Raw genomic sequence first — 57,671 nt, forward strand, 5'->3', positions numbered from 1 at the left:
CCAGGCCCACCAGCAGGAAGAACAGCGCCATCAGCCCGTCATTGATCCAGTGCAGCAGGCTGAGGCCGCCGACATAGCGATGGAGCGTATGGAAATAGGCTTCGCCGAGCGGCGAATTGGCCACGATCAAGGCGAGTGCCGCCACGGCCATCAGGATGATGCCGCCGGCAGCCTCGGTGGCAAGGAAGCTCCTGAGAAAGGATGGGCGGCGGGAAAGGAAAATCATAAGGACTCGATTCGAATTACGCTTAATTAGCGACGTTCGCCAAATTTACCGTTCAATTGTCAACAAGTCGGCGACCGAGAACATTGATTCAGCCGATACGGTTCAAGAGCCGAAATGATGCGTTAGGTAAAACTCCAACTGGTGGATGGAACCCAGGGGGTGAAGGATATCGAAAGGTACCGAAGGATCGCTCGCCCCAAACGATCTGCTTGACCCGGTCTGGGATGCCAGGTCCGTTGGAAGCCCATGCGTGCATGAGGACAGATTTGCCAGCGTCGCAAATCGAAATCCTCTGAGTTTGAGTGTGCGAATAATGGTAGGTATCGCTGCAACGGTACTTGCATGAATATCGTGCATCAGGATGACCGCCCCGGGCGGAGCGCCCGACACAATGAGGCTGGTGATATAACGTTCATCGTCAAGCCAGTCGAATGAGTCGAAGTTCCAAAAAGCCTGTCGTCGCCAGAGACCCGCCCTGCGCAAGACCCTTTCAACTCGGGCATCGACCAGCCCCCATGGCGGGCGGATGACATCTGGACGTTGGCCGGTCTCTGTCATAACGGCCTCGTCCGTCAGCTCGATTTCGGCAACGATCTCGTCGTCCGTGAGGCTCGTAAGTGCCCGGTGATCAAAGGTATGATTGCCGATCTCATGCTCCCCTTGGAAAGCTCGTCTTACCAGACCAGGCGAATAGGTGAGCCGTTTGCCGACAACGAAAAATGTGGCATGCACATGCTCGCCGGCAAGAATATCCAATAGCCGTGGTGTCAACGTGGTTTCTGGGCCGTCATCAAAAGTGAGAGCCACGCAGGCTTGTGATGCAAGGTGCGCTTGCTCGCTGCGACCGGCATGCGCCGAGGTGACGAACAGAGGCAACAGCATTGCCAATACGCAGGGTAAACGTCTCATCCAGCGATCTCAGACAGTCTGACGATTTCGACAACGAGCTGTCTTGGAGCTCTTCGCGGATCAATACGCAATTTGTAACTGGTTTGGAATATCGATCTTCGATATAAATATCGTGCAGTGACAACGGCTATCTTCACGCGCAGGGCCGAGTAGGGGAGACAGGGCCAGGCATTATATCGTGGAGGTGGCGAGCGGTGTCGACTGCCGAGTGGGAGGACGGGACGGAGCGGCAATCTGGCCGCTCCGTTCTGCCTGCGACTAGTTCTTGACCTCGACGACAAGCCCCCATTGTTTCCATGCCAGCAGATGCGGCCAAAAGCGGCTATGTCGCAAGGGTGGTGCTGTTTGCCGTGCCCCGCTCTGGTGGACGAGAGCATTCCGTTCTTAATCCATAGGGTCTCATGGGCGGGCCTCTGGCCCTTTGTTACGCTTTCATATGCGTCAGTCAGACTGGCCAAAGGCGACATCAATTAACGAAATTTAACTCGGCCATTATATCGACCTTCGATACAGTTTTGACGTGTGCATTTTTCTGTCGCTATGTGGAGGGGGCGTGTGGCGGTCGATAATATTCAATAGGAAGGCACAGGATTGGGCACTGGTCGGACTGGCAACCGCCTTGTTCTTGTCGCCTTGGTTTTTTGGGTTTGCTGCTAAACCGTCGGCCTGGATCGCCTGGTTCAGTTCTCTGTTCATTGCCTATCTGGGATTTGCAGCGACATTCTCCCGCGGCGAAGATTGGGAGGAGTGGCTTTGCGCCGCTTTGGGAGCAGGACTCTTGTTCGGGCCGGAAGCCGTGGGGCAGCCCTTTGGCATCGCCGCCACAACTACGTTCTGGGGGATCGGAGCGATGACAATGGCTATCTCGCTTTGGGCGGTCTGGCTGAATCGCCGGCCTGCCGATGAATGACACGCATCCGACCGGCCAATACCAAAAACAATCGTCGAAATCATGATCTGCGGCAGTGAACGGTACGAATAAAGGGGAGGGGACCATGGATCGAAGCGATCAGGAGGCGATCGAGGCTGACGTCGAGAATACCGCCGACAGATCTCTGCAGACCGCGCGAAGGATAGCTCAAATCACAAGAAGCTATGTCTCATCCAATCAGGTAGAGGCTAGTTCACTATCGACGCTCATATGCGATCTCGCGGCTGCTTTCGACAAAATCGCGATGAATGGCGCGGTGATCGAGAAGCCTTCGAAGCCAATCCCAGCGGTTCCGATCAAAAGATCGGTAACAAATGACTACATCGTTTGTCTGGAGGATGGTCTAAAATTTAAGACTCTAAAGAGGCATCTACAATCTCACTACAATATGACTATTGAAGAATATAAGAAGAAATGGAATCTGCCGGCAAATTATCCTACTGTTGCTTTCAACTACGCGAGGAGACGCACCGAACTTGCCAAGGCAAACGGCTTAGGTGGTCGTATCGCTCGGAGCAGAGCCGTCAAGGCGAAAGCATAGCGCAATGGGATCTCGGATAATGAGCTCGGAGAAGCGATCCGAACTCACAAGCAGGCGAGGCGCCCTCCAATTGGCAGGCGCTTCGCTTGTCGCCATCACCGGCATAAGTGCTGTGGATGGTCGTCTGGACGCAAGTGAATTCAGCGTCGATATGGTCAAGGCAAAGGCCAAAGCACTCAGCCTTGAAAAACATGTACCGGCATCGTTCGATCTACCATCCTGGCTTGATCACCTGAACTACGACGAATACCGAAGCATCCGATATGTCACGGATCAGTCGCTCCTCGCGGATGGCCCGTCGCGCTTTCGGCTTCAAATGTTTCACCGCGGCAGCATATTCAAACGTCGAGTCGATGTGAATGTCGTGAAAGGGGGGATCGTCCAGCCGCTCGCCTATTCCTCGACATATTTCAAGTCGACGCAAGTCGACAAGCTTGCTTCCTTGCCCAGCTCATTGGGATTTGCTGGTATCCGCATTCTTTGGCCGCTCAACAGCGACACGAAGTTCGATGAGGTCATATCCTTCCTCGGAGCAAGCTACTTCCGATTTCTGAGCAGAGGCCAGCAATATGGGCTGTCGGCCAGAGGGCTTTCGATCGGATCGGGCTCGCCTGGTGAAGAGTTTCCCTATTTCAGAGAGTTTTGGGTCCGAGAGCCGGCCTTTGATGCCGATGTCATAGCGATCTACGCCCTGCTCGACAGCCCCTCGGTGACGGGATGTTTTGAATTCGAGCTGGCTCCTGGAACTTCAACGCAACTGCATGTGCGAGCGACGCTGTATCCCCGCCGAAATCTGTCAGGCATGGGCGTCGCGCCACTGACGTCAATGTTCTTCTTTGGCGAAAACACGTTTCAGAAACCGCATGATTTCCGGTCGGAGGTCCATGACTCCGATGGTTTGGCGATCCATTCCGGATCTGGAGAATGGATCTGGCGCCCTCTTCGAAATCCTCCTTCATCGTCGATGTCTTCTTATATCGATAGTGGGACACACGGCTTTGGATTGCTCCAACGCGATCGTGTTTTTCGCAGTTATGAGGACCTGGAGGCCCGCTACCACGAGCGGCCAAGCTACTGGGTGGATTTTGGACACGCTCCCGGCAGCGGCAGGGTGGTGTTGACCGAGCTTCACGCCCGCAAGGAGAGCGAAGACAATATCGTGGCGTGCTGGGTTCCCGACGAGCAACCGGTCGCGGGCGGAGAGAGCCAGTTCAGCTATTCACTTGTCTCTGCCGCTGGGCCACTACACGGCGGGGGGCGGTCGGTCAGCACGTTCGAATCCAAGGCCGGCGTCGCGACGTCGAAGGGACGGGAGCAGACGATTCGCTTCATCCTTGATTTTCGAGGCGGCGCCTTAGGCTCAAAAAATCTGGATGTTGCCAATGTTAAACTGGTTGCATGGGCATCGGACGGTCAGGTCATTCGAAGCAGCGTGCAAAAAAATCCGGAGATTGCCGGCATTCGGGCCACCTTCGACGTTGAGCTGCCCGTCGTTGGCGGTACTGAGTTGCGGGCATTTCTAAGATCCGGAAAAGACGTGCTTACAGAAACCTGGTCATATCGACACGATGGTATCGATTGATGGCCTTTGGGATGCAGTGACTTTCTGGCCAGCTCGCTCTCCAATCGCAATACGTCATTGCCCGTTGTGCGTGACAGATATTTCCGTCGATCGAGGGCCAAAAGAAGAGCGCATCCCTCCGGCGCGCAACGCATTGAGTTTGCCACATCGCCTCGACCTATTGCGGCGACTGCATCAGATCCTGAAGGGTCCCAACGAAATTCGCTCCGGCACGCCGCAGTTCCTCGACGTGGATGGAGGCGAGCGAGCGAAGATGTTCTTCTCCGACATTCGTCAGTGAAATGAACACCCGTCGCTTGTCGTGGGAATCAGGGACGCGCGTAAGCAGGCCAAGCTTGGCCATTCGATTGACAAGCGAAACGGCCGTGTGATGGCGAATGAACATCAACTCGGCAAGATCGCCCACTGATAGAGGCTCGTGGCGTGAAAAGCCCTTGATTGCAACCAAGGCCTGGTACTGATGAGGTGTAACCCCAGCCTTTGCTGCGGCGTCCTCCGAAAAGGCGAGATATTTTCTGATTTCGTAACGAAACCGGGCCAGAGCATCGTAGTTCACCTCGCTCTCTTTCCCCGTCGAACGCTTGGTGGCGGGACGCGAAGGGCGTTTGTCCTCGGTCATGACTTACTCCCAGACACAACTGGCATCGCTGCTTGAGGAGCCCCTCTCGGCGGCGTATATCGAACTTCGATGCATTATCGGCGGCTATAGGACTCTGGTCGCTCTTGCTTTGGAGAAGGTCAAGTCGTGCCAGCCAAATTACAAGGGGAGCACCCACCATATCGTTCTGACGAACCTTTGCGAGGGGGCAAAGGCGGCCTTCGGGTGAAAGCAAGGGGCCTGCCACTGCTTTTGCGTCGGCGAACGGCAACCACGGTCGGAGCCGTCGTGCTCGGGCTCGTCGCACTTGCGTTTGCCTGGCTTGCAGACGAGGCTTCGCGCTTGTTCCTGTTACTCGTTGATCGGGCCCCCTATTCACCGTTGATCATCACACCACTCGGGCTGGCGGCACTCGTGGCGCTCACACAACGCCTCGCGCCAGCCGCGCGTGGCTCTGGTATCCCTCAGGTCATCGCCGGGGCGGCGGATCCGCGGCGAGCGATTGGCGCGGGCCTCATTTCCATGAAAACCGCTATTTTGAAATGTGCAGGAACTGTTGCTGCCCTGCTGGTCGGCGCTTCCGTAGGGCGCGAGGGACCGACCGTTCAGGTCAGCGCCGCGATCATGGCTTATGTTCACCGCACACTCAGGATCGACCTTTCATCGGCTGTGGTAATCGCGGGGGGAGCTGCCGGCGTGTCGGCCGCCTTCAATACACCGCTTGCCGGTGTGGCCTTTGCCATCGAGGAACTGGCCGCGTCCTATCAGCAACGACTGGCACTCCTTGCCATGGCAGCCGTCATGATCTCCGGGCTGGTCAGCCAGGGCATCGCCGGTGACTATGTTTACTTCGGCGCCGTGCATCAGATGATCGCGTTCCGTCTGGCTTTGGTCGTCTCGTTGGCGGCCGGCGTCATTGGTGGGCTATGCGGAGGCCTCTTCTCGCAGGCGGTGATCGCCTTTGGCAGTACCTCTTGGCGACCGGTTGCCTTCATGCGCTCCCGGCCGATCGCGTTGGCTGCTGGGTGCGGTGTTGCAATCGCTATGCTTGGCATCGTGACAGGTGGCGAGACCTGGGGGGCGGGCTATGATTCTGCCAAAATGTTGGTCGAGTCCCAGTCCCAACCCTTGTGGTTTGGTCCTGCTAAATTTCTGTCGACTTTGATAACCATGCTCAGTGGTGTTCCTGGAGGCATCTTTGCCCCCTCCTTGGCTACCGGAGCGGGCGTCGGGAATCTGTTGTCGCTGTTTTTCCCCGGCGAACCGCTCGGAGCGGTCGTTATTTTGGGCATGACAGGCTACTTCGTCGGCGTCGTGAGAGCACCGCTCACTGCGGTGCTGATCATTGCGGAAATGACGGACAATCGCGCGATGATCCTGCCACTGCTGGCGACCGCGATTATCGCGGATGGCGTGTCGGCCTTCGTCTGCCCGCAGCGGCTCTATCACGCCTTGTCCAAGGCCTTTACCCTTCGTCCGGCGCCTCAAAAACCGGAATCAACAGGGCAGGGATAGATATTCGATCGACAAGTCGTCAGAGTACCCAGCGAAAAGCTCGTTTGAGTTCGCTGAGGCCATCGCGGTCGTAGCAGCGCCCATGTGAGAGTATAATTCGCTCGGGGTTCCACTCGATCATTCGTCGAACCGCCGAACGCACCTGGTCCCGATGTCCCAGGAAGCTCAACTGCATGTCGTAGGGCGCCTTCCCGTCTGGATCGGATGCGCCTGCGAGCCGAATGACCCAGCGCAACCATCGAGCGTGGATTCGACATGGCTCGAAATTCTCAATGAGGTCAGTGAGTATCAAGGTCCGGCTGGAGCGATGGAAGAAATCGACCTCTGTCAATAAGGTCCCGCACACAAGACATTGCGCGATTGAGTCTGCCCATGCTCGAGGCGCTGTCTCACCGAGCTCTTCGTCGATTCTTGTCGGGCGACGTGTTTTGGCGACGAGGCCTGGAGGGCCATAGCTGCGGGCGGCCGGGAAGCCCTTTTGCCAATCCGGCAGATACCAATAATGCAATGTGTTGGGAGCAATGAGGCAGGATACGTGGCCCAGTTGCGCCACTGCGGCCGCAAGACAATCGTGCCAGGCGATGGGAGAATGAACCCAGATATCACCAGATGGCAGGCGTATCACCGTCATGCGTGTGGGAAAAGGTATCGTCAGTCCAAGACTGCGCATCTGTATTTCCGGACCGTCGGCGATCCATACGTTTTCAGCAAGTTGCTTCAGGCTGTTGAGAGGCAAATACGGTGAATGGGCTTGCATGGGCATGCTCCACCTTCAACGGTGATGATTGCCAATCGAAAGGGAGCTGTTGCCCGCGATCTTGCTTTCGGTCCCGATCGACTCGGGACCGAAAGCGCCTAGCGGCAATTGCGCGATGCCAGATCCCAGGCTTTGGTGAAACCAGTGAGCGAGAAAGTATCGACGTTGCGATTTCCACGGCCAGTCAACGTCACGATGGTCAGTTGTTGACCTGCTTTCATCAACTCGACAATCCTGCCCTGATCCCCATCGTTTTGTGGCCAGCCATTCTCGCCTTTCCCATAGACCATGAAACTGCGTCCTCCGATCTGGAGGCTATGCGAGCTTCCCGTCCGGAGGGGAAATCCCAGGGAGACAGCAATTTCCGGCATTGCAGCCCTTCCCGCATGATGGGTGACGAACATGCTGCCGGGATCTCGGCGCAGGCCATCGGGGCTTCTTACCTTCGGAACGGCTTGCACGTAGCAATCCCGAGTGTTCGAACCCTCCACCGCGTAGACCTTCCAGTCCCCGAATGTGCCCATGAGTTGAGGCGATGCCGCCATTGCGGGCGACAAACTTCCTCCAACTAGGAGAGCGATGGCTGCAAAGAGCCGAGGCCACATCAAATAACGGCGCCATCGGATCTTGGCAGGCATAAAGGCCGTGATCTTCGTTGGGCAACGGGGCACACGTTTGGCGGCCGGCATTCCGTGGATTCCTTGCAAGAAAGGGGGCATTGACCACTTGAGAGCATCGGCGCGGGTGCGCGGCTCGGCGCAGGGCCTGCGTTGCCTAAGGAGGTCGTCTGCCCATGTAAGAAGCGTGCCAATCTATATCGAAGTTCGATATAGATTGGCAATCGGGGCGAAGCCAGAGTTGCTGCCAAGGTAAATGATCGGTTGAACGAGGGTGGTAAGTTCTAAGCTGTGAAAGCCGCGCGTAAAATGCGCTCGCTACCACCCTCTTTCAGCAAGCTGGACCTCGAGGAGGTTATGTCGAGGTCAGAATCCTTGCTGTAGCGCGCCGGATATGAAGTCAGCTGTCATTGCTTGGTGGCAACCGGCGAATGTCTGAATGACCACTCGGCCCAGAGTGACACCGCAATCGTCATAAGGCCTATGATGCGGTGAGCCCAGGCGATGAGAAAATCAGTCCCAAAGCCGAGGAGATGCGGGGCGAAGACGAGCCAGAGCCCAAGTGCGGTCGTGACCCATTCTTCCCATTGGGAAATCTGGAACAACGACGCTTCGAAAAGAGACGCCGCGGCGAGATAGGCAAGCAGGATGGCCCCCAGCCAGGCACTCCAGCTTGCTGCGTGATCGCCGGTGCCGGCGACCCACGGCGTGATAAAAAGAGCGAGCGCAAGGATGCCGAGAAGCCAATCCTGCGCGCTTTTATTCTGCCAGATCGTACGGGGCATTTTGTCCTCCAACACTGACGCCAAACGAGTTCGAAAAAAACAAGCCAAATATATCGAATATCGATATATTTGGCTTGTTAAAATGCCGTAATGCGAGACGGCACCTGCTTTGATCGAGGCGTCGTCCGTCGTGCTGAGCTTCCCGGTCAGGCCCGGACTTCTTGTCGCTGAAAGACGATGTAGGCGATGGTGTAGACCAGCACCATCGCCGCAATCAGTCCGGACAGCTGCGGCCAGATCAAAAGAATGCTTTGCCCGAATGGAAGCGGCGAGCCGATTACCGCGCCCTCGAGTTGACTCATGAACACGAGCCCGAGGGAACGGGTTGCCGGATTGAGGAGGGCGCTGATTGTCTCGCCATAGAGCGTATTCGGCGAGAGACGCGCAATCATGTGCGAGACCTCCATCTGATGGACCGCCGTCATCGGATCATAGGGATTGACCGGAGCGATGAAACTGGCCGCCAGTGGTGCGATCATGCCCCAGAACAAGGTGAACACCAGCCACAAGGTCAGTGTCGCGAGCGCTGATGTGGCGGGAGAGCGGAAGATCGTCGAGAACAACAGCGCCACAGCCAGCCACACGCCTGCATAGGCCAGTGAAGCCAGGAGAAACGCGATGCCGCGCAGGATTTCCTCGCCCGACGGAGGCAGACCCAAAGTGAGAATGCCCATGCCTGTTATCAGCAGCCATAGAACGAGGAGGCAAATGCCGATGACCGTCAGCCCGCCGAGGAATTTTCCCGCCAAGAGCGCGTCACGATAGATGGGTTGAGACAGGATGCGGCTCATTGTCCGACGGCTATACTCGCCATTCACCGCGTCAAATCCCAAGGCGATGCCGACCAATGGCAACAGGAACCCGAGGAAGGCGACGAAGGAAGGCAACGGCTCGCGGGCGGTCGTCAGCAGGCGCAGGAAGAGAAACGGATCTTCCCCGACATTGGCCTTGATCTGACCGATCGCGCCGTAGATCGCGCCGGCCGCAGTGAGAATCACGAGTAGAGTCACCAGATGCATCCTGGCGCTCGTCATATGATCGGCAGCCTCTTTGAGGGCCACCGTCGACGTCCCGGTAAAAGGCGAGCCTTCACGCTGCATGGGTCACCTGTTCAAAATAGCGGACATAGACCTCGTCGAGGCTGGATCGTTCGGAGGAAAGACGGCTTAGCGTACCTCCCGCCTGTATGATCGTTTTGGCGATATCATTGCGTAGGTCTCGGTCCGCCTCGACGCGCAACACGCCGGATGCCGACGAGGATATCCGGGTGACGCCGGCGATACGACCCAGCAGGGCTTCTGCCTGGCATCCTTGCGCTTCGACTTCCGTCACACGGAAGCCCCCAAGCACCTGCCGTGCAAGGTCGGAAACACGCCCTACCAATCCCGCCTTGCCGCGATGAAACAGGGCGACGCGGGAGCAGACCGCCTCGACCATGTTGAGCAGATGCGAAGAAAGGATCACCGTCATTCCTTCTCGCGACAGCCGGCCGATCAATTCGAGCAGTTCCTGGGTCGACTGCGGATCGAGACCGGCAGTCGGCTCGTCCAGGATCGCTACCTCGCATGCCTTGACCAGCAGCTCGGCTATTCCCAGGCGTTGCCGCATGCCGCGGGAAAAGGTTGCGACGCACCGGTCGGCCACATCGCTCAGGCGTACTCTCGACAGGGCCGCATCGATACGAGGCTGCAGTTCGGATGTCGCAATCCCGCCCAGTCTTGCGGTGTAGGTGAGGTTTTCTCTTGCGGTGAGGTGGTCGTAAAACCCCACCGCATCGGGCAGATATCCCACTTTCCGCTTGACCTTGAGCGGTTCGCGCAAGGGATCGAAGCCCAGTACGCGCACGTGCCCGGCACTGGGTTCGGTCAAGCCCAGGAACAAGAGGATGCTCGTCGTCTTTCCCGCGCCGTTGGGACCGAGCAGGCCGAAAACCTCGCCCGCTTCGATGGTGAGATCAAGCGCATCGACCGCAGTCGCCTGGCCATAGCGCTTGGTGAGGCCTTTGGCCTCGATCACCGGGGTCATCAGCGCCGACCGTAGCGCGTCACGGCAAAGCCGAGCACGAGGACAGCGGCCGCAATGACGCCGAGGCCCGCTGCTCCCCAGACTGTCGAGGTCACTACCGTGACTCGGAATTCAGCGTTGTCGTAGACGCCGTCCCCCGATGCGCTGACGTTCACCATGTAGTCGCCCGCTATTGCCTGTCCCGAGGGCGTCAAATGAAGGGAGACTTCCTGGCTGGCGTTCGGCGCGAGCGCATCGAGGGCCTTGGGTTCGAATTCGGCTTTCCAGCCCGTTGGCGCTCGCGCGGTCAGCGTCACATTCTTGGCAGGTGCACTGCCCGAATTGGCCAGGGTGAAATTCACATCCGTTTCCTTGCCGGCCACTGCTCGTCCGGACAAGCGCCCGTCGGGGCCGGAGACATTGATCTGTGGCTGCCCGGTGATGTCGAGGCCAAGTTGTGTCTCTCCTTTCGCCTTTGCACTGGTCGCAGCGACCCCCACGGCATATTGACCGGCAGGTATGGTCTTGGGCGGGGCGATGGAAACCTTGAGTGTCTTGCTCTCTCCTGCTTTTAGCGGCAGGCTGGTCAATTCCTGGCTGCCATATTGCTCCTTGAAGGTTGCGACGAAGCCCGGGGGGGTCGTAGCAATCAGGTTGAACGTCCCGGCATCAGGGCTGTCATTCTTGACCGCTACATTGAAGTCGAAGCTAGACTTCGACGTGCCGCGAAGCGCGGGAAGATCGGGCTGCAGGGTCACCTTGGCTGGAGACTGGCTTGCTAGCGTCATGGCGATCGGCAGACTGAGGGCCTGCCCATCATTGGTCTTTCCTTGTACGATGAAGTCGTAGGTTCCCGGTTTCGCATCCTTGGGGGGCGTGAGCTTCAGGGTGAGGCGCTGGTTTTGGTCGGGGGTCACCATCGCCGACGAAATGGGCCTGCCGCCGCCGGAGAGCTCCCATTGCCAATCCTTTGGCAGGCCGGTCAGGGAAAAAGACACGGTGGCGAGAGGGCGATTGACGTTGGATAAGGTGATGTCGAGCCTGGCGTCGTCGCCGATACGCTCGGTTAGGGCAGGAAAATCCGTAGCCAGCCAAAGACCGGACGGCTTTCCTGTTTGGTCCTGGGCCAAGGCTGGCATTCCAGCCGACAACAGCGCTCCCGACAAGACGAGCGAGGAAGCCAGAAGGCGGATTCGCATGGTGGGTTTCTCCCTATGTTTTACTCCATGCCTCCCAGCTTCAATCATGTATAGATTCAAAATTGGCGAGATTTTGGCGCGTATTTCTAAAATTAATTAAATAATTTTAAAGTTAATTCTCGATAATTTCTTAAATTATTTAATTGATTAATTTCAAATTTCGCTCATTTCGTTCAGTACAGATCGCCGGTCCCCAGGGAAACACTGCGGCCGCCTTGTTGAAACGAGGCATTGATGGGGCCATTGTCTGGTGGCGCCGTGCCGATCTTGAAGGCCTCCAGCAATGAGCCTTGTTCATTGCCGGCTCGCTGCCCCGTGCGTGGATTGACAGTGATCAGTTTTATTCCGGCCGGAGGTTGGAACGGCTCGGCAGGTGTCCCTGCGAGAGCGGCCTGCATGAACTCTCCGAAGATGGGGGCGGCCAATCGCCCACCTGTCGCCATGCGGCCCAGGGGGCGCGGTACGTCATAGCCAAGATAGACGCCGGCGACCAAATGCGGGGAGTATCCGACGAACCACACGTCTTTGGAATCGTTGGTGGTCCCCGTTTTGCCGGCGATCGGCCGGGCGAGGGATTTCAAGACCCTTGCCGTCCCCCGCTCCACGACGCCCTGCAGCATGGACGTGATCTGATAGGCCGTCGTGGAGGGCAGCACTTGCTCTGTGATGTCGACCAATCGGGGCTCATCCTGCCCGGTCCAGGAGGGGGAATTGCAGCCCGGGCATTGGCGCTGGTCGTGCCTGAAAATGATGCTCCCATTGCGATCCTGGATTTCATCCACCAACGAAGGCGTTACACGCTTCCCACCATTGGCGAGCATGGCATAGGCCGTCACCATGCGCGTGAGCGTTGTCGCGCCCGAACCCAGCGACATGGCGATATAGGGTGGCAGGTCGTCGTAAATTCCAAATCGGCGGGCGTAGCTGGCAATCAGGGGCATGCCGATCTCCTGCGCAACCCGGACTGTCATCACATTTCGGGACCATTCCAGGCCAAAGCGCAGTGGACGTGGACCGTAATATTTTCCGCCATCGTTGGCTGGGCTCCACAAAGGCTGTCCGCCACCTGGATCGATGCTGATCGGGTCGTCCGAAACGATGGTGGAGGGCGTGTAGCCGTCATCGAGCGCTGCCGCATAGATGAAGGGCTTAAAGGAGGAACCCGGCTGACGCCACGCCTGTGTGGCACGGTTGAAGTTGCTGTATTGGAACGAAAAGCCGCCATCCATCGCAAGGATGCGGCCGGTCACGGGGTCCATCACGACGATCGCTCCCGATATCTCCGGTATCTGCCGAAGTTCGAAGGAGCCGCTGTCTTTGGCGGGGGCGACGTACACGACGTCCCCAGCTTTGAGGACATCGTCCACGCTCGCCACGGAATGGCCGCCGAACGAATGCACCCAGCGCACACCGTTCGAGTTGATCGTACCGGTGCTGAGACGACTGGCGTCCCGCGGCTTGCCTTCGGGAGTGTGACGCAGGCCTATCAGTGCCGTGTCGTGATCGACCTTGAGCACGACCGCCAGTTGCCAGGGCGCGATATCGTCGGGCTGGCCCAATCCTGTAAGTGCCTTGTGCCAATCGTGGCTTGGATCGAGATGAGCCACCGGACCACGATAGCCCTGCCGCTGGTCCCAGCGCACCAGGCCATCAAGCAGCGCTTTGTGAGACAGAGCCTGCAGGCGACGGTCCAGGGAGGAACGGATCACCAGGCCGCCCTCATTGAGCTCGTTGGCGCCATAGCGATCGTTCACCTGTTTACGGATATCCTCGGCGAAATATGAAACACCGTTGGAATGGTCCAAAGGGACATGGCGGCTCGATGCCACCAATGAAGCCTGAGTAGCTTGAGCGGCTTGGTCGAAAGTGATGAAACCTTCATGTGCCATGCGGCCGATCACCCAATTGCGGCGGGCAATGGCAGCTTCACGATTTCGGACCGGATCATAATTGCTCGGAGCCTTGGGCAGGCTCGCGAGATAGGCCATCTGCGCGACGGACAGGTTCTTCAGCGATCGGCCGAAATAGTTCAGGGCCGCCGCAGCCACACCGTAATTTCCTGAACCAAGATAGATCTGGTTCAAATAAAGTTCCAGAATTCTGTCTTTGGAATAGGTTTGGCTGATACGAAGTGCCAGGATTGCTTCTTCCAGCTTGCGTCGATACGAAACTTCGTTGTTCAAGAAAAAGTTCTTCACAACCTGTTGCGTGATCGTCGATGCGCCCATTGGTCGCCGATTGGAACCATGTTGCTTCAGATTGTTCACGATCGCGCGGACAACGCCAAGCGGGTCGATGCCGGGATTGGAATAGAAGCCTTTATCCTCGGCGGCCAGGAAAGCATCGATGAGTGTCTGGGGGATCAACTGGATCGGCACGAAGATTCGTCGCTGCCTGGCATATTCTGCAAGGATTGAGCCGTCAGCGGCGTAAACCCGCGTCATGATCGGCGGTTCATAGCTTTCCAACTGCCGATAGTCGGGAAGATCCTTGTTGATGCTGGCAATCACGCCGCCCATCAGGGCTGCCGAAGCCAAAAGCGCAAGCGAAAGGCTGGAAAAAACGAAGCCCAGAAACCGGATCCAGATCATCTTGTGGGCCCCGTCCGGCGCATGGAAGCGACGTCTTCCGGCGACATAAGCGACGGGAATTTCGTATCGAATTTCGACATAACTGCCGAATTAATTTTCAGTAATACGGTTGGTGGGGCGGCTTGCCCTGGCTCAGGTGGGCGAGTTCCCTATCATACTGGTCGCTAATCGATGACCCAGGTGGGCGCTGAGACAGAGGTCGGTTCTCCTTCGCGGCGATGGGCACGCCCCTTTAGTCCGAACGTTCTTCGGGAGCCATTTGCGTCTTCGCGATCCCCACCGTCAGGGTTAGAACGCTCACGCTACCGGCGCTTGCTATGCAGCAATACTTCGACCACCGATATCGCCCCTCGCCGACTTCGCATTATGGCGATGTCATCGGTGAATGTTGTTTGATTGAGATGCAGATGCCCTGCAGAGCTGAGTGAAAGCAGTTGCGCTGCTTATGATCTCGCGGCGACTTGAGCCTTGTCTACGTATGCGGGGACGCCCGCGATCAATTCCCTTTCACTCGTAAGACCGAGGACAACCCATAAGCACGCCCCGATCAGAACGATCGCAACAATGAAGACAGCGATTGCGGAACAGTCACTCCGATCCATGACACTCAGCCACCATTCTTTAGGGTCCTCATGAGCATGTCTGGAACCCCGCCGTTTCATCTCCGTTCGAACGCAAGCTTAGGAAGACCTTGAAAGAAGTGCCACGTAATGAGGGACAAAGCATGGCAGGCAGGGCCAGGAGGGCTTGACCGCCGTCTCGGGTGGAGCTTACTATATCGAGAGTCGATATAAATGTGGAACAACATGACGCCCCGGCGGCCTCCTTCCTTAATAGAAAACAGATTCATGCCTCTTTTGTATAAGAGTAGATTTCGTTAGAGTATCATAAGGGTTATTTGTATTTATATACTATAGAGAGTGTGTGATGATCTCTATAAATAAGGGCGTTCGCCTGACTGTATTGCTCTCTTGCGCGTTTGTTGGCAGCATGCTTGTCACAGTGTCTTATGCGCCGGCGCTGTATCGGGCGTTTTGCGGGGCTACTGGCTTCGGTGGGACGACAAGAAGGGCGTCCGGTCCGGTCGCCAGTCACGGCGCTCTCGCCCCTCATGCCCCACTAAAAGTGACGTTTGACACCAATCTGGCACCTGGCCTCGACTGGAGTTTCAAACCCGAGCAGCGGTCGGTCACTGTTGATGTCGATTCACCAACCACGGTCTATTTCGATGCCACGAATAATTCCGAAAAAACCGTCGTTGCCCGCGCAGTCTACAATGTCACTCCGTCGGCAATTGCGCCGTATTTCTACAAGATTCAATGCTTCTGTTTCACTCAAGAGCGGCTCGCGCCAAAACAATCTGCCAGAATGCCGGTTGTGTTCTACATTGATGACAACATGCTCAGCGATGCAAGCGCCAGAGGGGTACAGGAACTCACTCTTTCCTACACTTTCTATGGTCAAAAGGACCTGCCGTCAGACAAGGTTGCAGCGGTTAGGGATCTCAAAGCAGGGTCTGATCGAGAGATTAGGCAAGGGATCAATCCTAAAACCCAATATGAGAACGTAACTAGGCAGCGGCAGTGGCCGTAGTATATTTTATTGAAAATAGAATCGTATAGCAATTTATTCTAAAGATAAAATAGTCATTGGGAATTAAATAAAACAATTTTTGAACTTATTTGGAAATATCTGTGCTGGCCATTTCTGGCTTTTGTGCGAAAACGAGGGCGGAGATCATTCCCGCTGATCCGCAACTCATCGACCGCCTCCTCTCAACGCCGCTTGCTCCACTTGGAACAAATCAACCATCAGCCGTATAGTTGACACAGCACCCCTTTTGGCTGCCGGCGAGGAAACGAGATGGCCCTCACCAGCTACATCTCCGACCAAATATGGCTTTGCACCTATCCTATTCGTCTGGCGGGGACGAAGTTCGAAGCACGCATGACGACGATCCGGCTCGCCTCTGGCCTGGTCATGCTGCATTCACCCTGCCATATCACTGCATCCATAGCCGAGGAAATTTCGGCAATCGGCTCGGTGGGCCACATTGTCGTCCCTGGCAATTTTCACCATTTGCACGCATCGTCGGCGCAGATCGCATTTCCTGGTGCAAGCACGTGGATCTGTCCGGGTATTGAAAGAAAACGGCCCGATCTGAAGTACGATGGCATTCTCGGTGACGTCGCGCCTGCGGACTGGGCGGGAGAAATTGACCAGGTGCTGGTGCAAGGGACGCGCCTCATGCGTGAAGTTGCAATGTATCACCGCGCCAGCCAAACACTGATCCTTGTTGACCTCATCGAGAACTTCACGGATGCGACACCCAACACAGGGGGAGCGTTGAAGTTGTGGTTTAAATATGTGTTGCGGATGTGGGGGAAGCCTGGACCAGCACCTGAGTACAGGATGGGGTGGAACGATCGGAATTCACTGGCAATGTCGCTCCGGCGCATACTGGCCTGGGACTTCCGGAAGATTGTGTTGTCACATGGCGACCTGATCGATCAAGACGCACATGGAGTTGCGGCTGCAGCCTGGTCGAAAATCCTCGGCTTCGATGATTTGTCTGCTCGGGAGGCCTAAACTCTTACTCTCCTCCATAGCGGACGTGGGTGAGGGTATAATCAACCTTGGGCAGCGCTTGATAGCACCAAAGGAATATTCGAGTGAAGGCTGCACGATATTGGCTCACGCCATCCTGCCCGTCCAAGGCTTGCGCCGGATCGAGATAAACGACCGCAGCACTAGCACTACTTTGGCAGATTTTTAGAGCTGAACCGTCGGCGGCAATACGAACATCGTGTTGATGTTGGCGGTTCGAGAGCGGCGATGACTATGTTGTGAAGCCGTTCAACCAGCGGGAAGTCGTCGCACGGGTCATGGCTGTGCTGCGCCGAACTTTTGACGAGCGGCAGGATGCTACCTGCCGCTTCCGCGCGATAGAGGTGGATTTCGGCAGCTATGCGGCCTTCGTCAACAGGGGCGGCCAGCGTACACCTTTGCCCCTGACGCTGAGCGAGTGCAGGATTCTCGCTCACATGATCGGTCACCCGACCCAGGCGCTTGGACGCGCTGATATCCTTGACGCTTGTATGCCCGAAAGCGACGCGGCATGAGGCTGGGAATTGTCTGCCAGACCGGGGGCAGCCCAATTAGCTTATCCGAACGTCCGGAAAACCGGCAGCAGGCGAAATCGTAGAGGATCGCAGCATTGCCAGCACAAGACTTGGTCAAATGCAGTGACATCGTTAAGGTCTGGTGCTTGCTCGCCGCGGACCCATGTCTTGATCGACGAGCTCGGGCTTGGAAACTTCAATCGCCCCATTCCAGCCGCCACCGAGCGCCTTATTGAGGGTGATATAGGCTGTGCCCAACGCGATACGGCTTTGAACTAACGCATCCTCTGCTGTGTAGAGTGAACGCTCGGCATCAAGAACTGTGAGGAAGTTGGCAGAGCCCCCTTGATAGAGCGAGCGAGCGAGAGTCGTCGCCTGCCTGTAGGCCACCACGGACGCTGTCAGCTTGCGATAGCGGATCTGCTCTTGAGCAATCGCTACCAAGGCATTCTCGACTTCCTCGAGCGCTTTGAGCACGGCCGCCTTGTAGCCGATGAAATTCTGGTCTCTGCGCGCTTGCTCGACCTCGACAGCAGCGCGCAACTGGCCACCGTTAAAGATCGGCACATTGAGCGTAGGCCCGAATGACCAGCCGATTGAAGAATTCTTCGCAATATCCCCGATCTTAGAACCAGTGGTGGCAATGTTACCCGCCAGGCTTATGGTTGGATAGCGGGCAGCTTCAGCCTGACCGATACGCGCGGTTGCCTGGGCAAGGACGCGTTCGGCCTGGCGCACATCAGGCCGCGCCGAAAGAATGTCCGCTGGAATGCCAACCGGCATTGGCAGCTTTGGCCTGGGGATCGGTCCGCCACGCTTCATACGGGTAGCCAGATCGCCTGGCGCCCGTCCGGTCAGGACGCCGAGGCGATGAACAACCTCCGCATATGATACCTCAAGGCTTGGGATGGCGGCCTCTGTCGTGCTGGCTTGGCCGGTAGAGGTGGCGACGTCGACTCCTGAGATGCCGCCGGCGTCGAAGCGGCTCTTTGTGAGCTGGGCTGTTTCCCGCTGTGCGGCGGCCGTCCTTTGTGCCAGCGCGATCCGGGCCTGGTAGCCTCTCGCCTGGACATAGTTGGAAGCAACATCACCGACGAGCGTGAGCAGCGCCAGACGAAGCTGCTCATCAGCAGCCTGCACGCCATACTCGGCAGCTTCGGCGCCGCGCTGGTTCTTGCCGAAGAGGTCAATCTCCCAGGAAACGTCAAATCCCGCCTGAAATTGCGACGTGATCTGCGGGCCTGAGGCTGCACCACTCGAACCGCCGGCGACGCTTCGCTGGCGTGTGGCGGAATCGGTATTCCGGACGGTTGGGAACAATGTCCCAACCGATTGGTGATAGGTCGCGCGAGCCTCCCTGACGCGGGCTTTCGCGGTCGCAACGTCGAGATTGCTCTGAACCGCTTCTTCGATCAACGCATTCAGCATTGGATCGGCGAGACGGGTCCACCAACGAGACAGTTGCGGCTTGGCCGCAGACTGCTCGCGATTGGTGGACGTATATTGTGCCGGAACCGCAAGAGATGGTTTCACGTAGTCTGGGCCGACGGCGCAGGCGCTCAAGACCAGCGCAAGTGGCATGATAACCATCGCGCGCTTGCAGATGGACGGTTTGCCGTTCCAGTTTTTCAAGGCAGTTGTCGCCTGTCCCGCGCTTTTCATCGTGGGGCTTCTTTCCAAATTGATTTGGCAAAATCAGACGCTGGGAGGCGTGGCCGTCTCCGGAGCGGGTTTGAGGTGTTTCCGGTCGCCGCGACTGAACAGTCCCGTGACGACGACAAAAAAGACCGGGACAAAAAACACCGCCAGCACGGTTGCAGAGACCATGCCACCGAACACGCCGGTGCCAATCGCATGCTGGGTTTCCGAGCTCGCCCCGCGGGCGATCATCAAAGGAAAGACGCCGAGAGCAAAGGCCAGCGATGTCATCAAGATCGGCCGCAGCCGCAGCCGCGCCGCCTCGACGACGGCACTGTGGATGCTCTGTTCCTCATTTCGCAGTTTTTTCGCGAATTCGACGATGAGGATGGCGTTCTTCGCCGACAGGCCGATGATGGTGATCAGGCCAACCTTGAAGAAGACATCGTTCTCCAGTCCGCGCAACAGGACAGCCGCAACCGCGCCGAGTATGCCGAGTGGCACCACTAACATAACTGAGAACGGGATCGACCAGCTCTCATAGAGTGCGGCCAAAACCAGGAAGACGACAAGCACCGACAAGCCGAGCAGTATGGGGGCCTGCGCCGCGGACTGCTTCTCTTGCAGCGATTGGCCCGTCCATTCGACCATGAAACCGGCTGGGAGTTGCGAGGCAAGCCGCTCCATCTCGGCCATAGCGTCGCCGCTGGAGACGCCGGGCGCCGCGCTTCCGGTGATACGCGCCGCAGCGTAGCCGTTGTACCGCACCAGTTGCAGGGGGCTTGCTTCCCATACCGGGCTGACCACCTCCGCGAGTGAGACCATGCCGCCTGCATTGTTGCGGACATAGAGTTTGAGGACGTCGTCGATCTGCATGCGGTTCGGCGCATCGGCCTGGACGATCACCTGCTGCAGCCGTCCGGCATTGGGGAAATCATTGACGTAGGTCGATCCCACTGCCGCTGTCAGTGTGTCGCTGATCATGGCGAAGGGGACCCCGAGTGCTTCCGCCTTCTGGCGATCGATCTTCAGCGCGACGCTGGGGCCGCCCGGCAATCCTTCGGGATAGACGCCAATGACAAGCTTGCTCTGCGCGGCAAGTTGCAGGAGCTGTGCCTGCGCCGCCTGAAGAGCCATGCTGCCGCGATTGGCACGGTCTTCCAGGCGCAGCGAGAAGCCCGAGGTGGTGCCGAGGGCATCAATTGCCGGCGGCTTGAGGCTCATAACCGTACCTTCGGGCACAGCCGCCATTGCCGCCGTGGCTGCGGCGATTTCCTCGTTGATGGTCGAAGTTCGCTGCTTCCAGTCCTTCAGCGTTGTGAAAGCCAGAGCAGTATTGGAACCTGAACCAGAAAACCCGAAGCCCAGGATCGATATGTTGCTTTCGACGTCCGGTCGCGATGCTATATGTTTGTCGTAGACGGCGACGATGCTGCGCGTTCGCTCGGCGGTAGCATCAGCTGGTAGAGAGAACGAGGTCATGAAGTTGCCCTGATCCTCCTCGGGAACGAAAGCCGATGGCAGCCGCTGATAGCCATAGGTGAGCGCGCCCACGGTGACGGCATAGAGTACCATCATGCGGCCGCTGCGCCGGATCAAAGCCGCGACACAGCCTGCGTACCTGTTCGTTATGCTGTCGAAGCGGCGGTTGAACCAACCGAAGAAGCCCTTCCTCTCGTGATGGCCGAGGTCGATTGGCTTCAGCAGCGTCGCGCAAAGCGCCGGCGTCAGTGTCAGTGCAAGGAAGGCCGAGAACAGGATGGATACCGCCATTGACAGCGTGAACTGACGATAGATCGCGCCAACCGAACCGCTTGCCAGGCCCATTGGAATGAACACGGCGGCCAGCACCAGCGTAATGCCGATAACGGCGCCTGTGATCTCCTTCATCGCCTTCCGAGTGGCTTCCTTGGGTGGCAGCTTCTCGGTTGCCATGATGCGCTCGACATTCTCGACCACCACGATGGCGTCATCGACGATGATGCCGATCGCCAGCACCATGCCGAACATAGTCAGCACATTGATCGAGAAGCCGGCGGCCTGCATCACGGCAAAGGTGCCGAGCAAGGCGATCGGCGCAACGATCGCCGGGATCAGAGTGTATCGGACCTTCTGCAGGAAGAGCAGCATCACCAGGAAGACCAGTACCATCGCCTCGATCAGGGTTTGGACGACCTTCTCGATCGAGATCTTCACAAATGGCGCGGTATCATAGGAGAGGGCGTATTCCATGCCGGCGGGCATGGCATGCGCTAGCTCGGCCAAGCGAGCGCGCACGCCCGCAGCCGTGCTGACCGCATTTGCGCCCGGCGTGAGCTGGATCGCGGCGGCCGTCGCCACCTTGCCATTGGTGAGAATGCCGAAGCCAAGGCTCTGGGCGCCAAGTTCGATGCGTGCGACGTCGCCGAGCAAAAGCTTGGAACCATCCGGTTCGGATCGCAACACGATCGCGGCGAATTCCTCTGGCGTGGCCAGCTGCCCGCGCACAGTGAGCGGGATGCTTGTCTTCTGACCCGGCACGGTCGGTTCGGCGCCTACGCGCCCCGGTGCGATCTGCGCATTCTGCGCCTGGATGGCCTGCGTGATCTGCGCCAACGACAGGGAATAGGAGACAAGCTTGGCGGGGTCGACCCAAACACGCATCGCCTTTTCCGAGCCGAATGTCTGTACTCGACCGACCCCCTCCACCCGCTTTAGTTCCTCCGCAATGTTGCGGGTCATGTAATCGCTGAGCGTCAGCTCATCATATCGCCCATCTCGCGAGCTGAGCGTTACGATCATCAGGAAGTCCGGCGCTGCGGCTTCAACGTTGACTCCTGTGCGCCTGACGGCTTCGGGAAGGCGGGCCTCAGCCGCCTTGAGACGGTTTTGAATGTCGACCTGCGCCATCTCCGGGTCGGTGCCCGGTTTGAAGGTCGCCGTGATACTGGCGCTTCCCGAAGTGTCGGCCGTCGACTCGAAATAGAGAAGGTTCTTGACACTCGACAGCTCGCGCTCAATCAGGCTGATCACGCTGTCATTGATCGTCTGCGGTGTCGCGCCAGTATAGGTCGCGCTGATGCTCACGCTTGGCGGTGCGATCGTCGGGAAACGAGATACCGGAAGCTGCGGAATCGCGATCAACCCCGCGAGCACGATGAAGATAGCGATGACCCAGGCGAAGACCGGGCGGTTGATGAAGAACTGAGACATGACTGTTTCTCCTCAGTTCTGCGCCGCGGCGGCGCCGAAGGGCGTCACATTCAGCGGCATACCTTCTTCAACCCGTTCCTGGCCTTGCACCACCACTGTCTCGCCTGGCCTCAAGCCGGACGTAATGATGGTGCGGCCCTCGACGGTCTCGCCAAGTTCGACGTCCCGGCGTGCGCCGTGCTTCTGGTCATTGACGATAACAAGCTGCGGGCGCCCTGTTGGATCTCGAACCACGGCTTCCTGAGCCACGAGCAGGGCGTCACGGCGCACACCGCGCGGCAGGCGGGCGCGAACATACATGCCGGGCAGCAGGATGCGATCCGGATTCGGGACCTCGACCCTCACGGTGACGTTGCCCGTACCAGGCTCGACGCTAATGTCCGAGAACAGCGCACGCCCCGTCATCGGATAGGGCTTGCCGCTCGCCGCGAAAATCGCAACCGGGATCCTGGAGGCGTCATCCAGCTGGCCCGATTTTGCACCCTCGCGTATCACGTCGATCTGCGAGGAAGGTTGTTTTACGTCGACATAGACTCTGTCGATTTGCTGAACGAGCGCCAGCACGTTCGTACCAGACGCTGATACCAGGGCCCCTTCGCTGACAAGCGCCTGACCGATGCGGCCGGCAATCGGTGCCCGTACCGTAGCGAATGCCAGGTCGAGACGGCGGCGTTGCAGCGTTGCCCGCGCCTCGGCGACATTCGCCTTGGTCTGAGCGAGTTCCGCGACCGCATCCTCATAGGCCTCACGGCTGATGGCCGTGGTCGCGACGAGTTGCTTAGCCCGATCGAACTTTGTTTGCGAGCGTGTGAGCCCGGCCTCCGCCCTTTGCAGCGCAGCCGCCGCGCTATCCACATCTGCTTTGAACGGCTCGGCATTTATCTGGAATAGCTCCTGGCCCGCTTCAACCTCGGAGCCTTGCTCGAATAGCCGTTTTTGGATGATACCTCCGACCTGAGGACGGATTTCGGCAGTCCTGAACGCCGCGACCCGGGCCGGAAGTTCGTCGGCGATCGTCACGGTCTCGGGCTTTACCGTCGCGACCGCGACCAGCGCCGGAGCAAGCCCGCCCCGGGCTGTGTCCGCACCATTCGGCTCGCTACACGCAGCAATCAGCAACATCGCCGTGGCGGACATAAGAAAGGAGGCGATAGGTGATTTGCGAGGCATTCGTTATGTCCAGCCAATACTGCCGCGCCAGAGCGCGTTCGTTTAACTGTCTTCCCTTGCGCGGCTAGCGCGAGGAAGTCGTGAAGCCTGTGTGAAGGAGCGATGGAGGAACTCTGACGCCTTCTGAAGTCCCTAGGAAGCGTCCCGCCGACGGAAGCCGAGGAGTAGTACTGGGTCATGCTGGATGCGCCAGGCATGGCTTCATCATTTAAGCAGGAGGGCTTCCAGCCAACCCGGGCCCGTTCGGGCCGCTGACAGGTAGCCTTTGAAGAGCCAGTTGTTTGATAAAGATCGGGAGAACCTGTTCTGGGCTGGGGGCGCCGGTGGCTCTGCGTTCACCGACAATCGAACCCGAGCGGGCGTTGTCACGTTCATTCGGTCGCGGCGGTGGTCAATGTAGATGGGCTGACATGAACCAGTCGCAGCCGGCATGCGGCCGAATTCGCTTCGCCGTGACCACCCCGAGTTAACGTGACAACGCCCGCGAGGGTATGGCGCAGATCGTGTATGCGTAGATCTGGGTAGCCGACTTTCTCCCGAATTTCATCCCAGAGTATCCTCGGTGAAGCCACACGCAGGAGATAGCCGGGCCGGTCACGAGCCGGACGCGCTCGGGTCATTGAGCACGGCTGAAGACGCGTCGGACAGACCGAGCTCTTCCGTCTCGTTGGCATCCGGCGGGATGATGATCAACTAGCCTTTAACATCCCGCCTCGAGGTGGGATCGAGACTGCGAACCCGCTGTCGACATTGAGGTTTCTTTGGATGAAAATCAAAGATTGATAATCGTTCGCGTTGTCACATACGTAACAATAGCAGTTGCCAACGTCGCTATCACAATGTCAAAGCCCGTTTCCCAAGGGTTTTTTCCAAAATAGGCCGGCCAACAATAGACTAAGCTAGCCCAAAATGCTGTCAACACCAAGGATATCAAAAAAATATTGAGAATAAAATTCAATAAACTCATTCCTGAACCCCTGCTACGCGACGAAAATACCAAGCCAGATCGCGGTGGCGAGGATCTTTTTTGGTGTGCGATAAATGAAACTCTTTCCAACGCCACTGCAAGAATCTTGACAAAGGTGCTCTCTTCAACGCATCGAATGACTGGCCCGAGTAATTTCTTGAGAGACTGCCTCTTGAGTCCTGGCAGTATTGATCTGGGCGTTTTCGGTTGAACACTTCACAAGGAAAATGTTGCCAGGATTGGCAATTCACCAGTAATTGTCTTCGTATTTATAATACGGATTGTAGTATCTATTCGAATGATAATTGTGAAAATATTCATCTTGGTCGTAGTAATTCCACCAATTTCTCTCGTAATATTCGTCGGGAATTTGGTCTGGGTGCTTGCGAAGATATCGACTGAGCTTGCACCCGCCATGTCGTGTGGTTTTATACCCGGGAGGGCAATCATAATATTGAATTAGAATATTTGAAGATCTATGATCCGTCGATTCTATCGCTGTGATTTGATTTGCATACGCAGCAGAAGTGCTTCCTAGCAGCGTAACTGCGACAAGACTAATGAGAGTTTTACGAAACATAGCGCGCTTCCAACTTGAATATTATCCTTTGTATTAGACATAATATCGTGGATAACGCGTGGATTTGGTGTGTGTAAGATATGGATGGGGCTAATTTCCTCCCACAAGGCGCGATCGATCATTTGTCGAGGAACGAGGCGCCAGAGGAGGGTGGTGGCTGCGAACATATCGCGGGAAGAGAGGGCGCCTCTGACTGTCGCCGATGATGTGGAGTTCGGAGGTAAGTCCGCGTGTTGTGCCTTCGTCACGACGTGGAATGTCTTCCCTTAAGACTTGCCAGTGTACGGCAAGCTTTTAGATGAGTCGCATCGATCATATGCAATCGAGCTTGGGCCGTCGCAGGCCGACGCATCTTTCCACGGCGCGTCAATCTTAATCAGATGGACAATGCAGCTTGCCACATGCGAGTCAACGGTCCCTGCAATGTGGGGCCCGCTTTCCCTACTCCAGCTAGCTTGGTAGAAAGGTATTCCAGCCAGCATCCACTCATGCTGTCAGATGCATTCGATGAGCGAAGGGCCTACCTACCGGTAACGATTTCCTGTGGGTTATGGTAATAGGCGTCTAGAAAGACAGAGTGTATGGCGATGCCTGTGCGAAATCGAAAATGTATTATTTCGTGAAAATTCTACGACGTAGGATGGGGTCTGGTTAATTAAAATGGCTAAAAGTCTTAATAGTCAAATGGTTCGCGCCATGAGTTCTCTTACTTTGGCCGCGTTTGCTATGATGTATTTCGGAACTTTTGTATATTATTATGTATTTTACGACTGGTTTTATCCTGAAGACCCAAATGGTGATAAGTGGAATCTTGGAGATTTTGTCGTTCTTGGGCTCATCGCAGCTGCTGGCCTTTCCGTTGCGGTTCTAGCCGGGTGGCGTCTTGCACAGAGCATTATTCGACCGTTGAAGTCCATTGCCGGCGCCGTTCATCTGATCGCAGGCGGTGATTTCTCCGCTCGTGCGGAAACGGTCGAGACAATCTTCGGTGAAGCCACCAGTCTTATAGCTGATTTCAATACAATGGCCGCACGGTTGGAAAATGCGGAGGCTGAACTGAAGTATTCGAATTCGGCTATAGCTCACGAATTACGGACACCGCTCACGATTTTGCGGGGACGACTACAGGGACTTTCCGACGGGGTATTCGAACCAAATCCCGAGATTTATGGTCGCTTGATCTTGCATGTCGATGGTCTAGCTCGAATTGTAGAAGACCTCCGGACTCTCGGATTATCAGGCGCAGGTAAACTTGAGCTCAAACTCGAAAAGATAGATCTTGCAGAGGAAGCAGAGGCAGTCACATCTTCAATTGAGCAAGATCTTTTGGGCGTTGGTATAACTGTCGAACGCGATTTAAGGCGCGCGCCAATTATCGCCGACGGGGAGCGAATTCGGCAGGCACTCGTTGCCGTTCTAGATAATGCTCGTCGTTACGCGCCAGGCAGCGTTGTGGTTGTCAAGACGCGTATAACAACCGAACGAGCATTCATTCGTTGTTCCGACAATGGTCCTGGGCTTCCCCATGGAACGGAGAGCAGAGCCTTTGATCGGTTTTGGCGCAGTGATGACTCTCGTGCGCGGGCCAGCGGTGGGTCGGGCCTTGGTTTGGCTGTCGTAAGGGCAATTGCTCGAGCACATGGTGGCGATGCCACTATCGGCGATAACAATGGCGTAGGAACATCCGTCGAGATCTGGTTTCCAGCGTCAGCGCTCTTTTGATCCCACCTTTCAGATTTTGGCGTGAAGCGGGAAGTTCGAAGCCCCTGAGGGCTTGGACATATGACGATTTCAAAGCTCACGCTTAAACCGGCAATGGAGAACCCTTGCGGCGCTTCGAGGTTTTCACGGACTCCGGCGACGGCGAGAGTGCTCGGAGGAGGAGAAGGCCCGGATCGTCGCCGAGAGCTATGAACCCGGCGCGAGGGTGAGCGGTGTGGCGCGCCATCGCGCGCTTTCTCCGCAAGCGATCGTTCACCTGGCGGCGTGCCGTCCGCGGGCCGGCGATAGACGCGCCCGCGCAAACCACCTCGGTCTCGAGGGATTATCGAACTGGAAAGCGACGGTGTGCCATTGGGAGTGGGTCGTGCCGCCGACGCCAAAACCATGGCTGCCATCATCCGCGCTTTGAAGGCAGCTCTATGCGTCTTTGGTTTTATGACCTGCCACTAACCGGTAGCCCACGCCTCTAACAATGGACAGCATTCCAAGTGCGCCGGTGACATCGACCTTGCGGCGCAGATTACTGATGTGGCTGTCGACCGTGCGTTCAAGAGCATCACTGCCAGGCAGGCAAGCATCAACCAACTCCCCACGCGTAAAAACCCTCATGGGAGCTTTTGCCATATGCGCCAGTAGCCGGAATTCAGTTAATGTCAGCTGAATGACTTGCCGCTTGCCTTTGTGGACTAAGCTGACTTGATAGCTTTCCAGATCGATTTCCAACTCATTAACACGGAGGATGCCTTTCTCGTGCCCCAAACTGGATCGCCTAAGGACAGCTTTTGCTCGTGCCACTACCTCTACGGCGTTGAACGGCTTGACGACGTAGTCGTCCGCACCGAGCCTCAATCCTTGAATCCGGTCAATATCTTGAGCAAGCGCGGTAAGCATGATGACGGGTGTGTTTCCACGTCGCCTCAGTTCGGCGAGCACCTCCCATCCGTCGAGCCTTGGTAGATTCACATCCAATAGGACAAGGTCCGGTTTGAGGGCGAAGTGCAATTGCAGCGCCGCACGGCCATCCTCCGCGCGCACGGTTCGAAATCCCTCACGCGCTAAAAAAGCATCGAGGATCTCGCCGATTTCAGTCTCATCTTCAACAATTAGAACCAGTGCATTCATCGAGCATCGTCCAGAATTTGTTCTCGGGATTTTTTCCATTGACCGGTTATTCCTACTACAGCAATGATATCATAGATCCCGATTTCTAATTTATATTAAATATAAATAACTCTTAAATCAGTGCAACGTCAACTTAACTTGATCAGATAATGATATAATTTCGTATTTATCAGAAATTTGATCGTGAAAGTTGAGAAAGCGAGTTTTTTAGCGAGTTGTTCTGACGGCCCACAGACTGATGAGCGCTCCCACGGACAGAACGTATGCTAGCTGATCATTTCCGGCGGCGTAGGATATCAGGCTGGCGAGAAAGAGAATGCAAGAAAGAACGTCAGCGGCTGTTTTAAATCGAAATGCCATAATGACCGCCCGGTAGGAGAAATTGACTTAGCTTATTTGGATTTAGGCTTTTGGAGTGATGAAATGGCCATTTGCATTGAGTAGTTTTGATTACTAGGTTTTAATTAATTTAGATTTGGCAGTATCATAGTAAAAACTATATATTAAAATTATTTCGTTTTAATTCGACGTATAATCTTCTATTCGTGACGCATCTTAGATTCCGATTTCTCGTACGGTATGCGGATTGAGGGAGTGTTGTGGTTATGTGGAGATTTGATGAAGGTGGCGAGTTCCTGATTTATTTATGGGGCGCGGCGGATGTCGAACCGCTGATTGTCTAGCCGACTCCGTCATTGTTTCAACCCTCGACGGACCAGCCACAGACTCCAAAAAAGCTAAGAGTCTGACTTCCTCGACCGGAATCCGCGTTTCTAACCACGATGATCGTGTCTGGCTCCACTCGCCATACAAAGAGCTTGGCAGCTTGGTTGTGTTCTTTGATGAAGCGGTTGATGCTGGTCCGCAGATCGGTCACAGGGCGGAAGGCGCCGCGAAGAGTCCTCGACAGCATTGAGCCAGGAGGACGACCTCGCAATGAAGTGGAACGCCCAGCGCGGATCGTGTTCGAGCGATCGGCGGAGCCTGGGTGCTTGTGAACTACATACGTGTCGAGGATATAGCTGGGCTCCCAACTTCGTCGGCCGGCTGTCCCGCGCGGGGTCGAGCGTCTGGATCGGGCTCTTCTCCTCGCCGAGAGGCCACGCGATCCCCTGACACTGCATGGCAATCAGGGCGATGCGTCTCATCGTGCGGCAGCCCATTTACACCGTCGGCCATGGAGCGCTCCTGCCCACTCTCGCCGCTAAAAGAAGTACGATCCGGCCCGCTAGGAATGCTTCTTCGGCGTGTTGCCGCTGGCGATGTTTGCGTCCAGGCGTACCGGAATCCCACTACAGGACTCTTTCCGGTCAGACCACCAGGTGCTCTCGCAGCCCCTCCAGCGAGCCTCCACCAAATCTGGGAAATGCTGGTCAAGTATAGAGCTCTCGGCAAGCTCCAAAATAGGAAAATGAATAATGCGCCAGCGATTGAATTTCGAGACCCGCAGAGCTTGGTGGCAAGGTCACCTTCTGCGCACGCTACGCCGGCTTTGGTCCTCCTTTGCTGCATTCCTTGGCGTTTGGTTGGCTATTGCACTCCTGTTCGGACCTTTGATCTTGCTCGTGATGTACAGCCCTCGGGCACAGGCACCTCTTCCAAAAGATCTCCTAATCGAATGCCTGCGTAGCGCCTCAGATACTGGTCTGCGACACTGTTTTCGCTAAAGCCAAGACAGTTCAGTTCTATAGGATAAATAGCGTTTTGTTCCCACTTACGATACCTACCGTCTTGACGGTGAGGCCGGGAATGATTTCTGTGCGAAGAGCGCATAGTATTAAGGGAGAGAACAAGAGGATTGAGTCCACAGGGGCATTGGAGTTGATCTCCGCCGACCACATCACAGCGGTTTGATGCGAGATCAATTTAGAGGCGCGGACAACCAGCTGCGCTCCGCATCTATTGCGTTTGGTGAGCAATCGTGGCGGTGCCGGCCCGGAGCGTCCGCGCCATCGATTTGTCGTCATGAGTGCTGGTCGAATAAGTTGGCCACGGCACCTTCGCTATCATGCCGGTGTTCGACATGATCGACCGCCATGTACTTGCGGCCGAGTGCTCGCGTGGCGACGACACCACCAACCGCATCCTGGCCAAGGGCAAGTATACGACCCGGGGAATGTTGGTTTATGTGCGGAATGACCGTGCCTTCGCCAAGCTGACACTGCCAGCGGCGGCCTGTTACGCCTCGAGCGACCGACGAGGTGAACATCCCCAGAAACATCTCGCTGCCTTCGCCGGCATGCTGCAGGCTGCGGTCCTCTTGCGGGCGAGCGTTGGATCGACGGCCGTCTGGCTTTCGTACATGGCGCAGGCGACGGCGAGCAGGCGGTCTGCGACAGAGCGGAGGGCACGGGAGTGACCATGGCCGCGGTGACAGAGAGCGGTGTACTTCACGCGGCTGCGCGGATCATGCTGCACGGCGACGCGCGACCAGTGGTAGGGCGCATTGGCCAGCCGCTGATGAGCCGCTAGCCGCCGCTGGACGATTTTCATCTTGCCCGAGCCTTGGTGACCGGGGCGACGCCGCACAGGCAGCGCAGCGCGTGGTAGTCTCGCCGGCGCAGGGCATCCATCACGGCAACCTACCGGGGCACGCGTCCCCCCAGGTGCTCGAAGCACAGGGGGCGATTGGTCGTTCCCGGCGGGCTGGCCCGATCCGATCAGCCTAACCGCGTTCGGCTCGGATCACGATGATAGGTACAGGGGGAGGGTATCATTGGAACGCGTTCGCAGCGCTCCCCATGGGCCTGACTATCCTGGCCCCGCCTAACAGACATTGCATCATACCTGTCTTTTGACCACCTTACCTGCGACGGCCTAGCACGCGCCCGCCTAGGCGGTGGTGACCGGAGCTCGGCACCTCTCCCTCATCAGCAGCGCCGAGGCGACACGCACATTCTTGTAGACCTGTGCCAAGATCATCAGCATCGGGGGCTGCAAGCCAGGACGTGGCCGAGCAATGAGCCACTCGACGGGGAGGGGCCTTGCACGCCGCCGCTTTTGACAATCTGGACCGTGACTATGCCATCTCTCCACTGATACTCCACACTAGGACAATAAGAAGCCACATCGCGACAAAAACGTATAGGCCTCTGTTCATATTCCTTGGATGTGGCTCCGTCGGAGATTTCTCAGTGAGCAATAATGGACATGAAAATCTCTCGCGAGAGTTCGTATCTTTGCAAATAAATCTAAATAAGTTTGAAAAGATATATACTTTGTTGCTTGACTTTATACAATTCTTCGGAATAAACTCGAAGAGAGGGCTTGCGTGACAAGCATTATTAAGTTTCCGATATGGAATGTTTGTCAATGAATCGATCACGCATAATTGCAACTATACTTTGTTTTATTGTTGTTTGTAGTGTATCATCGGCAAAGGCGCACCAAACTCGCGCCTGGCCGGGGCAGTTATGGGATGGCTTAGGAGAAGTCATACGTGGCGCGGCAGGAGCGACCGTCATCCAAGTCTCCCCTGATGATGCAGAATGCGGCTCGAACGCGAACAACTCCTTCGATTGTCGTGACTTGGCGAAGCTAGTATGTCAGCGCAACGGATATTCATCTGGACGTCCATTCGATCAAATGAGTTACGAGGACTGTGGTAAAAATCCTCTGGAATACTTGTCTGAGACCGCTGAGTGTACCGTAAAAAGAAAATTACAACGTGCTATATGCTGGTAAATTACGTTATTGATGCAATAAGTAAAAGTATTAATTAAATTGTATATTTATATTAATATTAATATAATGCAGTAAATGATATATATTTGTATATTGATATTTTTTACTTAAATTTATGTAATAATTTCTATGTTCTTATGTAAAATTGAATAATAAACTGATGACGCCTGCGCTCTTAATTAGGATTAAGCTTGCCAAGTTTGAGGGGGGTGGTAAATGAAAGGTGGAGGGTGTGTTTTGTGATTTTTTTCAAATATCACAGTATTTACAAATTTATTTATAGAGATATTAACAAAAATCTGAATTTTATATGCATTTTGGTTCTAATTATAACAGTAAATATTAATTTTTTTGTAAAAGAAAGCTTTGCTTCCGATGCGGTATCGCAAGACCTGGGTCTTGATAATGAGATGTGGGTGCCGCTTATTGATAATGGTCGACCTTTCATAGTTGTGAATGTTCAGATTAATAGTAAGTCCGTGCAAGCCTTGTTTGATACAGGCGCCGCTAAAACACTAGTTGATATTGAATTGGCTAGAAAATTCGGATTTACAATAGAAAGTCGCGGTTACATTGGCGCTGTGGGGGGGCAAGCCAATTATTATGAGACCGATCTAAAATCTCTTTCTATCGGCGGCCTCCGGCAGAGCGGGGGAAAGGTCGGAGTGGTAGACATGAGCCCTCTTCGTGGCGTAGTGGGTGATGCTTTCTCGATGATAATCGGAGCGGATATTCTTTCTCAATTTGCCGTTGAGGTTGACTGGGACCACGCTCGCCTGCGATTAATGCGTAGTGGAAACAAAAGCCTTAAAGGAATGCCGATTCCACTAAGGATTCAAGCTGGTTACAATCACTTTATTACAGAATTTTCTATCGGAGATCGGATCTTCAGAGATGTATTTCTTGATACAGGAGCTTACAATAGTGCTGTACGCGCGCTATTTATTCCCGAATTGATGGGCCCCGAGCCCCGCGTTACCGATGTCAAAGGCGCAGGCATCGGCGGCGACACGATTGTCGATTTCGGCCGAATAAACCGGGTCAAGATGGGAAAGATGTATATCGGCAGTCTTTCAGTCGAGTTTTTGCCATTTGTATGTCCTTGTTTAGAGAAGTATCAAGCGCGGATTGGCGTGAATCTATTACATCACTTTAATTTTCTTATGGATGCGCGCGCTGGATATATTATAGTTGGCCCCCGGTCGTCCGAAAAATCAGTTGAGAAGAAATCTACGAGCGGAATCCAAGGCATTTTAAAGCCGGATGGGTTGCACATTGTGCATGTCATGCGCGGCTCGCCCGCTGCCAAGGTCGGTCTCAAACCTGGCGATCGAATTTGCGCTGTCGACGGGGCACTGATGAATGCGAATAGGAACGCAGATGGGAAACGCAGCGGATGGAGTACAGATGCACCTGGAAAACAGGTGACCCTTCAACTGTGTGATGGCCGGGCGAAGCATCTCACCCTCGCCGAATTCTATTAGAACTGCTTGGCAGAATTCTAGACGCGAGCCGTCGGCCCCTAGCAACTGTGTCTAGGTAGCTGGGTTTAAGCGCCATGGAGTCGCTGTTTTAAGGATGGCATTTGCGATTGTGACCAGCTTGCGTGCAATTGCGATGATGACGAGCTTATGGGCCTTCCCCGTTCCTTTAGACGTTTGGCGAGTGGCCTCAGCCCCGCGTTGTGGCACGCGGCAGCGAGCGCAGCCTGGAACAGAACATGTCGCAGCGCCCGCCGTCCTCCGACAATCATCCTCCGGCCCCGCATTGTTCCACTGTCGTGTGGCACCGGTGCCAGGCCGGTCATGGCTGCGGCCTGGCCTGCGGTCATACGACCGAGTTCCGGCATTTCGGCGATCAACATGGCTGCCGAGATTGGGCCAACTCCCGGAATGGATCGCAGCAGTCTTGCTTTCGCAGCCAGGCATTCTTCTTGAGCAATGGCATTTTCGATCCGGCGCTCGAGAGCCCCGATCTGGTCATACAGCATGGTCTTGAGGGCGATGTCGATGTCCATGTCCCCGACATCTGCCACCACACCCTGCTTCTCGCGTGCGGAGATCTGCGCCACAAGTCGCTTGCGCATGTCGACGATCTGAGCCCGTCGGGTCGTCAAAGCTCTGAGAACGCGCAAGTTTCCACTCGGCAATGCCCGTCCAGCTTCCGGTCGGAGCAGCATGAACCCAGCGATGAGTTCCGCGTCGATCCGATCTGTCTTCGCGCGTGTGTCACGGGAAAGGGCAAAGGCCTTGATCTGGGCCGGAGGCAACTGCACGGCTCTGATCCCCGCCGCGGTAAGGGTGACCCAGAGTGCCCATTCCTGTCCGCCGGAGCTTCGAAGCCAACCTGGACCACGCCCGGCACGCGCTGGATCAGTGCGAGCGACTGTGCGTGACCTTCTGAAGTGTTGGGCAGGCGGAAACGGTGCCCAGTGGGACAGCAGAACCCATCAAGCCAGTCGCGGGACACATCTATCCCCATTACCGTCGTCGCTGCTATCATGTCACTCTCTCTTCCTTATGCTCCGCGGTCCCGCAAACGGGCCCCCGTCAACTGTTCGAGACGGTGAAGAGAGGTGGGATCAGCCTGCTAGCGCGCGTGGTCATGCCATAAGATGTTAAGCGCTGTATCCTACCCCGTCGCCGCTCCTGGCCGGGAGCGGCGACGGGACTAACCTAGCAGGCGCGAGACACATAAGGTTTTCAGTCCCGGAGTGTGATGGCGTATGTTTGTGATCGTCAGAGAGGGATGCGTTATGGGACAGGTTTTACACGGGAGCGCCAAGACCACGCACGCCGGTCGAGCAGAATTACAGCGATCGCAAGTTTCGTCCGCGGAACTGGCGAGGCGCTACGGGCTTAACGAGAAGACCGTAAGGAAGTGGCGATCGCGCGATACGGTCGAGGACGAAGCTATGGGTCCCAAGGAGCGACGCAGTTCCGTCCTGTCGGCAATCGAGGAGGCGGCGATCGTGATCGACAGCCGCCAGGCCAGCACCTTGCGGCTGAACCAGTCGACGACGGCGGTGAGATAGACGAAGCCCCCCGCCATCGGGATGTAGGTGATGTCCATCGCCCAGACCTGATTGGGCCGCGTCACCGGCAGCTTACGCAGCAGATAGGGGAAGATCTTGTGCCCAGGCGCCGGCTTCGAGGTGTTCGGTCTGCGATAGAGCGCCTCGATCCCCATGCGCTTCATCAGCGTGGCGACGTGAAGACGCCCGGTGACGTGACCTTCCGCCAGCAAGAGGCCTTGCAGCATGCGGCTGCCGGCGAAGGGGTATTCCAGATGCAGCTCGTCGATCCGGCGCATCAAGGTCAGGTCGGCGGCCGGTACCGCACGGGGCAGATAATAGACGCTGCTCCGACTGATCCCGAGCACCCAGGCCTGCCGGTTCAGTGGCAGATCGCGATCGATCATCGCTTTGCGCTCAGAAGGCCGGCCTTGCCGAGCGCGCCGGACAAGAAATCACTCTCCAGCGTCAGCTCTCCGATCTTCGCATGCAGCGTCTTCACGTCGACCGCGGGCACGGCAGCCTCGGTCTTCGCCTCGGAACCGAAGACGCCGGCAGCCCCTTCAAGAAGCTGGCTGCGCCATTGCGTGATCTGGTCGGGTGGACATCGAACTGCTGCGCCAGTTCGGCCAGCGTCTTCTAGCCCTTTACGGCTGCCAGTGCCACCTTCGCCTTGAATGCCGGCGTGTGGTTCCGCCGCGGTCGTCTCGTCATGGTCTCTCCTGTCGCGGCCATCATGCCGCCTTCAGGCAGAAACTCCACTTATCCGACCTGTCCAGTTTTCGCGAGCCAGCTCTGTTTCTCACTTCGGCGGACAGCAGGAACAGTCACAATCCCACCATGATCGGAACTTCACCGGAAGCCAGCGTTGCGATACCGGTCGGCGGAGCTCCCTAAAACCAAGGGAAAAAAATCTGCCAGGGTGGGGTGTTAGAACATACGTCGAAGCACATCCGTTGCGCCGCCCTTATCTTGCAAACCATGTTTTAAGGCTCCCGCAATATGAAGTCCGATGCAACCTAACAGGGCGTATGCACAGTATTTGTGAAGCGCCCGGTAAACAGCAAACGCATCGTCGTTCTTAGGTAAGAATTCAGGAAGGTGCGAAATGAAGAAGAAAGGCACTCCGTCGCTCTGAGTGAAGCTACTCGACATGCAATAGCCGAAAAGAGGAACGAGCAAGGTGAACGCAATAATAAGCCGGTGTATGCAATGCGAAAGCCATTTTTCCCAAGGTGCTAGATCGAAAGGTGTAGGTGGGAGGGTGGAGCTGTTTCGCCAGCGCAGCGCGAGATGCAGCACCGCCAGCAGCCAAACTAAAACACCAAACTGCTTATGAGTTGGGTATAGAAACGACAAGGTTACGACATCGTCTTCCGGAAGATCTGTCATATACCAGCCTGAACCAAGCAGAACGAATATCAGCAACGCACGAATCCAATGCAGAATGCGTAGAGATAATGGGTACTTCGCCACAAAACCACTTTGTTGCAATTTTACAGTCATGCTTGCTCCTCGTTAAGACAACGGGGTGCCATGCTATTAACGCGTCGGAGGCAAGACCCGATTGCTATATGTTTAGGAATTTTATATTCGGCGCGTGTGAATGGACGGCATGGCGATTGAAGCTGAGCGTGAATGTCGCTCTTTCAAAGACACGGCTTCGTCTCGCCATTAAAAGACCGGGCCGCCGATGCGGAACTGCGACGAATAATGTCGTCAGCTCCATGCTCCGATAGGGTATTCTCTAACTGGAACGATCATTTGCATGCTTGAGGGCTTCTTGGAATAAAGCTAACTGGAGGCAGAGGAAGAAATTTGTCTCTTCAATCAATTTGTCGCTAACCTCTACCGCTTGCCCTCCAGATATAAGTAAGTTCAGATATCCATTGTCGTCTGCATCTCGGATGAGCCGACGAACGTGTGTTCTCGAAACCGAGAAACGCTCTGCTATGACACCAAAATTGAAATGTATATTCTTTTTATGTGAACTTTTGCTAGTGTTACTTGAAACGAGGAGTTGCAACAGTATTTCATAGCCTGTCTGGCGGTTCACAAAGAGCTTAATGCCTGGTAATAGATTGCTGAGAGGTCCTCGTTCTTCAAAGTAATTACTGAGGTGTTCTGCAATATATCCTATGTATAGGTCGGATGTTCGAATTTTGGAGATATCAGATAAAGATGCGTGTCCCAATCTAAGGAGTTCTACCGAATATAGCTCGATGATTTGACGGCAAATCGTCAGAACGAGTGGATTGGCGATTATACGTCTTGTTCGGCCATCCTTCCTGTCCTTAACTTGGCTTAGGTAACCGTTTTTTCTAAGGCGTCTTAACAACGCTCCTATCTGGTTCCTGCCACCCACTCCCAGAGTACCGCAGAGTGCGACAATATCGGGGCCTTTGGCACCTATAGGGCTATTTTCTGAATTATTCGCAAGCTGGCGACTTAAGATGAAAGCACTTAGAATATGTCGGGTCTCATCTGTTATGACTTGAATCGTGGAGCGGTAAGGCCTCACAATTTCGAGGTAATTTCGAACTAGGATATTTCTGCTTTCGAAGAAACGTGCGTGAGACCCTATGAGACGAGCTTTTGTAACAATTTCTGAGGCAGGACTGGTAGCAGTGAATGTCGGTACGCTGCAATTTAGGGCCTTACTCGTTGACCTTCTGCCATTTGTGAACTCTGCCGACAGTCTTAACACCATGTCTCGTTCCGCTGTTTCGTGATCCTCAGGGGGAGCTTTCGATGGGGGTATTTGTATAATATTGATCTAGTATTGATGAAATATCTTTCATCAATACTTTGTTTCTTGTGAGAATTACTATTGAGTGGCAAAATGATAAGATGTCGTAATCCGTGTGTTTTCCGGTGTCTCGCGCTATTTCTCTTAAGATGTCCAGCTGAGATGCGAGTGTTTTTGCTTGATCATTCCATAGCTTCGCAGTTTCGAGGGTAAACGCGATGCGGCTGCGGTAATCCAGCCTTTCATTTTTGTCCATTACTTTGGATTCTCTGAGATTTTGCTTCGGTATCATTGGAGGCAGGTGAGGGCTTGTATAGTTTCGATGATGGTCTTATACTTATAAATATTGAGCTCCTGTCGAGGCAGCAGGAATGGATCTCGTTCAACTCAACCAGTCGATCCGTAACGCGAACTATGATCGATGTAGGATCATGCCGGATCGTCGATCCACGGAATTAAGCGAACATTACGGCTGTCTCGCTACGCGGCCTTTATTTCTCGTGGAAACGAACGTAGACGCGTTGCCCGATCACAAAAATATCGGGTGCTTGGATCTGTATGACGCTGTCGGCAACCCTGACATCAACGCGTTCCGTTGCGCCGTCGCTGGAGCGGCGGCTGTCGAGAAAGGCACTAACTCGCAGCACACGGCCGGGCGTAGTTGTGCGGTCATCGTTCTCAGCGACGATGTCGACGACCATGCCCGGCTTGACGCGACGCACAAAGTTTTCTTGGATCTCGGCGTGCACCACCACGGGCGTCTCCGGGATGATAACGAACATCTCCGTCATGGCCGTCGCCGAGACAACATCGCCTGCCTTGATGAGGCGACGAGCGATGCGACCAGAGGTGGTTGCGCGAACTTGCCGCTGGTCCAGTTCGTAGCGCGCATTGGCCACTTTCGCCGCGGCGAGAGCGACTGCGGCTTCTGCTCCACGTAGTTCTCCTATCAGTGCTGCCATTGCGGCTTCCGTCTCATCCAGCGCCTGCGGCGACACGGCTTGCTCCCGTGCGGCTCGACGCATTCGCTGCAGCTGACGCAGCTGAACGTCGCGACGCGTCCTCAACGATGACTGGCGAGCATCAGCCTCCTTAAGTACCGCTTCAGCCGCCTGGAGTGCCAACTCCGCGCCACGCGGATCAAGTTCTGCCAGAAGCTGGCCGCTCTTGACGGGGTCTCCCTCACCGACGAATACCCTGGTGACGATCCCGTCCCTAACGGCCAGCACACGTGCGAGCCCACCTTCAACCTCGACGCGCCCGCGAGCTGCCGCCACGATCGGGGATAGCGGGGATTTCTGGGCGTCGACGTCGGCCTGACCGTCATTGCTGGTGACGAGCACACCAGCGATCACGGTGAAGGACAACGCCAGGATTGACGACATCGCCGCGGCGGCGCGTGAAAACTTCATGTGTGGCATCTCTCTGCACAGGGGCTGGAACGGGTTCGACTGTCCTTGCGCAAACAGCCGTCCTCCATCTCCAGGACACGATCGGCCCGCGCAATCAGGCGCGGGTCATGGGATACGCATACGACGATGGCACCACTGGAATGAGCGATGTCGCGCAGCAGGGAGGTGACTGCGGCGCCATTCTCGCTGTCGAGAGCACTCGTCGGTTCGTCTGCGAACAGCAATTGCGGCTGCTTCACCAACGCGCGAGCGATGGCGACACGCTGCTTCTCGCCGCCGGATAGTTCCGCCGGGCGCAAATGCCGTCGGTGCCCTAGCCCGACGAGATCGAGCGCGGCCCGAGAGCGCCATACCGCCTCCGCTTGCGGAACTTTCTGGTAGTCGAGCACGATCTGGACCTGTTCGAGCGCGTTGAGTGCTGGAAACAAGTTGAAACCTTGAAAAACGAAGCCGCAATGGGCCAATCGGAACGCGGCGCGCGCCTCGTCGCCCAAGGCGCCGAGTTCGATGCCGAGTGCCCGTACATTGCCGTGATCCGGCAGTGACAAGCCGCTCATAACCGACAGAAGCGTGCTTTTCCCGCAGCCAGATGGACCGCTGATCAACGAAAGCTCGCCTGGGTTTAGGTCGACGGAAACTTGTCGTAGCGCTTCCGTTCGGATGTTTTGAACTATATAGGATTTGGCGAGCGATCTTACGCTTAGTGATGGGGGCATTTTCACCTCAGCAACGAGGCGGGATCGACGTGCCGCAGCCGACGCAGTGCAAGCAAGCCGGCAAGGAAGGCGACGGAGAGCACGAGAGCGCCGGAAAGAAACATGATGCCGGGCCCGAGTTGAAACGGAATGGCATTCAGGCGAGCCAGAACAGCCGCGAGCATGCTACCTGTCAATCCTAGGCCCAGCCCAATAGTGCCAACCCACCCGGCTTGCTCCACCACAATCCGGCGAAGCTTGGGGAAGGGCACACCAATCGCCCGTAGCGTCGCATATTGTGTCGTCGACGCGGCGACAGCCGCCATTAGAGTCTGACTGGTAATCAGTGTGCCGACAACCACAGCCACGACTGTTGCAAAAATGAAACCGACCCCGGCCCCGGATTCGAGTAGCCAATAACGTACGGACCGGTTGGCGAGTTCGCTTGATGTCCAGGCTTCGAAACGCCTACTCGCCTTTAGGGACGAGAGACGTGCGCGCACCATGTCGGCGGTAGCGGCGGAGCTTAGCGCAGCCAGGAAATAGGTAACGTTGTCAGGAGAGGCCAGCGAGCGATCGAGTTGGCGAACCGTCGCTAGCGACGCGATCACATTCATGCCGCCCATCGCCCTCATGCCGTGCGCTGTTCCGACGACACGTACGCTATTGCCGTTGATCTCCGCCGTGCCGCCGACCTGGGTGTTGAGTTTTTCTAGATCTCGCTCGTCGACCACAACCGTCGCGGGCTCATCAAGGAGCTTGCGCTCAACCGGCAGCACAGACTTTGCTAAACCGAGCCCATCCGGGCGGGTGTCGATGCCAAGCAGTGTCACGCTCTGGCCACCTCCGCGCTGCCCTCGCCAATCGCCACTGCCGAGCAACAGGGATTCCACACGCGTAATCCTGGGTTGAACGAGCAGGTCGGCGGATACACCAGCGTCGATGCTTCGACCGAGATCGGCGCTCTGGGTTCCCGGAAAGCCTATCCACAGATCGGCCTCAGACTGGGTCACCGGCAAGGCGTTCGTGCCTACGATGCCAAGCAACAACGCTCCCTGAACGATGATAAGGATACCGGAGAATCCCACCGAGATGATCGCTGGCAGGAAACGACGCCATTCATGGATGAGCGTTTTGCGGGCAAGCGCGACGGCCATCAACGGCGCCCCCGCGCTTCTCCTTGAAGCGTCGCCGCGCCAAGAGCCTTATAAAGCGCGACAAGTGCGAGTGCTTCGTTCTCACGAGCCAGCACGAGGCGCTGCTGTCCGTCAAGCCAGCCGCTATCGGCCTCGGAGAACTGACGGGCGTCAGCCAAACCTTCGCGCTTTAAGACACGCATTTGATGATCGCGACGGCGCAGGGCCTGGATTGCGCTGGCTTGGCGAGCTTCGCTCGCTCGTGCGGCGCGCCAGGCAGCGAATGCGGTAGATGCTTGCTGGTATGCCACGAGCACTGTCTGCCGATAGGCCGCCAGTGCTTCGTCCAGCAGCGCTCGCCGAGCATGGAAAAGCGCCTTGCGACGTCCGTAGTCAAAAAGCGGAATCTGGAGCGAAGGCCCGCCGGCCAGACGCATTAAGGAACCGTTTGTCGGCCCACCAATTCCGATCGTGCCACCGAGCCGCAATCTTGGATAAAGCTCAGCTTGGGCGATACCGACCTCCGCCGATGCGCGCAATACGCGTTGTTCGGCAGCCCGAACGTCAGGCCGCGCGCGTAGGAGGTCCGCAGGGTGCCCGACTGCCGGAACATCCTTGGCATTGGGCTGCGGGCCGTTCCGAAGCAAGGTTGGATCGGGTGCGGAAGTGCCAAGCAGCGTAGCAATTTGCTGCTGGTGCTCGACCACCCGCGACTGGAGCCGTGCAAGCTCGGAGCGGGTCTCTTCCAAGGCGGCAACACCATCCGCTTCTTCTCCCGGTAAGGCCAGCCCGGTTTGAGTGCGAACCCGCGAAAGCCGGACCCGGCGCTGCAGTGAAATAACCCGTGTTGTGGTCAGTTCTGTTTGATGCTGCGCTGAACGCAAGCCGATATAGGCTGCGGCCACGTCGGCGGTAACGACAATGCGCACAGCCTCCAAGTTCTCCTGTGCTATGCTCGCGTCGGCATTAGCGGCGCGAGCCGAATGTTCGGCAAGGCCGAACAGGCCGACATCCCAGCTCATGTCCAGACCGGCCATGACGGGGCGATGCAACGTGTCGTCGATCGTCTTGCGCGAATTTGCCGCTACGGCCTGACCGCTACCGTCGACCGTGGGGAGGAACAGGGCCGACGCGGTACTTGCCTGGGCATATGCCGCACGCAACCGAGCTTGTGCCTCGGCGATCGAGAGGTTCTGTCGTCGGGCCTCCGCCACGAGGCGTTCTAGAACGGGATCATGAAATTGCCGCCACCAGGCCTCCGCGTTGCGGGGAACGTCTCGCGCAGCGCCCGGCCCGTAGCTAGACGGCAATACTGGCGCCTGAGCGACCGTAGGTGCGGTCGTGGAGCAGCCGGATAGGACAACCGCCAAGACCGTCATCATCAATGCCGCTCTCACAATTGTACACCCCTGTTGACGCCAGTTGCACGCGATCGCTCGCGCAACGCAGCGGTGGCGCCCTGGGCGGCAGGGCGACAACGACACCATCCGCAAGCCCGTTGGACAAAGATCCACGCCATGGGGCTCGAATTGCAGCACTGTGCTGCGGGTGCCGCTTGGCGTGCGATTACTCTGTACATGACGCGTATGGCTCCACTGGTGCCTTGTCTCAGGGCATGGGCGGTTGTCGCCATGGGTAGTTGCGCCAACATTACAACGCCCCCCATCATTCCCTGCCTGGCCTCTCTAAGATCGCGAGGCAGTCAAAATGGCCCTTAGTTGTGCCAAATCGGGAATTTTTCCGCCTTTCCTCAAGGCGAACTGAGCTCCGCTTTGACGCACGGGTGCGGCTAGGCGGGTTCCGCGTGTTTCCCGGCCTGCGATCCACGCGGTTCAATAGCAACGATCCGTCCGCGCGACAGATGGATGATCCGGTCGGCCACATTGAAGTAGCGATCGTCATGTGAGATGGCGATGACGGTCTTGCCGGCGCTGCGCAGTTCGGGAAGCAGTGTGGTGTAGAACAAGGCACGATATTCCGGATCCTGATCGGCGGCCCATTCATCGAGCATCAGGATCGGACGATCTTCCAGAACGGCATGAATGAAGGCGAGACGCTTACGCTGGCCGGTCGAAAGGTCGGTCGTGGAAAAGGCCCCCCGCTCGAAGTCCACCACATTGGCCAGACCGAAGCGGTGCAACCAGGCATTGACGCGTTCCTCACTTCCTGGAGAAGCTACCAGCTCATCGAAAAGGTGGTAGTCGGCGAACACGCCTGAGAAGAGGTTGCGATAGGCCCTGATGTCAGCTGGAGCCACCGCCTGGCCATCGAGAAGCAACGCTCCCGCGTGGGGGCGGTAGAGACCGAGCAATACTTTGACCAAGGTGGTCTTGCCACTGCCATTGCCTCCGACGATGAAAGTGATCTCTCCGCGCTTGATCTCGAGGTCCGGGATGTCCAGATCGAAATCGCTATGCTGGTCAGGGGAGGCGAATGCGTAGCGTACATTACGCAGGCCAAGTGATTGTCGGAAGCAAGGGGCATTTGGCGACCGTTCTTTCTCGTCCGCTTCGTCGAGGGTAACCGCCAGGGTGCTGACGCGGCCGAAAGCTATCTTGGCTTGGCTGAAGACCGGCAAGGCACTGGCCAATTCTTCGAGTGGCCCTTTTGCGAAGAGTATGACGATGACGAAACCGGTTATCGCCTCGCCGTCGATGCCGAGATAGGGGCGTAGTGCTAGCGCAGCCGCGACAAACACAAAGACCAAGGCGATACTGGCCGTGTCGACCACCCAAAAGATCGCAAAGGCACGGCTGTTGAGGCGCGCAATATGACTGGTGAGGTCGGTGCCGCCGTATTCGATGCGTCGGCGCCGTGCGTCATTAAGCCGGAGTTCCTTTGCCCCCTCGATGATCGAGCGATATTGCTTCTGAAGCTTATCCTCCAGTCCGCGTGCCCGGTCGAAGTGGACGACCCAGTGCCCCATTGCGGCGTGGTTAAGGGCCCAGCCGATAGCGCCTAATGCCATGGCGAGGCCGAGCATCGGAGGGGACAAGATGAGGAGATAAGCCAGGCAGCCGATGACGATTGCCAGCGCGGTAGTATATCCGGCAAAATGATTGCCTAGCTCCGCAATCTTGTCGATATCGCCGTTCAGCACGGCAAGTAAGCGATCGCTCTTTTGCTGCTCGACCAAGGAGAGCGGAGCGCGCAGGATTCGACTGCAGATCTGTTGACGAAGCCTAGCGACGATCTTTTGCCCGAGCATACTGTTGCCGACGCCGGCCACGAGTTGGCCACCGAGGCTCAACGCGCACAGACCCGCGAAGCCAAGCAGCATCTGAGTGGATACCGCCGATACCAGCGCGCCGTTAATGACCGACAGCGCCCAGGCCATCGCCATGCCACCCGCACTGCCCGCGACAGTTGTCAGTAGGATGACCTTCCAGAACGGCTGGAGAAGACGGAGGATCTCACGAACAAGCTGAGGGCTGCGGATGAGGCTGGCAGATGATGGGGTTTGGTCGAAGCTGCTAGTCATGACAAATGAACACGGGTTCGCAGCGCCTGAACGCCACTAAATAGGATGCGCGAGAATCCAAACGATAAAAACGGCTTAAACTTGTAAGCAGGGCTGGTGGCGAGCGGAGACATTATACCGGCTCGATCACCCGTTGATGCCGTGAGGGCGACATAACACGACGCACAACTATTTATCTCTATGGCAGATATCATGGCCAACCTTGTCTTTAATATAAGCGGCCATTTTTCAACCGAACAATTACCGGTGCATTACATACTTTAGGTGAGCAACGGCTAGTTCGGGAAAATCAAGCTGACGGTGGTGCCGCCTCCCGGTGTCTCATCCAGCGATAATCGAGCGGCGTGAAGCGCGGCGATTTGGGCAACGATCGATAGTCCCAAGCCCGTGCCCGTGCCGTCCTGCTTGCCCCTTGCGAAGGGTTCGAAAATCGAACGGCCGTCATGAGCCGAACTCACCCCCTCTCCAAAGTCGATCACCGAGAGCCGTCCGGGCGACGCAGCTTCAACGACAACCCGTCCGCCGGCTCCACCGTGTTGCACCGCGTTGCGGATGAGGTTTGACAAACCGATGCCAATGGCCTGGGCCGAACCTGAGATGAATATCGAGCCCTCATTGGAGCAAAATTCAATCTCGACACCGGCCGTCAACGCTGCAGGAACCTCGCGCGCAGCAACCTCGCGTGCAAGACCAACGAGATCGATACGGTTCATTTGCGCAGATTGCGAAGTGAGGCGTGCCAACTGCAGAAGCATCGTGACAGTGCCGGACAGGGCCTGCAATTCGTTGATCAATTCGGTTTTGAGAGCAGGCTCTTCGACCTGCTCGAGCCGCGTCCGCAATCGGGCAAGCGGTGTCCGCAATTCGTGGGCTGCGTTCGACAGGAAACGGCGCTGCTCGCCAATGGCGGCGTCGATGCGGTCCAAAGCCCGATTGAACGCACTTGCAAGCGGGCGCAGTTCGGTTGGCTGGCTCTCGACGGGAAGCCTGGCTCCTGGTTTTGCGCCGATTTGCTCCGCGGCAGCAGCAGCCTGCTTGACCGGCTTTACCATGATCACCGGCACTACAAGGATGGTCGTCACGATAATGATCGCCAAAGCGCCGAGCAGCAGTGCGGGGCTGAAATCGGGCTCCCGGAGCAGTGAGAGAACGACTTGGGCGCTGGTATAGTTGGCGCCGCCGAGTTCGATCAGAACTTGCTGCTGATCGTTCGTTTTCGTCGAGTGTTCGAGCCGTAGGTCGTCCTCTTGGGTAAGATATGTCGAGCGGGCTTGTGGTGCTTCCCAGATATCCCTGCCAGCCAACACCCTCGCCGGCACCTTGCCGTAAGAGACGTAACCTTTCTGGGTGCTGACGAGATACCACAGCTGCGGAAATTCTCGCTGGTATGTTGAGAGCCTTTTGGTCGGAGTGACCTGGGGGCGCCCCTCATTGTCTTTGCTGACCGAGTTGCTGATCTCGCTCGCTATATCGAACTGGGCGATGTCGCCGTCGTCACCCCAGAAGGCCAGGAAACCCAGCAAAAGGCAGAAAAGAAGGGCCGACAGTAGCACGCCGAGAAGCAGTGCCGCGAACGTCGCGATAGACCAGGCCGGCCTCCTCATTCACCATCCGCCATGAGATAGCCAATCCCTCTTGCCGCTCGGATTTCGGCGCGGCAGTTGTTTTCCCGTAACCTCTTTCGTAGCCGAGATAGGTGAGCATCGAGTGCGTTGGACTGGATTTCGTCGTCGAAGTTATAAACAGCGTTTTCCAGATTCTCTCTCAGTACGACTTGTCCGGCACGGCGCATCAGCGCCTCCAGAAGAGCCAGTTCGCGCCGCGGCAACACCAGCGGCCTGCCGTCGACGAAGGCCGTGCGGGCAAAAATGTCGAACCGAAGGTTTGCAACCATTGTGCTCCCCTTCTGATCGAGTTCGTTCCTGCGAAGCACCGCTTTGACCCGTGCAATCAATTCGACAGGCTCGAAGGGCTTGGACAGGTAGTCGTCTGCACCAGCGTCCAATGCCCTGGCGATGTCATTGGGGTCGTCTAGGGCGGTTAGAACGAGGATACTGGGGCGCGGCCGCAATCGGCGAATTGTTGCGATAAGTTCGATCGCATCGCCATCTGGCAGACGACGATCCATTACGACGAGATCGAAATGGCGAACTTGCAAAGCCGCTCGCGCTTCTTCCAAAGTTGTAACGAGATCAGCCCCGCCAAGCGCTCGTTCCAGCGCATCGCGAAGCCAGTGGCCTAATTTCGCGTCATCCTCGATGACCAGTAGTCGCAAGCAGTTAACTCCCGTCAAAGTAGCGCTTCTCACCACGAATGGTTACGCCGACATTACAAAAACGGATCGGTGATCGTCGAGGGACGATCGATTGACCTCAGCAGCCGGACTTCCTTTATAGAGAAAGATCTGGGTCGCCGGACCTCCGCAGGAGGGCCTCGCACTCTGTCGATCGTACAGCTTCTTCTCTCGGAGAATAGTGAATGCAGATCATTGAAACAGATCGCCTAATCCTCAGAAATTTTCGGGAGGGCGATGCTGCAGCACTGTACGCGTATCTGCGTGAGCCTGCAGCCAATTGTTTTCTGTCGCTTAAGCTCGTGGACATGAAAGACGCCGAGGCCGAAGCAAGGAACCGAAGCTCCGACGACGAGCATGTCGCGGTCTGCTTAAAAAAATCGGACCGGCTCATCGGTGACGTCTTCGCTGTTGCTGAAGACGACACATACTCTGTCGGTTGGAATTTCAACCCCGTTGTCCATGGGAAGGGGTACGCCTTCGAAGCTGCAAAAGCACTCTTTACCTATCTTTTCGAAGATAAGGGTGCCCGTCGCCTTTATGCTTATGTCGAGGACCATAACATCGCCTCGCAACGCCTCTGCGAACGATTGGGAATGCGCAAGGAGGGCACGTTCGTGGAATTCATTTCATTCGCAAACGACGAAGCCGGCAATCCAATTTATGAAAACACCATGCAGTACGCCGTGCTGCGCCGCGAGTGGAAGCCGATGATGCGGAGTGCTGACTGATTTTCAGGCGGAATGTTGTGCCATTCCGCTAGAAGACGCCGCTGCCGCCGGACGAGGTGCTGGGGTGCCTGACACGCACATCGCCTGATCACAGCGGCCCACCGTTCCATTGTTTCAGTTCCACATCGAGCATAAGCCATTCGACCTTGTCCTGTACAAACCAGTCTTCAGCAGGCAAAAAGGCGCTGTGGTCGTTGAGACTTCTCAAAGTTACCCAGATAATTTCCGGGTTGAGATCAAAAATGAAAGTAAGTGGACCTCCGCAATAGTTGCAACGAGTTCTGACGGCTTCATCTGACGATCGATACTCTATCGGCGTACCGCATTCAATTTTGAAAGCAGCTTCATCGATCGCAACATATGTAAGAAATGCCGATCCGCTGTATTTGCGGCACATGCCGCAATGGCAATTGACCGCAGTTCTGTGCCTGGCAGTTAATTCATAGCGGAATTTCCTGCGCAGACAGCCTCTGCGCATCACTACCTCCTGTCCGTCGTCAGAACATTTGGCGCAACTGGCGGCATAGATTAGCGGAGTTCGGGCCTCGTCTGGGGGGATGTTAAGCGGCGAGCTTGCGGTGCTGCAAGCGCCGATATTTGATGGTCTGTCGCTTGATCCTTTCGCGCTGTTGGATGATGGCCGGAGCCCTGCCGAAGTAGGCGTCGGCAGGTGTCACGTTGGCCAGGCTCTCGTGGTAGCGCTGGTGGTTGTAGTGGTCGACGAAGGCCTCGATCTGGGCTTCGAGGTCGCCGGGCAGGAAGTAATTTTCTAGCAGGATGCGGTTTTTGAGGGTCTGATGCCAGCGCTCGATCTTGCCCTGGGTCTGGGGATGACACGGGGCGCCGCGGACGTGGCTCATCTTGTTGGCCTCGATATATTCCGCCAGTTCGCCGGCGATGTAGCTGGGGCCGTTGTCGCTGAGCAGCCTTGGCTTGGCAGCACCGTGGCGTGATCGCAGCCCGATGCGGCCAGGGCGAGGTCGAGCGTGTCGGTCACGTCCTCGGCTCGCATGTTGATGCACAGCTTCCAGGCGATGATGTAACGCGAGAAGTCGTCGAGCACGATCGACAGGTACATCCAGCCCCACCCGATGATCTTGAAGTAGGTGAAGTCGGTCTGCCACATCTCGTTCGGCCGGGTGGTCTTGGTATGGAACTGATCGGCGGCCTTGATCACGACGTAGGCCCGGGCTGGTGATCAGATCATGGGCTTTGAGTAGCCGGTAATGCGACGAAGCCTAGATCCTCCTTAAATCACAACCTCAAATCTGTGCCATTGGTGCTGACGGAGGACAGCGAAGGGTAGTAGGTACTGGTGCACTCAAGTCAGGATCAGAGTGAACTACGCCATAGTACGAAATAAACTTCTAGAATCATTGGAAAGTAGAAATTCTAGTACGCTATGGTGCGCCTGCGGTGATCGCAAGTAATGATTATATCCTGCCCCCGCAACCACGATTTTGTACGCCCCAGCGCGATATGACCGCACAACATGCGATAAACCCCGCCAAGCAATCGCTTGGCGGGGTTTTGTTTTTTTATGATCCAAGCGAAGAGCGAAGTCAGATAGCGGATCAGTAAACAAGCGTAAACGATGCTCTACCGGCCTACATCAATTGTCTGCTTGCTCATTTGGTGTTCTGTTTCGAAATTCGCTGAGCTACTCTTCGTCCAGAATGTACGCTTTTTCTCTTGATGCCTGTCAATGCTCTGATGGACGCTCGAGCTATATTGAGTGCTTGCCGGCAAGGAGCAAGGCTCGATGAGGTACTCGGCGGTCATGGTTTATGTCGATACTGGCGGCTACAATACTGCTCGCGTCGATCTTGCCTGCGAAGTCGCGCGACATTTCGAGGCCAGGTTTATCGGGGTGTCAGCAAGTGCCGCACAACCGCGGGTGGTGCTACCCGAAAAGGGGCCGGCTACCATCAGCCTGGATATGAGCCCTTATCTCGACCACGCCGAAGCGGATCTGCGTTGCGCGAAGGACCTATTCCATCGTGCTGCGCAGGCCCATGAATGCCGCCTTGAATGGCGGAGCTCCATCGACAATCCAAACGATTTCGTGGCTAGCGAGGGGCGGGCCGCCGATGTCATTCTGGTCGGTCGGATAGGGAACTACGTTTCGCCACATCATGCCATCGATCCGGCCAAGCTGATCGTCTACGCAGGGCGCCCGGCGCGGAAATGCCGTCGCGGTTCAACTCGACGGCGATCCTCTTCGCCGATTTGCCGCCGGCATAGTCGCGGAAGATGCGGCGCACGACTTCGGCCTGGGCCTCGTTGATGCTGCGATCGCCGCAGAGCGGCTCGCCGCCTGCCCCGAACTTCTTGACGACATCATAGCCATAAGCATTGCCGCCGCCAGACTTGCCGGCTTCGATCCGCCCGCGCAGCCCGCGTCGGGTCTTGTCCGCCAAGTCCTTCAAGAAGAGCGCATTCATCGTGCCTTTGAGCCCGACATGCAAATGCGAGACCTCACCTTCGGACAGCGTATGAAGCTTCACCTCCGAATAGGCCATGCGCTTGAAGAAGCCGGCGATGTCTTCCTGATCGCGGGAGAGGCGATCCATTGCTTCGGCGAGGACGAGTTGGAAGCGACCGCGACTTGCGTCCGAGATCAGGGCCTGGATGCCAGGACGAAGAAGGGAGGCGCCGGAGATGGCGTGGTCGGTATATTCCTCCACGATCTGCCAGCCTTGTCGTTCGGCATGGAGCCGGCAGATGCGAAGCTGGTCGGCAATGGAGGCGTCCCGCTGACTGTCGGATGAGTAGCGGGCGTAGATTGCGATCTTCAAGGATCATTCTCCCTTGGGATCAGGAGCGGGTCTTACGGCGCCCCTTTCTCGTCTGTGCTTCGTAGACCTGCCGCGCGGCGTGACGAGCAAGCAGGCGGACCAGTTCGACCAAGCGTCTGTCCGGACCGGCACCGTCATGCCCACATCGCGAGTCCGACTTAGTGAGCCGAAGTACACTTCCCGGCTGTGAGCGAATATCGGAAGCCATGGTTGCGCTGTTCCAAGTCGATTGCAAGCTGACAGCAATAGGATCAGGGTAGGAGGAGGCATAAACAACTGTAATCGAACGATAAAGAAGACGCTACTTGATGCCTCATGGCGTGCCACTGACCGTGCGAGCTTGCAAGGGCGTGCTATGGCGAATGGAAAATAAGCGGGCGGGCGCCTATCTTCGTCGCGCCGACTGAGCTGCCTGATGATTGAATATATCGATGAGTTCGGCTCGCATTTGGCGAAGCTGAGGCCAGGGCCGCTCATCCACGTCGCGCCCCTATTCGGTGGTCCGGGGCTCCTGCACCAACAACTTAGAAGCTGCCGTTTGGATCGGGATAATCTTGTTGCGAACGCCCTGTAAAGGCACTGCTGCTATTCGGCGATGTCGGGCAATCAACTCAGCATGCCAATAGACGATCTCAAGTGACTCGCACGACCCCAAAACGATGCTTCGCCGTAATCGAGTGTCCTCATGATACCCTCGACACTTGGTTGGCTCAGACCGGGGCGGCACGCGCCGCACAGCCCCGGAACTCGGTCAAGACCGCTGTCCGACCAATGTGATGCCAGAGAGACACAGTCGACTTCACAGACTGGACGCTGCCGGTTCAGCGCCAGTCATGTTCTTTTGGCAGGAACACGGGCGCAACCTCATCAATTGTTGGGCCGCACCCTGGCCGCCGATTTGTCGGCAAAGGCCGCAAGACGGGCGCGGGCGTCAGGCTGGGTGTTCACCACGCCCGCCACCACCGCCTCGGCATAAGCTGCATCCAGCGCCGACATGTTCTGCATGTGGCTGACTGCCGAGCAGATGGCAAAGTTCGAAAGCGGCAGGTTCTGAGCCGCCTTGCGAGCCAGTTCCATCGCCCTTTCAAGGCTGGAGCCTTCGGTGATGTACTGCGCAAGCCCCAGATCGACTGCCTCCTGCCCCTGATAGACACGACCCGTCAGCATCATGTCGATCATTCGTGACTTGCCGATCAGGTCGGTAACGCGGATCGTGGCGCCGCCGCCCGTGAAAAGTCCACGTTGGCCCTCGGGCAGTGCGAAATAAGTCGTCTGGTCCATTACCCGGATATGGGCCGCGCTGGCGAGTTCCAGGCCACCGCCGACAACAGCACCCTTCAGTGCAGCGATGACGGGGACACCGCCATACTCCATCTTGTTGAACGCCTCATGCCAACGCATGCAAAGATGCATGAACTCGGCCGGGCTGCGGTCGGCCTGATGATGTTCGACCAGGTCCAGCCCGGCGCAGAAATGATCCCCGTTAGCGGCCAGCACAATAGCGCGGATCCCGGCGCGCGGCGCGGCCGAGAAGAACTCGACGAGCTCTTCGATCGTGTGCGAATCCAAGGCGTTCCGCTTGGCGGGACGGTTCAGGGTGACAACCCAGACGCCATCCTCATGCGCATCTACGGCCAGGTTCGCGAAGCGGGTGCGGTCGATCTCAAGGGTCATTCGGCGGTCCTGTTCAAGGAGCAAGGATATTAGACGGCGGCGTCCAGGAGGCTGGCAGCACCCTGGATGATGCGGGCGCGCTGGAGGCCGGTATCGGGCAGGATGTGACGTGCGTAGAACCGCGCGGTGGCGGCCTTGGCGGCCATGAAGTCACGGTCGCCCGCGAAGGCTTCGCCGGCCAGGACCGAGCGCGCCATCTGCCAGCCTGCGACCAGGTTTCCAGCGAGCATGAGATAGGGCACGGCACCGCCATAAGCTTCGTTCGTGGATGCGGCGAGAAGATAAGCGACAGCGGCCTCGAAGTCTTGCCGCGCTGCGCCGAGCCGTGCCGCGATGTCCCGCGCCACCGATGAGCCGCCGCCGAGCGCCGCCTCCGTCTCCGCGATCATCGCGGCGATACGGGTGGCCGTGGTACCGCCGTCGCGCAGGGTCTTGCGGCCCAGAAGATCATTGGCCTGAATGGCCGTGGTGCCTTCGTAGATCGGCAAGATGCGGGCATCGCGGTAGTGCTGGGCGGCGCCGGTTTCCTCGATAAAGCCCATGCCGCCGTGGATCTGTACTCCGAGAGAGGTGACCTGAACGGCCATTTCGGTGGAGAACCCCTTGACCAGCGGCACGAGGAATTCCGTCATGGCCGCGTCGCCCCGGTCCTGCCAGCCCGCAGCAAAGATTGCCAGGGCGCGGCAGGCCTCGGTCGTTGCCCTCATATGCGACAGCATCCGGCGCACGTCGGGATGCTGGATGATGGCGACTGCTCCGGGGGTGCTGCCGTCAACCGGCCGGCCCTGCAGGCGGGATTGCGCGTAGGCGAGTGCCTGCTGGGTCGCGCGGTCCGAGATCGCAACGCCTTGGACGCCAACCGCAAAGCGGGCGGCGTTCATCATCGTGAACATGTACTCCAGCCCTGCGTTTTCGGACCCGATCAGAAACCCGGTCGCGCCTTCATAGTTCAGGACGCAGGTCGGGCTGGCCCGGACGCCCAGCTTGTGCTCGATACTCTGGCAGGTCACACGGTTGCGGCTGCCATCGGGAAGGACCTTCGGCACCAGGAACAGGCTGATTCCCTTGACGCCCCGCGGGGCATCGGGCGTGCGGGCAAGGACGAGATGGATGATGTTCTCGGCCAGGTCATGTTCGCCATAGGTGATGAAGATCTTGGTCCCTGTGATCCGATAAGTGCCGTCGCCTTGCGCCTCGGCACGTGTTCGCAGGAGAGCTAGATCACTGCCCGCCTGCGGTTCCGTCAGGTTCATCGTACCGGTCCAGTGCCCCGCAACCAGCTTCGGCAGGTAGACGGCCTTCATCTGATGCGAACCGAAATGGCGTAAGGCTTCGATAGCGCCATCGGTCAGAAGAGGGCAGAGCGCAAAGCTCATGTTCGCGGCATTCAGAATTTCGCCCGCCGCAGCGCCCACCGTCCGGGGCAGGCCCTGGCCACCGTACTCCACGGGATGCGGCAAACCTTGCCAGCCCATTTGAACGAATTTGTCATAGGCGGCGCGAAAGCCTCCAGGTGTGGTCACCCGACCAGCGTCGCAACGGGATCCTTCGCGATCGCCCGGGAGGTTTAGCGGTGCGATTTCCTCCGCACAAAAGCGGCCGAGCTCCTCAAGCACGGCGGCAGCCGTATCCAGATCGATTTCGGCCGGCGCCGCAAGGGCGATGTTGAAAAGCAGGTCCTTTACGGGAGCTTCCCAAGTCATGATTTTGGCCCCAGATCGCGGGCGGCTGCGCGCAGAACGAACTTCTGGATCTTACCCGTGGCGGTCTTCGGCAGCGCGCCGAAAATCACGGTTTTCGGCGCCTTGAAGTGAGCGATGCGGTCGCGGCAAAAGGCAATGAGTTCGGCCTCGGTCAGGGGCGCCCCGTCGCGAAGTTCGACGAAAGCGCATGGGCTTTCGCCCCATTTCGGGTCCGGGCGGGCCACGACGGCCGCCGCAAGTACGGCCGGGTGGCGATAGAGAACGGCCTCGACCTCGACCGAGGAGATATTCTCGCCTCCGGAGATGATGACATCCTTCAACCGGTCGCGGATTTGCACGTAGCCGTCGGAATGGACCACGGCAGCGTCGCCTGACCAGAACCAGCCGCCGGCGAAGGCTTCGGCGGTGGCGGAGGGGTTCTTGTAGTATCCCTTCATCACGGTGTTGCTCCGGATGGCGATTTCGCCCTGGGTCAGGCCGTCGCGCGGCACGTCAGCTCCGGTCGTGCGGTCCACCACGCGGATGTCCTCGACCATGGGAAAGGCCACGCCCTGCTGCGCCTGCTTCTCGGCTCGGGCACCGGCGGGCAGCCTGTCCCATTCCTCTTGCCACAGGCACTGCGAGATATGGCCGTAGGTTTCGGTCAGGCCGTAGACCTGCATTACGTCGAGGCCGAGGGCCGAGGCCTTTTCTAGGATAGCGGGCGGCGGCGGTGCGCCTGCGGTCAGCACCCTGATCTTAGGATCGAAGGGCCGGGCATCGGGGCTGTCGCAAAGCATCTGCAGCACGATCGGCGCCGCGCCCAGATGGGTGACCCGATGCACTCCCATGGCGGCCAGCAATTTCGCCGGGGCGATGTCGCGCGTGAAGATTATATGGCCGCCGACGATGGCCATGGCCCAGGGGTGATTCCAGCCATTGCAATGGAACATGGGCACGACCGACAGGTAAGTCGGATGCGGTGGCAGGGCCCAGCCCGCGACCGTTCCCATCGCCATCAGATAGGCGCCCCGATGGTGATAGATCACGCCCTTCGGCCTTCCCGAGGTGCCTGACGTGTAATTCAGCGCCAATGCCTGCCATTCATCTTGCGGCAGCGCCCAGTCCATCGGCGGATGGGCGGTCAGATCGTCAAAGGTGGTCTGGCCAAAGCCCGCATGGTCCGGAAGGTCAGTGATATCGACCACCGGAAGGTCTCTACCATTGATTTCGAACGCACGACGCAGCAGAGGAGCAAGCGCGGTATCGGCGATCACCAGCCTGGCGTCCGAATGGTCGATGATATAGGCGACCGTTTCGGGTTCCAGCCGCGTGTTGATCGTGTTCAATACGGCGCCGAGCAGCGGAACGGCGTAGTGCAACTCGAACAACTCGGGGATGTTGGGCGACAGAACCGCCACCGTATCCCCCGTCTTGACGCCCAATGCCGCCAGCCCCGCGGCTGCCGATCGACAACGCGCAGCGGTCTCACGCCAACTGCGGCGAGTGTCTCCATAGGTCACGGCAGGGAGGTTCGCGTAGACCGTTTCGGCCCGCTTCAGGAACGACAGGGGCGACAGCGCCACGTGATTGGCGGCGTTCCGCGTCGGAGCGTCAAGTTGCTGGTGCATGTCGAGACTCAGAGGAAGGGAAGATCGACCAGCTTGGCGGCAACCGGTCCATGATCGCGCAGAACCTGCACCGTTTCGCCCGTGGGAACGCTTGCTTCGATCAGCGCATAGCCGATGTTGGCTCTCATGCGCGGCGACCAGACGCAGTTCGTCATCATTCCAATGCGCTGGCCATTCCGGATGATCTCCTCGCGGCGGAATCCGAGCGGCGCGGGGACCTCGCCTTCCAACACCAGGCCCAACTGGTGTCGCCTTATCCCTTCGGCTTTGATCCGGCGCAGGGCCTGAATTCCCACCACATCGTCGGATACGTCAAGGTCGACATATCTGCCCAGACGCACTTCGAACGGATTCGTCGCCTCGTCCGTGTCGCCACCGATCGAGACGAGGCCGCTTTCGGTACGTTCTGCCGTGGCGGGCGCGCCAGGGCCGATGTCCCAGGGTCGGCCCGCCTCCTTGAAGATGTTCCACAGCGCTGTGCCGCGCGTACCGTCTTTCAGATAAATCTCGAACCCACCCTGCTTCGACCAGCCCGAGCGCTGCACCGCAACGGGGATACCCTCGATCTCGGTCTCGCGGAACCAGAAGTATTTGAGGCCCCGCACCCAGTCGCCCAGCACATGGGCCACCACGTCCTCGGCCTTGGGGCCCTGAAGGGCCATCGGCGAGACGTCGGGCTCACTGACCTCGACATCCAGGCCGCGCTCGGCGGCGATGGCCCCGGCCCAGAACCAGATGTCGCTGTCGGCGATCGAGAACCAATAGAGGTCGTCGGCCAACTTCAACAGGATAGGGTCATTGATGATCGTGCCGCGATGATTGCATAGCGGCACGTATTTCCCCTGTCCCGCCTGGCAGGTCGAAAGGTCGCGCGGCGACAGGATCTGCGCGAGCCGACCCGCGTCTGGGCCCTTCAGCTGTACCTGCCGCTCCACGCCCACATCCCATTGCGAGACCCCGTTGATCAGCCGCCAATACTCCGCCTCCGGGTTGCCATAGGAGGTCGGCATGATCATCCGATTGTAGATGCTGGCAGCGGTCATGCCATCGGCAACCGCGCAGGCATAGAAGGGCGAGGGACGCAGGCGCGCCGTCGGGAATACGTTGAACATGGGGCCTCCCTGGATGCCTCCAAAGATCCCTCTGGCGCGAATTGGTCAAACGACGTATTCGGGGGGAACGCCTATACAAATAGTTATGCCTGCGTTTTGGAGCCGTGATGAACCTGGATCTCCCCCCGCTGACCTGGCTCCGTGCCTTCGAGGCATCGGCCCGGACGCTGAGCTTCACACAGGCGGCAGCCGAGCTGCATCTCACCCAGGCCGCTGTCTCGAAACACGTGAAGGCGCTGGAGCAGCACCTGCGGCGTCCCCTGTTTATCCGCCGGCCGCGCGGGCTGGAACTGACCAAGTCTGGCGCCGCCTATCTGCCCAAAATCCAGGACGTCATGGAGCGCCTGGCCATCGGCACGCGAGAGGTCTTTGGCCAGCGCCGCAGCAGCGTCCTGACCCTGCGCTGCGCGGTTTCCTTCGCCGTCAACTGGCTTGCCCCGCGCCTGCCCGACTATCTCAACCGATATCCGGGCAAGACCATCCGCCTTTTGTCCAGTGTCTGGAAAGATGCCATCGACAGCGACGATTTCGACCTCGACATCCAATATGGCAACGGGCAGTGGCCCGGATTCAACAGCCGTCGCCTGACTTGGGAGACGATTACGCCACTCTGCGCCCCTTCGAGCCCGCCGCAAGTGACCGACGATCTGCGACACCACAGGCTCCTGCATGTGCTTGGCTATCACGAGGGCTGGGGCATCTGGTTGAAGGCAGCCGGAGCTCTTCATGTCGACGCAGGCTCCGGGCTGCATCTGGACACGTCCCTGACGGCATTCGAACTGGCGGCGCAGGGCGGCGGTATCGCGCTTGGGCGCAAATCGCTGGCCGAACATGCTTTGGCCTCGGGACGGCTCATCGCGCCGTTTGACCTCGCCCTGCCGATTGACGAAGCCTTCTACCTGGTTGAGCCCGCAGGCAACAGCACGCATCCCGACGCCGGCTTGTTTGCCGACTGGCTTCTGACTGTTGCGCAAGCATCTGGAAACGTGCGCAATCGCGCCACCTGATCGCGCCCGCGCCGTCGTTTTTCAGAGGTGTTGCTTGCCGACAAAGACCTGCCGGGTCTGGCCTACGATGTAAGCGCCCATGCCTGTCACATAGCGTCAAGAAATCCCGCGCCTCGCGCGAATGACAGATAGCGGGACACCGACGTGTCGCTCGTCTGGCAGGCGTTCCTTCATCTGCCTGGCGCAGGATGAAGGCGATCTGTGCCTCCGAAAACTTCGACTTCTTCATGGAACTCTCCTTCTCCCGTCATCGGGATCATAAGTGGAAAATTCCAGCTCAGAACGCTCCGAAAAGCTGGAGGCACGTCAGAGTGGACTCTTGGCACGAGCCGCGCGGCAGCTATCTGACCGCAAACACGCGAAACCCGCCAGCCCGCTTACGTGAAGAGTTTCGGGCGCCGGCAGGCGTACGAAAGTCCCCGAGGAAGGAACCCGCGGGCCACAAATCGACGACTATGGGGATTTGTGTTTGTGACCGATGTCAGCGACGGCGCGTCCGCCGTTCACAAGTACCGGGCTGGATAGCATCGACACTTCGGCGACGCGAAGGCCCGCGCTATAGGCGCCCGAAAGCGCTGCCTGGTGTTTGAGACAGGTGGTGGCGTTAAGCAACCGGGCAACCTCGTCGCGGCTGAGCACCACGGGTAGGTTACGCGGATGCGCCAGCCGAACGAGCCGGCGCGCCAGGTCAGGGCGGTCGAGCGTGTGGGTGAAGAAAAAGCCTAGCGCCGATACAATGCTGTTCACGGTGGGCACGGGGACGCCGTCGTCCTGTTGCTCGATCTGGAACCGGCGCAGATCGTCA

At 57.4% G+C, this 57,671-nt stretch carries 41 protein-coding genes and 6 pseudogenes (1 of these 47 running past the window's edge); 14 read left to right on the plus strand and 33 right to left on the minus strand.

All coding sequences use genetic code 11. The features are described 5' to 3' along the window. The coding region (locus ABXS05_RS30685) for a Na+/H+ antiporter NhaA (protein ID WP_367626523.1) at positions 1-226 on the minus strand (226 nt) is incomplete at its 3' end. 102 nt (positions 227-328) lie between these two features. Continuing rightward, positions 329-1,135 (minus strand): polysaccharide deacetylase family protein, encoded by an 807-nt coding sequence (locus tag ABXS05_RS30690; RefSeq protein WP_367626524.1) that lies wholly within the window; start codon positions 1,133-1,135, stop codon positions 329-331. Between the two features lie 553 nt (positions 1,136-1,688). Between ABXS05_RS30690 and ABXS05_RS30695 the strand changes: the two genes are divergently transcribed. From ABXS05_RS30695 to ABXS05_RS30705, 3 genes are all read left to right on the plus strand, one after another. Continuing rightward, positions 1,689-2,045: an SPW repeat domain-containing protein gene (locus ABXS05_RS30695; protein ID WP_367626525.1), complete on the plus strand. Its 357-nt coding sequence runs from the start codon at positions 1,689-1,691 to the stop codon at positions 2,043-2,045. A gap of 85 nt (positions 2,046-2,130) precedes the next feature. Further along, positions 2,131-2,607, plus strand: coding sequence for a Ros/MucR family transcriptional regulator (locus ABXS05_RS30700; RefSeq protein ID WP_367626526.1), 477 nt, complete (start codon positions 2,131-2,133; stop codon positions 2,605-2,607). A 19-nt stretch (positions 2,608-2,626) separates the two neighbouring features. Beyond that, a complete protein-coding gene (locus ABXS05_RS30705) occupies positions 2,627-4,189 on the plus strand; it encodes an OpgD/OpgG family glucan biosynthesis protein (RefSeq protein WP_367626527.1) in 1,563 nt (520 codons plus the stop codon). 157 nt (positions 4,190-4,346) lie between these two features. Here ABXS05_RS30705 and ABXS05_RS30710 read toward each other — a convergent pair whose 3' ends face one another. Next, positions 4,347-4,808 carry a MarR family winged helix-turn-helix transcriptional regulator gene (locus tag ABXS05_RS30710; protein ID WP_367626528.1) on the minus strand — a complete coding sequence of 154 codons (462 nt, stop codon included), beginning with the start codon at positions 4,806-4,808 and terminating at the stop codon, positions 4,347-4,349. 267 nt (positions 4,809-5,075) lie between these two features. Between ABXS05_RS30710 and ABXS05_RS30715 the strand changes: the two genes are divergently transcribed. Next, a complete protein-coding gene (locus ABXS05_RS30715) occupies positions 5,076-6,302 on the plus strand; it encodes a chloride channel protein (RefSeq protein WP_367626529.1) in 1,227 nt (408 codons plus the stop codon). Between the two features lie 19 nt (positions 6,303-6,321). Here the strand turns inward: ABXS05_RS30715 and ABXS05_RS30720 are convergent, their stop codons facing one another. The 7 genes from ABXS05_RS30720 to ABXS05_RS30750 all read right to left on the minus strand — a co-directional run bounded on the left by ABXS05_RS30720 (position 6,322) and on the right by ABXS05_RS30750 (position 14,255). Further along, positions 6,322-7,065 carry a DUF4336 domain-containing protein gene (locus tag ABXS05_RS30720; RefSeq protein ID WP_367626530.1) on the minus strand — a complete coding sequence of 248 codons (744 nt, stop codon included), beginning with the start codon at positions 7,063-7,065 and terminating at the stop codon, positions 6,322-6,324. 92 nt (positions 7,066-7,157) lie between these two features. After that, complete coding sequence (locus ABXS05_RS30725) at positions 7,158-7,748, minus strand: invasion associated locus B family protein (protein ID WP_367626531.1); 591 nt, start codon at positions 7,746-7,748, stop codon at positions 7,158-7,160. Between the two features lie 335 nt (positions 7,749-8,083). Beyond that, the gene (locus tag ABXS05_RS30730) at positions 8,084-8,461 is read right to left on the minus strand and encodes an SPW repeat protein (RefSeq protein ID WP_367626532.1); all 378 of its coding nucleotides are present in this window, start codon (positions 8,459-8,461) and stop codon (positions 8,084-8,086) included. 146 nt (positions 8,462-8,607) lie between these two features. Next, entirely contained in the window at positions 8,608-9,561 is a 954-nt protein-coding gene (locus ABXS05_RS30735) for an ABC transporter permease (protein WP_367626534.1), read from the minus strand. Next, positions 9,551-10,486 (minus strand): ABC transporter ATP-binding protein, encoded by a 936-nt coding sequence (locus tag ABXS05_RS30740; RefSeq protein ID WP_367626535.1) that lies wholly within the window; start codon positions 10,484-10,486, stop codon positions 9,551-9,553. Before ABXS05_RS30740 ends, ABXS05_RS30735 begins: the two co-directional genes overlap by 11 nt. Continuing rightward, positions 10,486-11,664, minus strand: a complete 1,179-nt coding sequence (locus ABXS05_RS30745; RefSeq protein WP_367626536.1) for a COG1470 family protein — start codon at positions 11,662-11,664, stop codon at positions 10,486-10,488. The genes ABXS05_RS30740 and ABXS05_RS30745 overlap by 1 nt, the downstream gene beginning before the upstream one ends. Positions 11,665-11,837: 173 nt before the next feature. Beyond that, complete coding sequence (locus ABXS05_RS30750) at positions 11,838-14,255, minus strand: penicillin-binding protein 1A (RefSeq protein WP_367626537.1); 2,418 nt, start codon at positions 14,253-14,255, stop codon at positions 11,838-11,840. A 927-nt stretch (positions 14,256-15,182) separates the two neighbouring features. Here ABXS05_RS30750 and ABXS05_RS30755 point away from each other — a divergent pair. The 3 genes from ABXS05_RS30755 (at position 15,183) to ABXS05_RS30765 (ending at position 17,377) form a co-directional block, all read left to right on the plus strand. Beyond that, positions 15,183-15,848, plus strand: a complete 666-nt coding sequence (locus ABXS05_RS30755; protein ID WP_367626538.1) for a cytochrome c oxidase assembly protein — start codon at positions 15,183-15,185, stop codon at positions 15,846-15,848. Between the two features lie 270 nt (positions 15,849-16,118). Continuing rightward, positions 16,119-16,844, plus strand: coding sequence for a DUF4336 domain-containing protein (locus ABXS05_RS30760; RefSeq protein ID WP_367626539.1), 726 nt, complete (start codon positions 16,119-16,121; stop codon positions 16,842-16,844). A 257-nt stretch (positions 16,845-17,101) separates the two neighbouring features. Then, complete coding sequence (locus tag ABXS05_RS30765; protein ID WP_367626540.1) at positions 17,102-17,377, plus strand: response regulator transcription factor; 276 nt, start codon at positions 17,102-17,104, stop codon at positions 17,375-17,377. Between the two features lie 132 nt (positions 17,378-17,509). Here the strand turns inward: ABXS05_RS30765 and ABXS05_RS30770 are convergent, their stop codons facing one another. The 3 genes from ABXS05_RS30770 to ABXS05_RS30780 are packed head-to-tail and all read right to left on the minus strand — an operon-like array spanning position 17,510 to position 23,377. After that, entirely contained in the window at positions 17,510-19,039 is a 1,530-nt protein-coding gene (locus tag ABXS05_RS30770) for an efflux transporter outer membrane subunit (RefSeq protein ID WP_367626541.1), read from the minus strand. A 33-nt stretch (positions 19,040-19,072) separates the two neighbouring features. Beyond that, complete coding sequence (locus ABXS05_RS30775) at positions 19,073-22,207, minus strand: multidrug efflux RND transporter permease subunit (RefSeq protein WP_367626542.1); 3,135 nt, start codon at positions 22,205-22,207, stop codon at positions 19,073-19,075. A 12-nt stretch (positions 22,208-22,219) separates the two neighbouring features. After that, on the minus strand, positions 22,220-23,377 hold the full coding sequence (locus ABXS05_RS30780) for an efflux RND transporter periplasmic adaptor subunit (protein ID WP_367626543.1): 1,158 nt from the start codon (positions 23,375-23,377) through the stop codon (positions 22,220-22,222). Positions 23,378-25,620: 2,243 nt separating this feature from the next. Here ABXS05_RS30780 and ABXS05_RS30785 point away from each other — a divergent pair. Further along, positions 25,621-26,646, plus strand: a complete 1,026-nt coding sequence (locus ABXS05_RS30785) for an ATP-binding protein (RefSeq protein WP_367626544.1) — start codon at positions 25,621-25,623, stop codon at positions 26,644-26,646. A 145-nt stretch (positions 26,647-26,791) separates the two neighbouring features. Next, positions 26,792-27,055, plus strand: a pseudogene (locus tag ABXS05_RS30790) (transposase); the annotation flags it as partial. 8 nt (positions 27,056-27,063) lie between these two features. On the opposite strand, the gene ABXS05_RS30795 reads toward ABXS05_RS30790, so the two are convergent. Next, entirely contained in the window at positions 27,064-27,768 is a 705-nt protein-coding gene (locus tag ABXS05_RS30795) for a response regulator (RefSeq protein WP_367626545.1), read from the minus strand. Positions 27,769-29,752: 1,984 nt separating this feature from the next. Here ABXS05_RS30795 and ABXS05_RS30800 point away from each other — a divergent pair. Together ABXS05_RS30800 and ABXS05_RS30805 are read left to right on the plus strand one after the other, a co-directional pair. Continuing rightward, a pseudogene (locus ABXS05_RS30800) lies at positions 29,753-30,019 on the plus strand (IS66 family transposase); the annotation flags it as partial. A 1,672-nt stretch (positions 30,020-31,691) separates the two neighbouring features. After that, positions 31,692-32,936: an aspartyl protease family protein gene (locus ABXS05_RS30805; RefSeq protein ID WP_367626546.1), complete on the plus strand. Its 1,245-nt coding sequence runs from the start codon at positions 31,692-31,694 to the stop codon at positions 32,934-32,936. Between the two features lie 65 nt (positions 32,937-33,001). On the opposite strand, the gene ABXS05_RS30810 is transcribed toward ABXS05_RS30805, so the two are convergent. Next, positions 33,002-33,895, minus strand: a complete 894-nt coding sequence (locus tag ABXS05_RS30810; RefSeq protein ID WP_367626584.1) for a transposase — start codon at positions 33,893-33,895, stop codon at positions 33,002-33,004. 312 nt (positions 33,896-34,207) lie between these two features. On the opposite strand from ABXS05_RS30810, the pseudogene ABXS05_RS30815 reads away from it, so the two are divergent. Next, a pseudogene (locus ABXS05_RS30815) lies at positions 34,208-34,426 on the plus strand (IS481 family transposase); the annotation flags it as partial. On the opposite strand, the pseudogene ABXS05_RS30820 reads toward ABXS05_RS30815, so the two are convergent. The 10 genes and pseudogenes from ABXS05_RS30820 to ABXS05_RS30865 all read right to left on the minus strand — a co-directional run. Beyond that, positions 34,390-35,179: pseudogene (locus tag ABXS05_RS30820) on the minus strand (IS3 family transposase); the annotation flags it as partial. The pseudogenes ABXS05_RS30815 and ABXS05_RS30820 sit on opposite strands and share 37 nt — an antisense overlap. Before the next feature lie 216 nt (positions 35,180-35,395). Further along, the gene (locus tag ABXS05_RS30825) at positions 35,396-35,971 is read right to left on the minus strand and encodes a cytochrome b (protein ID WP_367626547.1); all 576 of its coding nucleotides are present in this window, start codon (positions 35,969-35,971) and stop codon (positions 35,396-35,398) included. A 241-nt stretch (positions 35,972-36,212) separates the two neighbouring features. Further along, complete coding sequence (locus tag ABXS05_RS30830; RefSeq protein WP_367626548.1) at positions 36,213-37,175, minus strand: hypothetical protein; 963 nt, start codon at positions 37,173-37,175, stop codon at positions 36,213-36,215. A 530-nt stretch (positions 37,176-37,705) separates the two neighbouring features. Beyond that, the gene (locus ABXS05_RS30835; protein ID WP_367626549.1) at positions 37,706-38,626 is read right to left on the minus strand and encodes an HlyD family secretion protein; all 921 of its coding nucleotides are present in this window, start codon (positions 38,624-38,626) and stop codon (positions 37,706-37,708) included. Further along, positions 38,623-39,300 (minus strand): ABC transporter ATP-binding protein, encoded by a 678-nt coding sequence (locus ABXS05_RS30840; protein WP_367626585.1) that lies wholly within the window; start codon positions 39,298-39,300, stop codon positions 38,623-38,625. The genes ABXS05_RS30835 and ABXS05_RS30840 overlap by 4 nt, the downstream gene beginning before the upstream one ends. 44 nt (positions 39,301-39,344) lie before the next feature. Further along, positions 39,345-40,478: an FtsX-like permease family protein gene (locus ABXS05_RS30845; protein WP_367626550.1), complete on the minus strand. Its 1,134-nt coding sequence runs from the start codon at positions 40,476-40,478 to the stop codon at positions 39,345-39,347. After that, positions 40,478-41,944: an efflux transporter outer membrane subunit gene (locus ABXS05_RS30850; protein ID WP_367626586.1), complete on the minus strand. Its 1,467-nt coding sequence runs from the start codon at positions 41,942-41,944 to the stop codon at positions 40,478-40,480. Before ABXS05_RS30850 ends, ABXS05_RS30845 begins: the two co-directional genes overlap by 1 nt. Before the next feature lie 302 nt (positions 41,945-42,246). Further along, positions 42,247-43,938: a cyclic peptide export ABC transporter gene (locus tag ABXS05_RS30855; RefSeq protein WP_367626551.1), complete on the minus strand. Its 1,692-nt coding sequence runs from the start codon at positions 43,936-43,938 to the stop codon at positions 42,247-42,249. A 275-nt stretch (positions 43,939-44,213) separates the two neighbouring features. Further along, a complete protein-coding gene (locus ABXS05_RS30860) occupies positions 44,214-45,542 on the minus strand; it encodes a sensor histidine kinase (RefSeq protein ID WP_367626552.1) in 1,329 nt (442 codons plus the stop codon). After that, positions 45,539-46,213, minus strand: a complete 675-nt coding sequence (locus tag ABXS05_RS30865; RefSeq protein WP_367626553.1) for a response regulator transcription factor — start codon at positions 46,211-46,213, stop codon at positions 45,539-45,541. The genes ABXS05_RS30860 and ABXS05_RS30865 overlap by 4 nt, the downstream gene beginning before the upstream one ends. Before the next feature lie 203 nt (positions 46,214-46,416). Between ABXS05_RS30865 and ABXS05_RS30870 the strand changes: the two genes are divergently transcribed. Continuing rightward, positions 46,417-46,962: a GNAT family N-acetyltransferase gene (locus tag ABXS05_RS30870; RefSeq protein WP_367626554.1), complete on the plus strand. Its 546-nt coding sequence runs from the start codon at positions 46,417-46,419 to the stop codon at positions 46,960-46,962. An 88-nt stretch (positions 46,963-47,050) separates the two neighbouring features. Here the strand turns inward: ABXS05_RS30870 and ABXS05_RS30875 are convergent, their stop codons facing one another. From ABXS05_RS30875 to ABXS05_RS30905, 7 genes and pseudogenes are all read right to left on the minus strand, one after another. Then, positions 47,051-47,440 carry a GFA family protein gene (locus tag ABXS05_RS30875; protein ID WP_367626555.1) on the minus strand — a complete coding sequence of 130 codons (390 nt, stop codon included), beginning with the start codon at positions 47,438-47,440 and terminating at the stop codon, positions 47,051-47,053. An 82-nt stretch (positions 47,441-47,522) separates the two neighbouring features. After that, a pseudogene (locus ABXS05_RS30880) lies at positions 47,523-48,188 on the minus strand (transposase); the annotation flags it as partial. Between the two features lie 951 nt (positions 48,189-49,139). After that, positions 49,140-49,760 (minus strand): annotated as a pseudogene (locus ABXS05_RS30885) (recombinase family protein); the annotation flags it as partial. Positions 49,761-50,627: 867 nt separating this feature from the next. Then, positions 50,628-51,434 (minus strand): crotonase/enoyl-CoA hydratase family protein, encoded by an 807-nt coding sequence (locus ABXS05_RS30890; protein WP_367626556.1) that lies wholly within the window; start codon positions 51,432-51,434, stop codon positions 50,628-50,630. Positions 51,435-51,463: 29 nt separating this feature from the next. Then, a complete protein-coding gene (locus ABXS05_RS30895) occupies positions 51,464-53,137 on the minus strand; it encodes an acyl-CoA dehydrogenase family protein (RefSeq protein ID WP_437178713.1) in 1,674 nt (557 codons plus the stop codon). Further along, a complete protein-coding gene (locus ABXS05_RS30900) occupies positions 53,134-54,747 on the minus strand; it encodes an AMP-binding protein (RefSeq protein WP_367626558.1) in 1,614 nt (537 codons plus the stop codon). The genes ABXS05_RS30895 and ABXS05_RS30900 overlap by 4 nt, the downstream gene beginning before the upstream one ends. A gap of 8 nt (positions 54,748-54,755) precedes the next feature. Then, positions 54,756-55,790: a glycine cleavage T C-terminal barrel domain-containing protein gene (locus tag ABXS05_RS30905; RefSeq protein WP_367626559.1), complete on the minus strand. Its 1,035-nt coding sequence runs from the start codon at positions 55,788-55,790 to the stop codon at positions 54,756-54,758. 176 nt (positions 55,791-55,966) lie between these two features. Between ABXS05_RS30905 and ABXS05_RS30910 the strand changes: the two genes are divergently transcribed. After that, on the plus strand, positions 55,967-56,866 hold the full coding sequence (locus tag ABXS05_RS30910; RefSeq protein ID WP_367626560.1) for a LysR substrate-binding domain-containing protein: 900 nt from the start codon (positions 55,967-55,969) through the stop codon (positions 56,864-56,866). 453 nt (positions 56,867-57,319) lie between these two features. On the opposite strand, the gene ABXS05_RS30915 is transcribed toward ABXS05_RS30910, so the two are convergent. Then, positions 57,320-57,671: the 3' portion of a tyrosine-type recombinase/integrase gene (locus ABXS05_RS30915; protein WP_367626561.1), read on the minus strand. It continues 161 nt past the right edge of the window; the window shows 352 of its 513 coding nt (coding positions 162-513); the start codon falls outside the window, past its right edge — the gene reads right to left on this strand; the stop codon is at positions 57,320-57,322.

It is taken from the genome of Labrys neptuniae (assembly GCF_040797145.1).
Taxonomy (GTDB): domain Bacteria; phylum Pseudomonadota; class Alphaproteobacteria; order Rhizobiales; family Labraceae; genus Labrys; species Labrys neptuniae.

Bases quoted from the DNA above. Each gene is read 5' to 3' on its own strand.
- ABXS05_RS30795 (WP_367626545.1), bottom strand. From the start codon at position 27,768: ATGAATGCACTGGTTCTAATTGTTGAAGATGAGACTGAAATCGGCGAG.
- ABXS05_RS30890 (WP_367626556.1), bottom strand. From the start codon at position 51,434: ATGACCCTTGAGATCGACCGCACCCGCTTCGCGAACCTGGCCGTAGAT.
- ABXS05_RS30870 (WP_367626554.1), top strand. From the start codon at position 46,417: ATGCAGATCATTGAAACAGATCGCCTAATCCTCAGAAATTTTCGGGAG.
- ABXS05_RS30895 (WP_437178713.1), bottom strand. From the start codon at position 53,137: ATGACTTGGGAAGCTCCCGTAAAGGACCTGCTTTTCAACATCGCCCTT.
- ABXS05_RS30725 (WP_367626531.1), bottom strand. From the start codon at position 7,748: ATGCCGGCCGCCAAACGTGTGCCCCGTTGCCCAACGAAGATCACGGCC.
- ABXS05_RS30905 (WP_367626559.1), bottom strand. From the start codon at position 55,790: ATGACCGCTGCCAGCATCTACAATCGGATGATCATGCCGACCTCCTAT.
- ABXS05_RS30740 (WP_367626535.1), bottom strand. From the start codon at position 10,486: ATGACCCCGGTGATCGAGGCCAAAGGCCTCACCAAGCGCTATGGCCAG.
- ABXS05_RS30720 (WP_367626530.1), bottom strand. From the start codon at position 7,065: ATGCCCATGCAAGCCCATTCACCGTATTTGCCTCTCAACAGCCTGAAG.
- ABXS05_RS30860 (WP_367626552.1), bottom strand. From the start codon at position 45,542: ATGAGGAGGCCGGCCTGGTCTATCGCGACGTTCGCGGCACTGCTTCTC.
- ABXS05_RS30735 (WP_367626534.1), bottom strand. From the start codon at position 9,561: ATGCAGCGTGAAGGCTCGCCTTTTACCGGGACGTCGACGGTGGCCCTC.
- ABXS05_RS30825 (WP_367626547.1), bottom strand. From the start codon at position 35,971: ATGACTGTAAAATTGCAACAAAGTGGTTTTGTGGCGAAGTACCCATTA.
- ABXS05_RS30900 (WP_367626558.1), bottom strand. From the start codon at position 54,747: ATGCACCAGCAACTTGACGCTCCGACGCGGAACGCCGCCAATCACGTG.
- ABXS05_RS30755 (WP_367626538.1), top strand. From the start codon at position 15,183: ATGATCTCTATAAATAAGGGCGTTCGCCTGACTGTATTGCTCTCTTGC.
- ABXS05_RS30875 (WP_367626555.1), bottom strand. From the start codon at position 47,440: ATGCGCAGAGGCTGTCTGCGCAGGAAATTCCGCTATGAATTAACTGCC.
- ABXS05_RS30710 (WP_367626528.1), bottom strand. From the start codon at position 4,808: ATGACCGAGGACAAACGCCCTTCGCGTCCCGCCACCAAGCGTTCGACG.
- ABXS05_RS30910 (WP_367626560.1), top strand. From the start codon at position 55,967: ATGAACCTGGATCTCCCCCCGCTGACCTGGCTCCGTGCCTTCGAGGCA.
- ABXS05_RS30855 (WP_367626551.1), bottom strand. From the start codon at position 43,938: ATGACTAGCAGCTTCGACCAAACCCCATCATCTGCCAGCCTCATCCGC.
- ABXS05_RS30785 (WP_367626544.1), top strand. From the start codon at position 25,621: ATGAGTTCTCTTACTTTGGCCGCGTTTGCTATGATGTATTTCGGAACT.
- ABXS05_RS30850 (WP_367626586.1), bottom strand. From the start codon at position 41,944: ATGGTGTCGTTGTCGCCCTGCCGCCCAGGGCGCCACCGCTGCGTTGCG.
- ABXS05_RS30705 (WP_367626527.1), top strand. From the start codon at position 2,627: ATGAGCTCGGAGAAGCGATCCGAACTCACAAGCAGGCGAGGCGCCCTC.
- ABXS05_RS30835 (WP_367626549.1), bottom strand. From the start codon at position 38,626: ATGAAGTTTTCACGCGCCGCCGCGGCGATGTCGTCAATCCTGGCGTTG.
- ABXS05_RS30690 (WP_367626524.1), bottom strand. From the start codon at position 1,135: ATGAGACGTTTACCCTGCGTATTGGCAATGCTGTTGCCTCTGTTCGTC.
- ABXS05_RS30750 (WP_367626537.1), bottom strand. From the start codon at position 14,255: ATGATCTGGATCCGGTTTCTGGGCTTCGTTTTTTCCAGCCTTTCGCTT.
- ABXS05_RS30770 (WP_367626541.1), bottom strand. From the start codon at position 19,039: ATGAAAAGCGCGGGACAGGCGACAACTGCCTTGAAAAACTGGAACGGC.
- ABXS05_RS30780 (WP_367626543.1), bottom strand. From the start codon at position 23,377: ATGCCTCGCAAATCACCTATCGCCTCCTTTCTTATGTCCGCCACGGCG.
- ABXS05_RS30760 (WP_367626539.1), top strand. From the start codon at position 16,119: ATGGCCCTCACCAGCTACATCTCCGACCAAATATGGCTTTGCACCTAT.
- ABXS05_RS30745 (WP_367626536.1), bottom strand. From the start codon at position 11,664: ATGCGAATCCGCCTTCTGGCTTCCTCGCTCGTCTTGTCGGGAGCGCTG.
- ABXS05_RS30700 (WP_367626526.1), top strand. From the start codon at position 2,131: ATGGATCGAAGCGATCAGGAGGCGATCGAGGCTGACGTCGAGAATACC.
- ABXS05_RS30730 (WP_367626532.1), bottom strand. From the start codon at position 8,461: ATGCCCCGTACGATCTGGCAGAATAAAAGCGCGCAGGATTGGCTTCTC.
- ABXS05_RS30845 (WP_367626550.1), bottom strand. From the start codon at position 40,478: ATGGCCGTCGCGCTTGCCCGCAAAACGCTCATCCATGAATGGCGTCGT.
- ABXS05_RS30775 (WP_367626542.1), bottom strand. From the start codon at position 22,207: ATGTCTCAGTTCTTCATCAACCGCCCGGTCTTCGCCTGGGTCATCGCT.
- ABXS05_RS30830 (WP_367626548.1), bottom strand. From the start codon at position 37,175: ATGGTGTTAAGACTGTCGGCAGAGTTCACAAATGGCAGAAGGTCAACG.